This window comes from Cryobacterium sp. TMT2-10 (assembly GCF_004403075.1).
GTDB lineage: Bacteria > Actinomycetota > Actinomycetes > Actinomycetales > Microbacteriaceae > Cryobacterium > Cryobacterium shii.
Genome location: NZ_SOGW01000112.1, coordinates 1 through 55108 on the forward strand (window position 1 = coordinate 1; position 55108 = coordinate 55108).

46 protein-coding genes and 3 tRNA genes are annotated in these 55108 nt (G+C 68.3%); 21 read left to right on the plus strand and 28 right to left on the minus strand.

All coding sequences use genetic code 11. The annotated features are described in order from the left end of the window. Positions 1 to 1092: 1092 nt before the first annotated feature. Positions 1093 to 2643 carry a histidine ammonia-lyase gene (gene hutH, locus E3T37_RS14015; protein WP_134367832.1) on the minus strand — a complete coding sequence of 517 codons (1551 nt, stop codon included), beginning with the start codon at positions 2641 to 2643 and terminating at the stop codon, positions 1093 to 1095. Between the two features lie 94 nt (positions 2644 to 2737). Between hutH and E3T37_RS14020 the strand changes: the two genes are divergently transcribed. From E3T37_RS14020 to E3T37_RS14030, 3 genes are all read left to right on the plus strand, one after another. After that, complete coding sequence (locus E3T37_RS14020; RefSeq protein WP_134367833.1) at positions 2738 to 3514, plus strand: IclR family transcriptional regulator; 777 nt, start codon at positions 2738 to 2740, stop codon at positions 3512 to 3514. A gap of 128 nt (positions 3515 to 3642) precedes the next feature. Continuing rightward, entirely contained in the window at positions 3643 to 4413 is a 771-nt protein-coding gene (locus E3T37_RS14025) for an AzlC family ABC transporter permease (RefSeq protein ID WP_134367835.1), read from the plus strand. After that, entirely contained in the window at positions 4410 to 4721 is a 312-nt protein-coding gene (locus E3T37_RS14030) for an AzlD domain-containing protein (protein WP_134367837.1), read from the plus strand. The genes E3T37_RS14025 and E3T37_RS14030 overlap by 4 nt, the downstream gene beginning before the upstream one ends. Positions 4722 to 4746: 25 nt before the next feature. Here the strand turns inward: E3T37_RS14030 and E3T37_RS14035 are convergent, their stop codons facing one another. From E3T37_RS14035 to E3T37_RS14045, 3 genes are all read right to left on the minus strand, one after another. After that, positions 4747 to 5856: an alpha/beta hydrolase gene (locus E3T37_RS14035; RefSeq protein WP_134367839.1), complete on the minus strand. Its 1110-nt coding sequence runs from the start codon at positions 5854 to 5856 to the stop codon at positions 4747 to 4749. A 90-nt stretch (positions 5857 to 5946) separates the two neighbouring features. Then, positions 5947 to 7107, minus strand: a complete 1161-nt coding sequence (locus E3T37_RS14040; RefSeq protein ID WP_241976114.1) for an aromatic acid exporter family protein — start codon at positions 7105 to 7107, stop codon at positions 5947 to 5949. After that, complete coding sequence (locus tag E3T37_RS14045) at positions 7104 to 7580, minus strand: GNAT family N-acetyltransferase (protein ID WP_134367841.1); 477 nt, start codon at positions 7578 to 7580, stop codon at positions 7104 to 7106. The genes E3T37_RS14040 and E3T37_RS14045 overlap by 4 nt, the downstream gene beginning before the upstream one ends. Before the next feature lie 261 nt (positions 7581 to 7841). Here E3T37_RS14045 and E3T37_RS14050 point away from each other — a divergent pair, with 261 nt between their 5' ends. Then, on the plus strand, positions 7842 to 9959 hold the full coding sequence (locus E3T37_RS14050; RefSeq protein WP_134367843.1) for a DEAD/DEAH box helicase: 2118 nt from the start codon (positions 7842 to 7844) through the stop codon (positions 9957 to 9959). A gap of 98 nt (positions 9960 to 10057) precedes the next feature. Here the strand turns inward: E3T37_RS14050 and E3T37_RS14055 are convergent, their stop codons facing one another. The 7 genes from E3T37_RS14055 to paaI all read right to left on the minus strand — a co-directional run bounded on the left by E3T37_RS14055 (position 10058) and on the right by paaI (position 16704). Continuing rightward, positions 10058 to 12811, minus strand: a complete 2754-nt coding sequence (locus E3T37_RS14055; RefSeq protein WP_134367845.1) for an HAD-IC family P-type ATPase — start codon at positions 12809 to 12811, stop codon at positions 10058 to 10060. Positions 12812 to 12820: 9 nt separating this feature from the next. After that, entirely contained in the window at positions 12821 to 13333 is a 513-nt protein-coding gene (locus E3T37_RS14060) for a universal stress protein (RefSeq protein ID WP_134367847.1), read from the minus strand. Positions 13334 to 13405: 72 nt separating this feature from the next. After that, complete coding sequence (locus tag E3T37_RS14065) at positions 13406 to 13750, minus strand: helix-turn-helix domain-containing protein (RefSeq protein WP_134367849.1); 345 nt, start codon at positions 13748 to 13750, stop codon at positions 13406 to 13408. A 61-nt stretch (positions 13751 to 13811) separates the two neighbouring features. After that, positions 13812 to 14168, minus strand: coding sequence for a hotdog fold thioesterase (locus E3T37_RS14070; protein WP_134367904.1), 357 nt, complete (start codon positions 14166 to 14168; stop codon positions 13812 to 13814). 60 nt (positions 14169 to 14228) lie between these two features. Continuing rightward, the gene (locus E3T37_RS14075) at positions 14229 to 14837 is read right to left on the minus strand and encodes a TetR/AcrR family transcriptional regulator (protein WP_134367851.1); all 609 of its coding nucleotides are present in this window, start codon (positions 14835 to 14837) and stop codon (positions 14229 to 14231) included. 96 nt (positions 14838 to 14933) lie between these two features. Then, positions 14934 to 16244 (minus strand): phenylacetate--CoA ligase PaaK, encoded by a 1311-nt coding sequence (gene paaK / locus E3T37_RS14080; RefSeq protein ID WP_134367906.1) that lies wholly within the window; start codon positions 16242 to 16244, stop codon positions 14934 to 14936. 31 nt (positions 16245 to 16275) lie between these two features. Further along, complete coding sequence (gene paaI / locus E3T37_RS14085; protein WP_198416047.1) at positions 16276 to 16704, minus strand: hydroxyphenylacetyl-CoA thioesterase PaaI; 429 nt, start codon at positions 16702 to 16704, stop codon at positions 16276 to 16278. Positions 16705 to 16842: 138 nt separating this feature from the next. Between paaI and paaA the strand changes: the two genes are divergently transcribed. The 6 genes from paaA to E3T37_RS14115 all read left to right on the plus strand — a co-directional run bounded on the left by paaA (position 16843) and on the right by E3T37_RS14115 (position 21517). Continuing rightward, the gene (gene paaA, locus E3T37_RS14090; protein WP_134367852.1) at positions 16843 to 17826 is read left to right on the plus strand and encodes a 1,2-phenylacetyl-CoA epoxidase subunit PaaA; all 984 of its coding nucleotides are present in this window, start codon (positions 16843 to 16845) and stop codon (positions 17824 to 17826) included. Continuing rightward, complete coding sequence (gene paaB / locus E3T37_RS14095) at positions 17826 to 18131, plus strand: 1,2-phenylacetyl-CoA epoxidase subunit PaaB (RefSeq protein ID WP_104102564.1); 306 nt, start codon at positions 17826 to 17828, stop codon at positions 18129 to 18131. Before paaA ends, paaB begins: the two co-directional genes overlap by 1 nt. Next, positions 18128 to 18958: a 1,2-phenylacetyl-CoA epoxidase subunit PaaC gene (gene paaC, locus E3T37_RS14100; protein ID WP_134367854.1), complete on the plus strand. Its 831-nt coding sequence runs from the start codon at positions 18128 to 18130 to the stop codon at positions 18956 to 18958. Before paaB ends, paaC begins: the two co-directional genes overlap by 4 nt. Then, positions 18952 to 19479: a 1,2-phenylacetyl-CoA epoxidase subunit PaaD gene (gene paaD, locus E3T37_RS14105; protein ID WP_134367856.1), complete on the plus strand. Its 528-nt coding sequence runs from the start codon at positions 18952 to 18954 to the stop codon at positions 19477 to 19479. The genes paaC and paaD overlap by 7 nt, the downstream gene beginning before the upstream one ends. A gap of 2 nt (positions 19480 to 19481) precedes the next feature. Further along, entirely contained in the window at positions 19482 to 20663 is a 1182-nt protein-coding gene (paaE, locus tag E3T37_RS14110; RefSeq protein ID WP_134367858.1) for a 1,2-phenylacetyl-CoA epoxidase subunit PaaE, read from the plus strand. An 80-nt stretch (positions 20664 to 20743) separates the two neighbouring features. Continuing rightward, positions 20744 to 21517, plus strand: a complete 774-nt coding sequence (locus tag E3T37_RS14115; RefSeq protein WP_134367860.1) for an enoyl-CoA hydratase/isomerase family protein — start codon at positions 20744 to 20746, stop codon at positions 21515 to 21517. 437 nt (positions 21518 to 21954) lie between these two features. Here E3T37_RS14115 and E3T37_RS14120 read toward each other — a convergent pair whose 3' ends face one another. The 5 genes from E3T37_RS14120 to E3T37_RS14140 form a co-directional block, all read right to left on the minus strand. Further along, complete coding sequence (locus tag E3T37_RS14120) at positions 21955 to 22662, minus strand: ABC transporter ATP-binding protein (protein WP_134367862.1); 708 nt, start codon at positions 22660 to 22662, stop codon at positions 21955 to 21957. Further along, the gene (locus E3T37_RS14125) at positions 22659 to 24575 is read right to left on the minus strand and encodes an ATP-binding cassette domain-containing protein (RefSeq protein ID WP_134367864.1); all 1917 of its coding nucleotides are present in this window, start codon (positions 24573 to 24575) and stop codon (positions 22659 to 22661) included. Before E3T37_RS14125 ends, E3T37_RS14120 begins: the two co-directional genes overlap by 4 nt. Positions 24576 to 24579: 4 nt before the next feature. After that, on the minus strand, positions 24580 to 25452 hold the full coding sequence (locus E3T37_RS14130; protein ID WP_160141074.1) for a branched-chain amino acid ABC transporter permease: 873 nt from the start codon (positions 25450 to 25452) through the stop codon (positions 24580 to 24582). A 2-nt stretch (positions 25453 to 25454) separates the two neighbouring features. Further along, positions 25455 to 26639 carry an ABC transporter substrate-binding protein gene (locus E3T37_RS14135; RefSeq protein ID WP_134367867.1) on the minus strand — a complete coding sequence of 395 codons (1185 nt, stop codon included), beginning with the start codon at positions 26637 to 26639 and terminating at the stop codon, positions 25455 to 25457. A 146-nt stretch (positions 26640 to 26785) separates the two neighbouring features. Beyond that, positions 26786 to 27751: an EamA family transporter gene (locus tag E3T37_RS14140; RefSeq protein WP_134367869.1), complete on the minus strand. Its 966-nt coding sequence runs from the start codon at positions 27749 to 27751 to the stop codon at positions 26786 to 26788. A 61-nt stretch (positions 27752 to 27812) separates the two neighbouring features. On the opposite strand from E3T37_RS14140, the gene E3T37_RS14145 reads away from it, so the two are divergent. From E3T37_RS14145 to E3T37_RS14170, 6 genes are all read left to right on the plus strand, one after another. After that, on the plus strand, positions 27813 to 28427 hold the full coding sequence (locus E3T37_RS14145; protein ID WP_134367871.1) for a copper resistance protein CopC: 615 nt from the start codon (positions 27813 to 27815) through the stop codon (positions 28425 to 28427). An 80-nt stretch (positions 28428 to 28507) separates the two neighbouring features. Beyond that, positions 28508 to 30520, plus strand: coding sequence for a DNA helicase RecQ (gene recQ / locus E3T37_RS14150; RefSeq protein ID WP_134367873.1), 2013 nt, complete (start codon positions 28508 to 28510; stop codon positions 30518 to 30520). Between the two features lie 75 nt (positions 30521 to 30595). Then, positions 30596 to 31174 (plus strand): trans-aconitate 2-methyltransferase, encoded by a 579-nt coding sequence (locus E3T37_RS14155; RefSeq protein ID WP_134367875.1) that lies wholly within the window; start codon positions 30596 to 30598, stop codon positions 31172 to 31174. A gap of 322 nt (positions 31175 to 31496) precedes the next feature. Continuing rightward, positions 31497 to 33644 carry an acyl-CoA dehydrogenase gene (locus E3T37_RS14160; RefSeq protein ID WP_134367910.1) on the plus strand — a complete coding sequence of 716 codons (2148 nt, stop codon included), beginning with the start codon at positions 31497 to 31499 and terminating at the stop codon, positions 33642 to 33644. A gap of 82 nt (positions 33645 to 33726) precedes the next feature. After that, positions 33727 to 34683 carry a prolyl aminopeptidase gene (pip, locus tag E3T37_RS14165; RefSeq protein WP_134367877.1) on the plus strand — a complete coding sequence of 319 codons (957 nt, stop codon included), beginning with the start codon at positions 33727 to 33729 and terminating at the stop codon, positions 34681 to 34683. Positions 34684 to 34692: 9 nt separating this feature from the next. Further along, positions 34693 to 35577, plus strand: coding sequence for a neutral zinc metallopeptidase (locus tag E3T37_RS14170; protein WP_134367879.1), 885 nt, complete (start codon positions 34693 to 34695; stop codon positions 35575 to 35577). Between the two features lie 64 nt (positions 35578 to 35641). Here E3T37_RS14170 and E3T37_RS14175 read toward each other — a convergent pair whose 3' ends face one another. The 6 genes from E3T37_RS14175 to E3T37_RS14200 form a co-directional block, all read right to left on the minus strand. Continuing rightward, on the minus strand, positions 35642 to 38557 hold the full coding sequence (locus tag E3T37_RS14175) for a fibrinogen-like YCDxxxxGGGW domain-containing protein (RefSeq protein ID WP_134367881.1): 2916 nt from the start codon (positions 38555 to 38557) through the stop codon (positions 35642 to 35644). Between the two features lie 186 nt (positions 38558 to 38743). Then, on the minus strand, positions 38744 to 39703 hold the full coding sequence (locus E3T37_RS14180; protein WP_241976101.1) for a CDP-alcohol phosphatidyltransferase family protein: 960 nt from the start codon (positions 39701 to 39703) through the stop codon (positions 38744 to 38746). Positions 39704 to 39764: 61 nt separating this feature from the next. Further along, complete coding sequence (locus tag E3T37_RS17205; protein WP_134367882.1) at positions 39765 to 40145, minus strand: hypothetical protein; 381 nt, start codon at positions 40143 to 40145, stop codon at positions 39765 to 39767. A gap of 442 nt (positions 40146 to 40587) precedes the next feature. Continuing rightward, complete coding sequence (locus tag E3T37_RS14190; RefSeq protein WP_166787119.1) at positions 40588 to 42108, minus strand: polysaccharide biosynthesis C-terminal domain-containing protein; 1521 nt, start codon at positions 42106 to 42108, stop codon at positions 40588 to 40590. Further along, positions 42105 to 42857: a WecB/TagA/CpsF family glycosyltransferase gene (locus E3T37_RS14195; RefSeq protein ID WP_166806114.1), complete on the minus strand. Its 753-nt coding sequence runs from the start codon at positions 42855 to 42857 to the stop codon at positions 42105 to 42107. The genes E3T37_RS14190 and E3T37_RS14195 overlap by 4 nt, the downstream gene beginning before the upstream one ends. A gap of 11 nt (positions 42858 to 42868) precedes the next feature. Then, positions 42869 to 44422, minus strand: coding sequence for a hypothetical protein (locus E3T37_RS14200; protein ID WP_134367888.1), 1554 nt, complete (start codon positions 44420 to 44422; stop codon positions 42869 to 42871). A 124-nt stretch (positions 44423 to 44546) separates the two neighbouring features. Between E3T37_RS14200 and E3T37_RS14205 the strand changes: the two genes are divergently transcribed. Beyond that, on the plus strand, positions 44547 to 45887 hold the full coding sequence (locus E3T37_RS14205; RefSeq protein WP_134367890.1) for an O-antigen ligase: 1341 nt from the start codon (positions 44547 to 44549) through the stop codon (positions 45885 to 45887). Positions 45888 to 45921: 34 nt separating this feature from the next. After that, complete coding sequence (locus tag E3T37_RS14210) at positions 45922 to 46851, plus strand: glycosyltransferase family 2 protein (protein ID WP_134367892.1); 930 nt, start codon at positions 45922 to 45924, stop codon at positions 46849 to 46851. Between the two features lie 75 nt (positions 46852 to 46926). Here the strand turns inward: E3T37_RS14210 and E3T37_RS14215 are convergent, their stop codons facing one another. The 3 genes from E3T37_RS14215 to E3T37_RS14225 all read right to left on the minus strand — a co-directional run bounded on the left by E3T37_RS14215 (position 46927) and on the right by E3T37_RS14225 (position 50642). Then, complete coding sequence (locus E3T37_RS14215; protein WP_134367894.1) at positions 46927 to 48357, minus strand: family 16 glycosylhydrolase; 1431 nt, start codon at positions 48355 to 48357, stop codon at positions 46927 to 46929. Positions 48358 to 48600: 243 nt separating this feature from the next. Further along, entirely contained in the window at positions 48601 to 49059 is a 459-nt protein-coding gene (locus E3T37_RS14220; protein WP_241976099.1) for an adenylyltransferase/cytidyltransferase family protein, read from the minus strand. 44 nt (positions 49060 to 49103) lie between these two features. Continuing rightward, positions 49104 to 50642: a sugar transferase gene (locus E3T37_RS14225; RefSeq protein WP_241976097.1), complete on the minus strand. Its 1539-nt coding sequence runs from the start codon at positions 50640 to 50642 to the stop codon at positions 49104 to 49106. Between the two features lie 394 nt (positions 50643 to 51036). On the opposite strand from E3T37_RS14225, the gene E3T37_RS14230 reads away from it, so the two are divergent. Then, positions 51037 to 52101: a Gfo/Idh/MocA family protein gene (locus E3T37_RS14230; RefSeq protein WP_134367898.1), complete on the plus strand. Its 1065-nt coding sequence runs from the start codon at positions 51037 to 51039 to the stop codon at positions 52099 to 52101. A 65-nt stretch (positions 52102 to 52166) separates the two neighbouring features. Here the strand turns inward: E3T37_RS14230 and E3T37_RS14235 are convergent. The 3 genes from E3T37_RS14235 to E3T37_RS14245 form a co-directional block, all read right to left on the minus strand. Continuing rightward, a tRNA-Phe gene (locus tag E3T37_RS14235) sits at positions 52167 to 52239 on the minus strand. A 70-nt stretch (positions 52240 to 52309) separates the two neighbouring features. Next, positions 52310 to 52383, minus strand: a tRNA-Asp gene (locus tag E3T37_RS14240). Between the two features lie 109 nt (positions 52384 to 52492). Then, positions 52493 to 52565: transfer RNA gene (locus E3T37_RS14245), tRNA-Glu, on the minus strand. A 239-nt stretch (positions 52566 to 52804) separates the two neighbouring features. Here E3T37_RS14245 and E3T37_RS14250 point away from each other — a divergent pair. Both E3T37_RS14250 and E3T37_RS14255 read left to right on the plus strand, forming a co-directional pair. After that, on the plus strand, positions 52805 to 54232 hold the full coding sequence (locus tag E3T37_RS14250; RefSeq protein ID WP_241994580.1) for a M23 family metallopeptidase: 1428 nt from the start codon (positions 52805 to 52807) through the stop codon (positions 54230 to 54232). Then, a partial coding sequence (locus tag E3T37_RS14255; RefSeq protein ID WP_134367900.1) for an NlpC/P60 family protein occupies positions 54225 to 55108 on the plus strand: 884 nt, incomplete at its 3' end. The genes E3T37_RS14250 and E3T37_RS14255, both read left to right, overlap by 8 nt.

Here is a 55108-nt window from a genome sequence, read left to right on the forward strand (position 1 = left end):
GGCGCTTGAGGCCGAGCCGGAGGGCTGTGCGGACGGGAGCGGCGCGGCGGCCGCCGGCGGGGCGGGCAGGGGCTGGGCGGGTGCGGGCTGAACTGGCACGGATACCGGCGGCGGCTCGTCCGTCGGGTTCGTCGCGGGTGGGGTCGGCGGGTCGGGGGTCGGCGGGGGCGCTGTCGTCGGCGTCGGGGTAGGAGCTGGAATGGCAGTGGGGGCTGGGGTCGGTATGGGAGTGGGCGCCGGGTGGGGCGAAGGAACCGGCGTCGGGACCGGTGCCGGTGTCGGGACCGTTGCCGGCGTCGGTGTCGGACTCGGTGTTGGTGTCGGCGTGGCGACGGTCGGGGGAGCCGGGGTGGGTGTCGGCCCGGGGGCCGGTGCGGGGGGCACCGCTGGGCCGGGCGGGGGAACCGTTGTCGGNGGTGTTGGTGTCGGCGTGGCGACGGTCGGGGGAGCCGGGGTGGGTGTCGGCCCGGGGGCCGGTGCGGGGGGCACCGCTGGGCCGGGCGGGGGAACCGTTGTCGGCGTTGGCGTTGGCACGGCAGGGGGCCCCGGTGTCGGTGCCGGTGTTTGTGCCGGCTGTTCCGCCGGCCCTGGAAACGGGGTGCTCCCCGAAAACGGGGTGCTGCCCGGACCCGGCAGCGTCGGCCCCGCGTCTGCCCGGGCGGGGGCCGGGCCCCCGGCGGCCAGGAGCAGAGTGATCGCCAGGCACGCGCCGGAAGCGGCCAGACGTCGTTCCGGGGGTTGCCCCGGTGCACGGCTGGTCCGGCGAGCACTCGGCCTGGAGTTCATGAGCCTGCGCAATTCATTTCGGGTGGTAGACCTGCCGTTCGAAGGGTCGCGGCGGAGACATCATGGCATGGGCCATCGGCGCTCACAAGCAGACCCGACCGGCGAACGAGAGGACAGGCACAGCGCACGGACCGGTCCGAGTTCAGCGGATGTCCGGGCCGGGATCACCCGCGCGTTGCGGCCCGCGCCCTAACGAATTCGACGGAGATTTTGCCCGAATGACCACGAAATCGGGCCCAAAGGGCACGAAAACACCCCTTCGCGGAAAAATCTCCGTCGAATTGGTTCAGCGCCCTCGGGGGGGATCTAGGCGAGGGGGCCCGTCACGGAGGCAGCGGCATCCCGCACCGCGCCCGTCGCGACCAGGGCGACGACGGCCTCGATCTCGGGGGAGAGGAACCGGTCGTGACCCGGGCCGTCGGCCACGGTGCGCACCAGGCCCCGCACCGCACCGGTGGCGGGCCCGGGAACGAGCGGCGAACGCAGGTCGAGCGAGCGCGCGGCGGTCATGATCTCGATCGCCAGCACCCGGCCGAGGCCGTCGATCGAATGCCGCAGCTTGCGGGCCGCCGCCCAGCCCATCGACACGTGGTCCTCCTGCATCGCCGACGAGGGGATCGAGTCGACGGATGCCGGCGCCGCCAGCCGCTTGAGCTCCGACACGATCCCGGCGGCCGTGTACTGCGCGATCATCAGGCCCGAGTCGACGCCGACCTCGTGCGCCAGGAACGGAGGCAGTCCCTTGTTGCGGGAGGCATCGAGGTGCCGGTCGGTGCGCCGCTCGCTCATGCTCGCGACATCCGCCGCAGCGATGGCGAGGAAGTCGAGCACGTAGCCGACGGGGGCGCCGTGGAAGTTGCCGTTGGACTGCACCCGGCCGTCCAGCGTGACGACGGGGTTGTCCACGGCGCTGGCCAGTTCGCGGCCGGCGATCAGGGCGGCGTGGTCCAGGGTGTCCCGGGCGGCGCCGTGCACCTGCGGGGCGCAGCGCAGCGAGTACGCGTCCTGCACCGTGGGATCGTCCGGGCCGGCGTGGCTCTGCAGCAGCGGGGAACCGGCCAGCAGGACCCGCAGGTTGGCCGCGCTGACCGCCTGGCCGAGCTGGGGCCGCAGGGCCTGCAGATCGGCGGCGAAGGTGGCATCCGTGCCGAGGAGGGCCTCGACGCTCATCGCCGCGGCGATGTCGGCGGTCGTGAGCAGGCGGGAGAGGTCGGCGAGGGCGAGCACCAGCATCCCGAGCATGCCGTCGGTGCCGTTGATCAGGGCGAGGCCCTCCTTTTCGGCCAGCACGACCGGGCTGATCCCGGCGGCGGCCAGGGCCTCGGCGCCGCCCCGCAGGGTGCCGCTCGCATCGCGCACCCGGCCTTCGCCCATCAGGGTGAGCGCGCAGTGTGCGAGCGGGGCGAGGTCACCGGAGCAGCCGAGCGAACCGTATTCGTGCACGACCGGGGTGATGCCCGCGTTGAGCAGCGCCGCGTAGGTCTCGGCGACGACCGGTCGCACGCCGGTGCGTCCGGTCATCAGGGTCGAGAGCCGCAGTAGCATCAGCGCGCGCACCACCTCCCGCTCGACCTCGGGGCCGCTGCCGGCCGCGTGCGAGCGCACCAGGCTGGCCTGCAGCTGGGCGCGGCGGTCGCTCTCGATGTAGGTCGTCGCGAGCGCGCCGAAGCCGGTCGAGATCCCGTAGTGCGGGCTCGTGTCGCTGGCCAGGCCCTCGATGATGCGGCGGGTCGCGGCGACGCCGTCGAGTGCTGCCGGCGCCAGCACGACGCGGGCGTCCTGGCGTGCCACGGCGATGACGTCGGTGAAGTCGATCGGGCCGGTGCCCACGGTGACGGATGCGGTGGCGAGGTTCATACTCCGATTCGACACCAGCCCGGCCGCCGGCACCACGGGTTTACACTCGGATGTGTCCGGTATCCCGGACAGTTGACGAGGGCGGATGTGACTCATGAACAGGGCGAAGGTTCCGGCGGCGGATGGCGCGCTGCGCATCCTCTCGCATCTGGCGATGCAGCGCGGGCCGGTGCCGGCCTCCGCCATCGCCACGGCCCTGGGCCTGCCGCGGTCGAGCGTCTACGACCTGCTGGCGGCGCTCGCCGACCAGGGTTTCGTCGTGCACCTGCCCGAGGAACGGCGCTACGGGCTCGGGGTGGCGGCGTTCGAGCTGAGCTCCGGCTTCGCGCGCCAGCAGCCGCTGTCGCACCTCGGTCGCCCGCTGATCGCGCAGCTCGTCGACCGGCTCGGCGAGAGCGCCCACCTCGTGGTGCTGCATGGCCGCGACGTGATCTACCTGATCGAGGAGCGCGCGCCGCGCCGGCCGTCGCTGGTGACGGATGTCGGCGTGCGCCTGCCGAGCCACCTCACCGCGAGCGGGCGCGCCCTCCTCGCGGCGCTGCCGGCCGCCCAGTTGCGGGCGCTGTACCCCAATGCGGCGGCGTTCGCGTCCCGCGACGGGCAGGGCCCGCGCACCTCCGGTGAGCTGCGGCGGCTGCTCGAGCGGGTGCGGGCCGACGGGTTCGCGCAGGAGGACGGCGAGATCACGGCGGGGATGGCATCCGTCGCCGTGGCCGTGCGGGACCACGCGGGCTGGCCGGCCGCGGGCATCGCGCTCACGTTCCCGCGGGAGCGCATCGCGCCGTCCGAGTGGCCGGGGCTCGCCGCCGAGCTGGCGGGCACGGCGGCGGAACTCTCCCGGCGCATCCGCGGCCGGCACCCCGGCGCCTGATCGGCCTGCGTACCGACAGCGGCCTGCGGACCAATAGCCCTGCGGACCAATAGCCCTGCGGACCAATAGCCCTGCGGACCAATAGCCCTGCGGACCAATAGCGGCCCGCGCACCAATAGCATTGAGCGGTGCCGACCACTCTCCGCCAGTCCCCCGGGGCCAGGGTCGGTTTGTCGATCGCGGTGGCGACCGGACTCTATGGCATCTCGTTCGGTGCCCTGTCCGTGGCGTCCGGACTCACGCTCTGGCAGACGTCGGCGCTGAGCCTGTTGCTCTTCTCCGGGGGTTCCCAGTTCGCGTTCATCGGTGTGATCGCGGGCGCCGGCACCCCCGTGGCCGCCGCCGGAGCGGCCGCCCTGCTTGGCATCCGGAACGCGGTCTACGGCATGCAGCTGAACGCGCTGCTGCACCCCCGCGGCTGGCGCCGCCTGGCCGCCGCCCACGTCACCATCGACGAATCGCTCGCCACGAGCACCGGGCAGTCCGACCCGGTCGAGCAGAAGCGCGGATTCTGGGTGGCCGGAGTCGGCATCTTCGTGTTGTGGAACGCGTTCACACTGGTCGGGGCGCTCGCCGGCGACGCGCTCGGAGACCCGAAGCAGTGGGGACTCGACGGCGCCGCGGTGGCCGCGTTCCTCGGGTTGCTCTGGCCCCGGCTCCGGTCGCGGGAGGCCGGCGCGATCGCGGTGGTCTGCGCGCTGGCGACCGTGCTCGCCGTGCCGGTCGTGCCGCCGGGCGTGCCCATCCTCGTGGCGGCCGTCGTCGCCGGCGCCATCGGCTGGTTCGGCTTCCGGCGCGGTCCGGAGGGTGAGGGGCTGGAGCCCGACATCGACCCGTATCCCGCTCCCCGCCCCCAGACTGACCGGCCGGGCGAGCCCGGGACGGGAGCCGTTTCGTGACCCTGTGGCTCTGGATCCTGGTCGCCTGCGCGGTGGGTTTCCTCACGAAACTGCTCGGTTATCTCGTGCCGCGCCGGTGGCTCACGAATCCCCGGGTCGCCCGCGTGGCCGGCACCCTGACGATCGGCCTGCTGGCGTCCCTGACGGTCGCGAACACGGTCGCGACCGGCCAGGAACTCGTGCTCGACGCCCGGATCGGGGCCCTCGCGGCCGCGGCCGTCGCCCTCTGGCTGCGGGCGCCGTTCCTGGTGGTGGTGGTCGTGGGCGCGGCCGCGGCAGCCGGCCTGCGCCTCCTCGGCTGGAGCTAGTCGCGCGGGGCCGGTCGCCCTGGAACTAATCGTCCAGGGCCGCGTGCAGGAACGCCGAGACCTTCGCGCGCATGGCCTCGTCGAGGATGCCGATCGAGTGGTAGCTTCCCGGCACGGTCACCAGTTCGTGCGGGATTCCCTGGCTCTCGAGCGCGTCCGCGTACCCGGTGGACTGGCTCAGCGGGATGAACTCGTCCATTGACGCCCCGATGAAGACGGGCGGGTCGCTCGGGTCGAGCTTGTTGGCTACGGACGCGGCCTCGGCGGCGGAGCAGCCGGTCGGCGCCGCACAGCCCAGGTAACGCTGCACGAGCCGCTGCAGCCCGAACGGGGCGCCGCCGGTCACGAGCCCCTGATAGCTGAGATCGACCGGTGCGGTCAGTTCGGCGACCGCGGCCACCCGCGACCCCTCGGTCAGCGGCCCGGAGCCCCGGGCACCGAGGAGGGCGGCGAGGTTGCCGCCCGCGGAACCGCCGAAGGCGCCGATCCGATCCGGGTCGATGCCGTAGCGCAGGGCGTGGTCGGGCTGGCGCATCCACTCCACGGCCAGGCCCAGGTCATCGATCGCGGCGGGGAACAGGGCATCCGGAACCAGGCGGTAATTCACCGAGTAGGCCACGAATCCCTCGCTCGCGAGCCAGGTGCAAACCGCCCGCCAGTCGCTGTTGCCCTTGTCCCCGTGGTTCCAGCTGCCGCCATGGACCGAGAGAACGGCGGGGCGCCGCGCAGACGCGGGGCCGGCCGCCGCCTCGGTCGCCGCCGCATCCGTGGCCGTCGCCTCAGTCGCCGCCGCATCCGTGGCCGTCGGCGCCGGGGACGCCGTTGCCTCCGGTGCGGCCTCGGCGGGGGAACAGACGTCGAGGGTGAGCTGGGCGCCGTCCGCCCGGGTGCCGTACAGGACATCCGTGTCGACCGTCACGCCTTCGGGTGGGGCGATGGTCCGGATGCCGATGATCTCCGTCGTCACGAGTTCACTGTCGGCGGCGCCCGGCTCGTCCGGCGTCACGTCGTGCGGTGCGGGGCGGAGCCCGGCCAGCAGGGTCGTCGCGGTGAGTGCGACGGCCGCTGCGCCGAGGATCGCCGTGATGCGGACGCGGCGTGAACCGAATCGGGTGAGGCGGGGGCCGATGATCACGGATGCTCCGAGCTGCGGGTAGGTGTCTCGAGGATAGATCGTGCCCGGCCTCGCACCGAATCCCGTTCCCGGGTCGGCTCCCGCGAACGCTCAGCGTGGCGGCGCGGCATCCGGGGTAGGCGCGGTCTCCTCCGCCTCCTCCGGCCGGAGGGCCGCGAGGATCCGGGTGATGCTGATCGAGATGGTCGACGCGACGGCCATGGACGTCGCCGGAGCCGAGGCCTTCCGTTCGTCCAGTTCCGTCATCAAATTCTGGAGGGCGGCCTCTGCTTCTGTGAATGCGGCCGTCGCGCCCTCGTCCGGGTCCCAGTCCCGCAGCACCGCGGCCACGGCGTGCAGCGCGCGGCTCAGCGCCGGCCGCAGTTCGGGCCGCAGCTCGAGCTGCACCGGTGTGCCCCAGACCGCCCCGGTGAGCACCTCGGTCAGGTCGCGCACATGGAACGTGACGGTCTCGAGCGCGGCCAGGTCGTCGTAGTCCGTGCGGAGATCCCGCCGGTGGAGGCGGGCGCGGGGGTTGCCCTTGCGGCTGTCGTCGGCGTGGCTCACCGCCGCCCGCACGGCGCGGCCGACCGCCACGAGCTCCTGGCTGCGGGAGGCCCAACCGTCCTTTTCGGGTGGCCAGCTGTCGGCGAGCGCGTCGGCGACCTCCGACAGGTGCTCGGCGAGGGTTCGACGGAAGAGGGCCAGCTGGTGACCGACGGCTTCGAAGGCGAGCGGCGGGAAGAAGAGCAGGTTCACGGCGAGGCCGACCAGGATTCCCAGCGTCATCTGCTCGAGATAGCCGATGGAGTAGCCGTCGGCATTCGGCCCGCCGACGATCAGCACGAACAGGGCGGTGACCGGGATGTACTCGCGGTTGGCGCCGAACCAGCCGGAGGCCGCGATGACGGCGCCCACGCCGACCGCGAGGGAGATGGTGAACACGTTGGGTTCGCTGAGAACGATGACGGCCCCGGCGAGCAGGATTCCGACGGCCAGGCCGCCCAGGGTCTGCAGGGCGTTCCGCACGGAGCTCATCAGCGTCGGGTACATGCTCACGAGCGCACCCAGGGGCGCGTAGTAGGGGTAGTCGTCGGCCACGCCGGGCAGGAGCGGCGCGATCGACCAGGCGATCGCGACGGCGACGGCGGCCTTGAGGGCCTGCACGATCCGCGGGCTGGTGGCCGTCGTCCCCATCCAGAAGAACGACTTCCGTGCCATCGGGGCGCTGCCCGTTGCCGCCCGGGTCAGGGTGCCCCTTGCCCGCTTCACAGCGACCCCTCCGCCAGGGCCTTGGCGAAGCAGACGCTGAACTCCTCGCCGATGTACTGGCCGAACCGGGGAATCTCACGGTAACCGGCCGTGCGGTAGAACGCGAGCGCCGCGGCACTGTCCGGCCCCGTCTCCAGAACGATTTCACGGATGCCGCCGGCCAGCGCATCCGTTTCGATCCGGTCGAGCAGGCGGCCGGCGATGCCCTGGCCGCGGGCCTCCGGGTGCACGAACATGCGCTTGAGCTCCGCCGTCGCACCGTCATCTGCGGCCACCAGGGCGGCAATGCCGAGGGCGCGGCCGTCGTCATCCCTGGCCGTGTAGAAACGCACGCCGGGCTGCTCGAGTTCGTCGGCGCTCAGCAGAAAGTTGCTTTCGGGCGGGTAGAGGGACTGGGCGAAGTCGGCGCTCAGCCGCATCAGGGCGGCGACCTCGGCCGGACGCGGAGACTCGATGGCGATGGTCATCAGCATCAAATAAGCGTAGAGGCTGCAGACCGGCCGTGACATTTCGGCGTCAATCAGGTAACGTAGGCAGGTCGGCTCTTGACACCGTGTTTGTTTTTGTGTGCGCGGATGGGTTTGTAAGTCAGGATGGGCCGGTTTCCCAGTAATCCGCTGGTGAAAAATCACTGTATGTGAACGGCCCCGGCCATAGACTGCCCGGGTTCTCAGGTTGCGTCGCATGTGCGTCGTTGTTCTGCCATGTACTCAACACAACCCAGGAATGTCTCCATGCCTAAAAATTTTGATCCGAAGTACGCCGCCAAGGGCGGACCGTCCAAGGGCGGCAGCAAGAGCCCCGGACACCGCGGCCACCACGCCGACGATGGTGCGCCCAAGAAGGCCCGCTGGAACGCCGGCGAACGCGCCGACCGTGCCGCCGGCCGCCCTGCCGGCAACGACCGCCCTGCCTACGGCCAGCGTCCCGATCGTCCCGCCTACGGCGACCGCCCGAACCGCAGCGATCGCCCCTCCACCGGTGGCGCCCCGCGCGGCGACCGCCCCTCGTACAACAGCGACCGTCCCCGTAACGACCGTCCCTCCTACAACAGCGATCGTCCGGCCTACGGGGACCGCGCTCCGCGCACGGATCGTCCGGCCTACAACAACGACCGTCCCCGTACGGATCGTCCGGCCTACAACAACGACCGTCCCCGTACGGATCGTCCGGCGTACAACAACGACCGCCCGCGCACGGATCGTCCGGCGTACAACAACGACCGCCCGTCGTACGGCGACCGTCCGGCCCGCTCCGATCGTCCGGCCTACGGTGACCGCGCCCCGCGCACGGATCGTCCGGCGTACAACAACGACCGTCCCCGCACGGACCGTCCGGCCTACAACAACGACCGTCCACGCACGGATCGTCCGGCGTACAACAACGACCGCCCTGCTCGCTCTGATCGTCCGTCCTACGGTGACCGTCCCGCCCGCACGGACCGTCCCGCGTACAACAACGACCGCCCGGCTCGCACCGAGCGTCCGTCCTACGGCGACCGTCCCGCCCGCATGGATCGTCCGGCGTACAACAACGACCGCCCGGCACGCAACGAGCGTTCACACTCCGAGGGCGGCCACTCCAGCAACTTCTACCCGGACCGCGACTCCAAGCCGCACTTCGCCGCCGGCGACGACGTGGTGCTCGAGCGTCTGGAAGCCATCGCGACGACGGCTGCCGAAGTCGTCGGTGTGACCTTCGGCGACCTGGGGCTCGGCGAGAACATCGTTCGCGAGCTCGCCACCCTCGGCGCCTCGGCCCCGTTCCCGATCCAGGCCGCGACCATCCCGGATGTGCTCGCCGGCCGCGACGTGCTCGGCCGCGGCAAGACCGGCTCCGGCAAGACCATCGCCTTCGGCGCTCCCCTCGTGGAGAAGCTGCTGGAGAACAACGGCGCCAAGGACCGCAAGATGGCCCGCAAGCCCCGCGCGCTCATCCTGGCCCCGACCCGTGAGCTGGCCCTGCAGATCGACCGCACCATCCAGCCCATCGCCCGCAGCGTCGGCCTCTTCACCACCCAGATCTACGGCGGGGTCCCGCAGTACCGTCAGGTCAGCGCCCTCCAGCGCGGCGTGGACATCATCATCGGCACCGCCGGCCGCATCGAAGACCTGATCGAGCAGGGTCGTCTCGACCTGTCCGAGGTTGTCGTCACCGTCCTCGACGAGGCCGACTACATGTGCGACCTGGGCTTCCTCGAGCCGGTTCAGCGCATCCTGCGCCTGACCAAGAAGGGCGGCCAGAAGCTGCTCTTCTCCGCCACCCTCGACAAGGGCGTCGCCCAGCTGGTCAAGGAATTCCTGACCAACCCGGCCGTGCACGAGGTCGCCGGTGAAGACCAGGCCTCCTCCACGATCGACCACCGCGTGCTCATGATCGAGCACCGTGACAAGAGCGCCATCATCGGCCAGCTCGTCGACCGTCAGGGCAAGACGCTGATCTTCTCGCGCACCCGCGCCTACGCCGAGCAGCTCGCCGAGCAGCTCGAAGACGCCGGCGTGAAGGCGACCAGCCTGCACGGCGACCTGAACCAGGCCCGCCGCACTCGTAACCTGCAGATGCTGACCAGCGGACGCGTGAACGTGCTGGTGGCAACGGATGTCGCGGCCCGCGGCATCCACGTCGACGACATCGATCTGGTCATCCAGGCCGACGCTCCCGACGAGTACAAGACGTACCTGCACCGCGCGGGCCGTACCGGCCGCGCCGGCAAGTCCGGCACCGTCGTGACGCTGATCCCGAAGCAGCGTCGCCGCCGCATGGACGACCTGCTCGACCGGGCCGAGATCGAGGCCAGCTTCACCAGCGCGACCCCGGGCGACTCCGCGGTTCGCGACCTCGCGGGCATCTAACCCGAGCAGCACCCGGCAGTACCGCACAGCAGCACCTGAAGAAGGGGCACCCGCCGTCACGGTGGGTGCCCCTCCGCGCGTTCCGGGGCAGGAAAGCCTCAGCGGCGAGCCGCCCGACGACCGGTTGCCCGCACGATGGCCTTCCGGATCTCCTCGATCCATAGCACCGACGACCCGACCAGTACGCAGAGGCCCCACTGGGTCGGCGTGAGGGCGGTGGTGTCGAAGAGCGCCTGGAGCACGTCGATCTGCACCACGAGGATCTGCAGGACTATCACCGCGGTGAGTGCCAGCCAGATGCTGCGGTTGGTGAACGTCTGAAGTGAGAAGACGGAGTGGGTGTCCGAGCGCACGTTGAGCAGGTTGAAGACCTGGTAGAAGACGAAGGTGGTGAACGCAAGGGTTGTGGCGAAGGCTGGGTTCCCAGCACTTTCCGGGAACAGCGGGGACGCCTGAGTCAACACGGTCAGGGTGCCCGCGGCCATGACGAGGCCGAGCCCGAGAATGCGCAGCATCCGGTCCCGAGTGATCAGGGGTTCGTCCGACGGGCGCGGAGGCCGGCTCATCGTGCCGGGTTCGGCCGGATCCAGGCCGAGCGCCAGTGCGGGTGGGCCGTCCATGATGATGTTGACCCAGAGGATCTGCAGCGCAGTGAACGGCGCACCAGCGGCCCAGCCGGTGACGCCCGCGATCAGGAAGATGAGCACGAATCCCCACGCGGTGGTCAGCTGGAACCGGACGAACTTCAGGATGTTGGCGTAGATTCCGCGTCCCTCCCGCACCGCGGAGACGATCGTGGAGAAGTTGTCGTCGGTGAGGATCATGTTTGCGGCGCCTTTGGAGACATCCGTGCCGGTGATACCCATGGCGATGCCGATATCGGCCTGCTTCAGTGCCGGCGCGTCGTTGACGCCGTCCCCGGTCATGGCCACGACATCGCCGCCGGCCTGCAACGCCCTGACCACCCGGATCTTGTGGGCCGGGGTGACCCGCGCGAGAACCCCATAATCGGCGGCGTAGACGGCGAGCTCGTGGTCGTCGAGGTCGTCCAGCGTGGCACCGGCAGCAGCCTCGCCCGGCAGGCCCAGGTTGCGGGCGATGGCCGAGGCCGTCACCAGGTGGTCGCCCGTGATCATGTGCACGCGGATGCCGGCGCCGAGCGCCACCGAAATAGCCTCGGCCGCCTCAACCCGGGGTGGGTCGACGATTCCGACGATGGCGTAGAGGGTCAGCCCGGTGACCAACGAGCGACCGGAGTCCTCGCCCGGAACGGTGCCGGCGTCGAGGGTGCGTCCGGCGATCATGATGGTGCGAAGGCCGTCCCCGGCCAGCTCCTGGATGGTGTCGTGGATCCGTTGCCGTAGAGTGTCGTCCAGAGGGCGGAGGCCGTCGTCGGTGAGCACGGAGTCGGTCAGGGGCAGCAGGGCGCCCGGCGCGCCCTTGGCGAAGCAGCGGTGTCCGGGTTGCGGGAGTCCGCTCGTCGGCTCGGCCGGTCGGTGGAACGTGGCCATGAATTTGTAGTCGGAGTCGAAGGGCACTTCGGCCACCCGGGGGTGGGTCCGCCTCGCACCCGCGACGTCGATGCCGCCCTTCTCGGCCAGCACGGCCAGGGCCCCCTCGGTGGGGTCGCCGACCAGCACGCCGTCGTGCAGCACGGCGTCGTTGCACAGGGCCATGGTCAGGAACGCCTCCGTGAGGTCAGGCATTGGGGCGTCGTCGGCGGTGAGGATCCTGCCATCGGTGGAGTAGCCCTCGCCGGTGATGCGGAAATCGCGGCCATGGGTGTGCAGCCGGCGGGCCGTCATCTCGTTCATGGTCAGCGTGCCGGTCTTGTCGGTGGCGATGTGGCTGACGCTGCCGAGCGTTTCCACCGCCGAGAGCTGCTTGATGATCGCGCCCTGGGCGGCCAGTCGCGAGGCACCCATCGCCAGGGTGAACGCGACGACCGCGGTGAGACCCTCGGGAATGGTCGCAACGGCCAGCGAGACGGCGGTGATCAGGAGTTCGGTCCAGGACTCCCCGCGCAGCAGGCCCAGCACGAAGACGATCGCCACCACGACCAGCGCCGCGATTGTGAGCAGCTGGGCCAGCTGGTCGATCCTCCGCTGCAAAGGCGTTTTGTCGTTCTTCACCTCGTTCAGCAGCACCGCTATGCCGCCGACGGCCGTGCCCATGCCGGTGTCGGTGACCACCATGGTGGCCCGGCCGCGGGTGACCAAGGTGTTCATGAAGAGCATGTTGGTGCGGTCGGCGAGCGGCAGTCCGGCATTGTCCAGCGCGGGTATGGTTTTGCCGACCGGTTCGGATTCCCCGGTCAGGGCAGCCTCCGCCACCTGGAGGCCGGCAACGTCGATGACCCGGCCGTCCGCCGGAACGGAGTCGCCGGCGTCGAGGAGCACAATGTCGCCCGGCACCAGCTCGGAGAACTGCACCTCGAGTTCGGTGCCGCCCCGGCGAACGACGGCCCTGCCTTCCGATAGCTTTTGCAGCGCCTGGAGGCTGCTCTCAGCCCGTCGCTCCTGCACATAATTGAGGACGGTGTTCAGGATGATCACGGCCAGGATCACGATTGGCGTTTCCAGCTCCCGCGAGACGACGGCGCTGACGACCGCGGCTACCAAGAGCACGATGGTCATCTTCTCGGCCAGAAGGCGCACGATCTTGCGCCAGGTCGGCACGCGCTTCGGCTTACGAAGCAGGTTCGGTCCGTAACGCCGCCGGCGGTCATCGACGGCGGAGGCGGCAAGCCCGGTGCGGGCGTCGACGTCCTGGGCCGTGGTGGTTTCAGCGGCCGAGAGAGTGTGCCAGGCGGCGTGCTCGGTTGCCTCCGCTGGGGACGAGGTGGCAGGCATCCGTTTGGGTCAGCCCGTCGCCGGCTTGCGCGTCACCAGCACCGGGCAGACCGAGAGTCGGGTGCACTGGTCGCTGACCGAGCCCAACAGAAGGCCGGCCAGGTTGCCGCGGCCGCGGGAACCGACCACGAGCATGCGCGCGTCCCGCGACACCTCGATCAGGCTTCGGGCCGGCCCCGCATGCACGGCCCGGTAGTCGACGCTCACGTGCGGGAAGGCGTGCACCATCGCTGCGGTGTCTTCGATCAGTGCTGCCCGAACCGCGTCGGAGTATTCGGCGAAGGACGATACGTAGCCGAACTCCCAGCTCGCGGGCCTGGGGGCGGTGTCGATTGACCAGGCGCGCACGATCACGATCGGGGCGTGCAGCTGGTCGGCGAGCCCGAAGGCCGTGCTGAGCGCGTGGTCCGCGAAGGTCGAGCCGTCGTGGCCGACGACGATGCTGTCGGGCGGTGCCGGCGGTTGCCTGGTGGCCGCGGCGGTTTCCGATCTGGCTGCTGGGGTGGTGCCTTCGGTGCTCACGGCGGACTCTCCGGACTAAGGTGACGAGTAAGGCAGAACGATCAGAACACTCCCAGATTAGTGAACTGCGGTTCAGGTGTCCAGTGTGGGGGGCGGGGTCGGCACCAGCACGGCGAGCAGCTCGTCGAGTTCGTGGCCGTCGGACACCGGATGCCGGAACGGTCGCCCGGTGGCGATCTGGTAGTTGTTGCGCCGCCCGATCCTGGTTCTGGTGATGTAACCGTCTGCCACGAGGTCGGCGATGATCTTCTGGGCGCCGCGCTCGGTGACGCCCACCCGGGAGGCCACCTCGCGCATCCGGCACTGCGGATCGCGCGCGATCGTGACGAGAACGTGCGCGTGGTTGGTCAGAAACGTCCAGCGGGCGTCGCTCCCGGGGGCAAGTCGGGGTTCCTGGTCAGGGTCCGATGCGTTCATCTAAGCGAGAGTAGTCCACCGGCGTCGCGCAGGTGTCGGCGGTCTCGAGCCCGTGGACGGACTACGGCCGCTCCGGCGCCTCGATGATCAGGTTGGTGATGCGGGCCGTGCAGAGGCGGCGGCCCTGGTCGTCGCTGATCACGATCTCGTGCGAGGCGATGGTGCGGCCGAGCCGGATGGCCGTGGCCACGCCGGTGACGATGCCCGACCGGGCCGCGAGGTGGTGCGTCGCGTTGATGTCGAGTCCCACGGCGCTGCGGCCGGGGCCGGCGTGGATCACGGCCGCCCACGAGCCGAGGGCCTCGGCGAAGGCGACGGATGCCCCGCCGTGCAGCAGCCCGAACGACTGCCGGTTGCCCTCCACCGGCATCGTCGCGACCACCCGTTCCGCGGACTGTTCGACGATGGTCACCCCCATCTTCTCGTCCAGTTCGCCGAGCGTGATCTTCCAGTTCTCGTTCACTTTTCCCACTTCCGTTCAGTTCCCGGCCGGCACGCGCAGCCCGTCGAGGGCCACCGCGAGCACGTCGTCGGCGAGCGTCTCGGCATCCTCCGGGCCTTCCGGCCGGTACCACTCCACGATCGAGTTGACCATGCCGAACAACAGGCGGGTCACGATTCGAGGGTCGATGTCGCTGCGCAGGGAGCCTTCGTCGCGAGCTTCCGTCACGAGCGCCGACACGGCCCGGTCGAAGGCGCGTCGTCGGGCCAGCGCGGTGCGTTCGACGACCGTGTTTCCGCGCACCCGAAGCAGCAGGGTCACGTAGGGCAGGCGGGAGGTCAGAACCTCGACGGCCCCGCGCAGCACCCAGGCCAGCCGGTCGATCGCCGGGCCGACCCGGGCGTTCTCGTCCCGCAGCACCCCTTCGAGCCCGTCGAGGGCCTCGTCGAGGGCCAGCTCCAGCACCTCCTCCTTCGAGGAGAAGTGGTGGTAGATCGCCGATTTCGACAGGAACAGCCGCGTCGCGAGCACGCCCATCGACGTCGCGTCGTAGCCGAACTCGTTGAACGCGGCGACCGCGACCTCGAGAATGGCGCGTTGGTCATAGCCGGGACGGCCGCGTTTGGTGACAGGTCGCTCAGACATTACCGAGAAGTCTCTCACGACCCGGCCCGCCCGCGTCGAGGCGCGGGCGAACCGGCGTCGAAACGCCCTTCCCGGGAAAAGCGCAGTACGGCCCGCTCAGCGCAGGTCGTAGACACGCTTGTGCTTGCCGGTGCTGCGCTCGAGGGTTCCGGGTTCGACGATCAGAACGCTCACGCTGGACCCGATCAGGTCCTTGATCCGGTGGATCAGCAGCGCGGCGGCGATGTCGGAGGATGCGTTGGTCGCGTGCTCGTGCCGTTCGATCCGCACGGTCAGCTCGTCCATTCGGTTCGGCCGGGTCAGTTCGATCACGAAGTGCGGGGAGAGGTGCTCGATGCCGAGCACGATCTCCTCGATCTGGGTCGGGAACAGGTTGACGCCGCGAAGGATGATCATGTCGTCGTTGCGGCCGGTGATCTTCTCCATCCGGCGCATGCCGGGGCGGGCGGAGCCGGGCAGCAGGCGGGTCAGGTCGCGGGTGCGGTAACGGATGACCGGGAAGGCCTCCTTGGTCAGCGACGTGAACACGAGCTCGCCCTGGGTCCCGTCCGGGAGCACCAGGCCGGAGTCGCCGTCGATGATCTCGGGCAGGAAGTTGTCCTCCCACAGGTGGGGGCCGTCCTTGGTCTCGATGCACTCGTTGCCGACGCCCGGGCCCATGACCTCGCTGAGGCCGTAGATGTCGAGGGCGTCGAAGTCGAGGCGGTCTTCGAGCTCGAGGCGCATCTGGTTGGTCCACGGCTCGGCGCCGAGCACGCCGGCCTTGAGGCTGGACGAGCGCGGGTCCATGCCGGCCGCGACCATGGCATCCGTGATGGTGAGGAGGTAGCTGGGGGTGGACATGATCACGTCGGGCTGGAAGTCCTGGATCATCTTGACCTGCTTGTTGGTCTGCCCGCCGGACATCGGGATCGTGGTGGCGCCGAGCGCCTCGATGCCCGCGTGCGCGCCGAGCCCGCCGGTGAACAGGCCGTAGCCGTAGGCGTTGTGCACGCGCATGCCGGGGCGCACGCCCGAGGCGCGGAGGCTCCGCGCCACCAGGCCGGCCCACATCTTGAGGTCGTTCTTGGTGTAGCCGACGACGGTCGGCAGCCCGGTGGTGCCGGAGGAGGTGTGGATGCGGGCGACCTGGTCCATCGGCACCGCGAACATGCCGAACGGGTAGGAGACGCGCAGGTCGTCCTTCGTGGTGAACGGCAGCAGCGACACGTCATCCAGGGTGCGGATGTCATCGGGGTGCACGCCGACCTCGTCGAACTTGCGGGTGTAGAGCGGCACGTTCTGGTACGCGAGGCGCACGGTCTTCTGCAGCCGGGTCAGCTGCAGCGCCTGCAGCTCGTCCCGGGACATGCGCTCTTCCAGGTCGAGTTCATCCTGGGCCGGAGCGTGCAAGCGGGTCTTGGTCATCGTTGACATGAGGCCTCCTGGTGGAAGTGAATTAGTGAGCGGCGGTGCCGGGGAGAGGAAAATTGGTGGTGCGGCTGCGGCCGCGGAATTCCGCGATCGGCACGTTGTGCTCGGTGGCGACCCGCACGTCGTAGAGGCCGGAGCGGCCGCTCTTGGTGCGCAGCACGGCGGTCGCGGTCAGGGTCTGCCCGACGGTGGTCGGCTTCAGGAAGGTGATGTCGGCGCCCGACGCGAGCGTCACGTGGTGGTCGTCGTTGCAGGCGATCGCGAACGCGGTGTCGGCCAAGGCGAAGACGATCCCGCCGTGGGTGACATCGAATCCGTTCATCATGTCGTCCCGCAGGAGCATGGACACGACGGCCCGGCCCGGCTCGGATGCGTGCACGACCATCCCGAGAGCGGCGGACGCCCGGTCGTTCATCATCATTGCCCCGTTGGAGGGAGGTGGAGCATCCGTCATGTGGTTCTCCTCATTGAGTTCCGTGTGAATTGAGTTCCGTGTGCCGCAACCGCAACACGTGGTTGTGGGGCTAGTAGGGAAACCATATACTAACTGAACGATCGGTTGGTAAAACTTCGCCAAGCCCAGGAGTCAAAGATGACAATCCCGCCAGTTCCCTACGCTATCGCCCCGGAGAGTACCGACACGGTCTCCGCCGAGGAACAGCAGTTCAACGACCTGATTGCCGCCGATTCACGAATCGAGCCGCGCGATTGGATGCCGGAGGGCTATCGCAAGACCCTCATCCGGCAGATTTCCCAGCACGCGCACTCCGAGATCATCGGGATGCAGCCGGAAGGCAACTGGATCACCCGGGCGCCCAGCCTGAAGCGCAAGGCGATCCTGCTGGCCAAGGTGCAGGATGAGGCCGGTCACGGTCTCTACCTCTACTCCGCCGCGCAGACCCTCGGCATCAGCCGCGACCTGATGACCGAGCAGCTGATTGCCGGCAAGGCCCGCTACTCGTCGATCTTCAACTACCCGAGCCCCACCTGGGCCGACATGGGCTCGATCGGCTGGCTCGTCGACGGCGCCGCGATCTGCAACCAGGTGCCGCTGTGCCGGGCGTCCTACGGCCCGTACGGCCGCGCCATGGTGCGCATCTGCAAGGAAGAGTCCTTCCACCAGCGCCAGGGCTTCGAGATCCTGCTCGAGCTGATGAACGGAACGCCCGCCCAGCGCGAGATGGCCCAGGAATCGGTCAACCGCTGGTACTGGCCGGCCCTGCAGATGTTCGGACCGCCCGACGACGACTCGCCCAACTCGGCGCAGTCGATGGCCTGGAACATCAAGCGGTTCTCCAACGACGAACTGCGCCAGCGCTTCGTCGGAATGCTCGTGCCGCAGGCCGAGGTGCTCGGCGTCACGCTGCCGGACCCGGACCTGCGCTGGAACGAAGAAAAAGGTGTGTACGACATGGGTGAAATCGACTGGACCGAATTCCACGAGGTCCTCGCGGGCCGCGGGCCGGCGAATGCGCGGCGCCTCCAGCGCCGCCGCGACGCACACAACGAGGGCCAGTGGGTGCGTGAGGCTGCTGCCGCGTACGCCGCGAAGCAGGCCGTGAAGGCGGTCGCATAATGAGCGCTCCCGGTGCATCCGAGAAGGAGATCTGGCCCCTCTGGGAGGTTTTCGTGCGCTCCAGCCGCGGAATCAGCCACACCCACGTGGGCTCCCTGCACGCCCCCGACGCCACCCTCGCGGTGCGCAACGCCCGTGACCTCTACACCCGCCGCAACGAGGGTGTCTCGATCTGGGTCGTGCCCGCCGACGCGATCACCACGAGCGACCCGGATGCCAAGGGTGCGTTCTTCGAATCGCCCGCCGGCAAGAACTACCGCCACGCCAGCTACTACACGAAGAGTGAAGGGGTGAAGCACCTGTGAGCGACACCATCGAGCAGGACGCATACGGCCACGTCGACGTCGATCAGGTCGAGCTCTCCGCCGAACTGGTCGAAGCGGCATCCGTCGCCTCGCACGACGTCGCCGAATACGCGCTCTGGCTGGGCGACGACTCCCTGGTTCTGGCCCAGAACCTGGGCTGGTGGATCTCCCGCGCCCCTGAACTGGAAGAGGACATCGCCCTCGGCAACATCGCCCTGGACCTGATCGGGCACGCCCGTTCGCTGCTGCACTACGCCGGCGCCGAATCGGACCGCACCGAGGACGACCTGGCCTACTGGCGCGACGAACCCCAGTGGCGCTCCGCGCACCTGTTCGAACAGCCCAACGGCGACTTCGCCCACACGATCGCCCGACAGTTCATCGCCGCGCACTACCTGTTCGAGCTGTACAGCGCTCTGATGGAGTCGACGGATGCGACGCTCGCCGCGATCGCCGCGAAGGCGGTCAAGGAGGTCGACTATCACCGCGACCACTCCATCCAATGGGTGCTGCGCCTCGCGCAGGGCACCGAGGAATCCCGCCGGCGCATGATCACGGGCCTCTCCGACCTGTGGCCGTTCGTCGAAGAGCTCTTCGTCGACGAGCCGCTGATCGACCGGCTCGAGGGCGTCGCCGTTCGACCGTCCACCCTGGAGGCCACGGTTCTGGCCGCCATGCTCCCCGTCCTCGCCGAAGCCGAGCTCGAGGTTCCCCGCGGCTTCATCTCCTCCGGGGGCGGCCGCCGCGGCGACCACTCCGAGAACCTCGGGCCGCTGCTCGCCGAGATGCAGGTGCTGGCCCGGGCGCACCCCGACGCGAAATGGTAGACGTGGCATCGATCGCCCGTCCGCGCCCGAGCGACGCGGCCTCGCAACGGGCCTGGGACATCGCCGCCGAGGTCTGCGACCCCGAGGTGCCCGTGCTCACGATCGAGGACCTCGGCGTGCTGCGGTCGGTCGCCGTGACCGCGGACGGCACCCACGTCATCCTGACGCCGACCTACAGCGGATGCCCGGCGATGGAAGCCATGCGCGACGACGTCACCACGGCGCTCACCGGCGCCGGCTATGACAACGTCACCGTGGAGCTCGTGCTCTCCCCGGCCTGGACCACCGACTGGATGAGCGAAGAGGGCAAGGCGAAGCTGGTCAGCTACGGCATCGCCGCTCCGACCGGTCACTCCGGCGTGCGCCCGACCGGCACCGTCCGGCTCCAGCTCGCGGTCAAGTGCCCGCGCTGCTCCTCACTGAATACGCGGGAACTCGCCCGCTTCGGTTCGACGTCGTGCAAGGCACTCTACGAGTGCCGCGACTGCCTCGAACCGTTCGACTACTTCAAGGTGTTGTAACCATGGCCGCACTCAATCTGGGCAGTACCGATTCCCGAACGACCGTCACCGTCCTCGACGAGGGCTCCGACGAGGGCGCCCCCGCCGCGGGCACGAAACGCCGCGCCCGGTTCCATACCCTGACCGTGGCCGACGTGCGCCAGCTCACCCAGGACAGCGTCGAGGTGACCTTCGCGGTCCCCGAGGAGCTGCAGGGGGAGTTCGACTACGACCCCGGGCAGCACCTGGCCCTCCGCGCCACCATCGATGGCCGCGAGCTGCGCCGCAGCTACTCGATCTGCCGCCCCCGCGCGGTGGGATCGGTCAGCGTCGCCATCAAGCGCGACCTCGGCGGCGTCTTCTCCAGCTGGGCGAACACCGAACTGCGCGCCGGGGACCAGATCGACGTGATGAGTCCGCAGGGCACCTTCACCACCGCCCTGGACTCCCTCGACGACAAGCACATCGTCGGCATCGCCGCCGGCAGCGGCATCACGCCGCTGATGTCGCTCGCGCACACGGTGCTCGAACGCTCCGACAGCTCGCGCTTCACCCTCGTCTACACGAACCGCACCGCACTCGACGTGATGTTCCTCGACGAACTCGCCGACCTCAAGGACAAGTACCCGGCCCGGCTGGCACTGCACCACGTGCTCTCCCGCCAGACCCGGTCCTCGTCGCTGCTTTCCGGCCGGATCGACGAGGAGAAGCTGCGCCTGATGCTGGCCAACATCATCCGTCCCGCCGCGGTCGACGAGTGGTTCCTCTGCGGCCCGTTCGAGCTGGTGCAGCTGTGCCGGGACACCCTGGAGAGCGTGGACGTCGAGCCGAGCCACATCCGGTTCGAGTTGTTCACGACCGGGGAGCCGACGCACGCCGCCGGCGACACCGGGCGGCCGGTCATCGTCGGGATCGGCGACAAGACCTTCGAGATCGAGTTCACCCTCGACGGCGAGAGCGCCACGGTGACCACGCCGGTCAACGCGCACGAGAGCATCCTGAACGCCGCCCTGCGCGTGCGCCCCGACGTCCCGTTCGCCTGTGCCGGGGGAGTGTGCGGCACCTGCCGCGCCAAGCTCGTCAGCGGTGACGTCACGATGACCGAGAACTACGCCCTGGAGCCCGACGAGATCGCCCGCGGCTACGTGCTCACCTGCCAGTCGCACCCCACGACCGACAAGGTCGTCGTCGACTACGACGTATAGCGCCCGTTGGAGCGCCAGCAGAAGCGCGCGTTGAAGCGCTAATAAATAGGTACGGCGCGCAAGCGCAGAAAGCGGTTCCCGTGATCGATCTGACCATCACGGACGACGTTGCCTACGTCGTCCTGAACGCCCCGGACAAGTTGAACGCCCTCGACCAGGCGGCCCTGGCCGACCTCGAGGCCGCCTACGAGACCGCGGAGGCGGCGGGTGTGCGCGCCCTCGTGCTGCGCGGCGAGGGGCGGGCGTTCTGCGCCGGCCGCGACATCTCGGGCGTCGACCCGCGCGACGACGACGTGATGGGTTTCCTGGGGGGACTCGTCACCCCGCTGTTGCAGCGGATGAGCGCGTTCCCGGCCCCCACCTTCGCCGCCGCGCACGGGGCGTGCCTCGGCGTGGGCCTCGGGCTGCTGATCGCCACGGATGTCGTCTACGTCGCCGACACCGCGAAGATCGGGTCCCCGTTCGCGAACCTCGGCGCCACCCTCGACTCGGGCGGGCACGCCCTGTTCGTGGAGCGGCTCGGCGCGCATCGCACGCTCGACCTGATCTACTCAGGCCGCCTCATGTCGGGAGCGGAGGCCGTGGCCTCCGGCCTGTTCAGCCAGGTCTTCCCGGCCGACCAGGTCACGGATGCCACGGAGCGGGCCGCCGAGCGGGCCGCGCATGGTGCGACGCAGGCGTTCCTCGCCAGCAAGGAACTGGTGCGCGCCCTCCGGGACGATCGCCTCGGTCTCTGGCAGAGTGTCGCGGCGGAGAACCGGGCCCAGGCGGCGCTCTGCGACACCGCGGACTATCGCGAGGGCTTTGCCGCCTTCCAGCAGAAGCGCAAGCCCGTCTTCACCGGCCGCGACTGACCCCGCTCACCCCGCTCACCCCGCTCACCCCGCTCACCCCGCTCACCCTAACCGCCAGACCCGATGTCGTGTGAACCAATTCGACGGAGATTTTGCGTTAAAAAGGGTTTCCGGAGGTGTTCGGGGCAATTTTTGGCAAAATCTCCGTCGAATTCGTTAGTTGCCCGTGCCCGGCGGGCCTAAATGCCGGCCGCGTTCAGAGGCCGCGACTGACCGGATCATCCCCGCGCGTCCCGGCCACGCGCGTCCTACGCCGCTGCGCTGGTGGCACGCCATGCGCGAAGCGGCGCAGCACCCGCGTAGCCCCCCCCGGCGCCTGACGACGGATGCCCCGGGCGAGAACAGAGGAGGGGTGCGCATCCGCAGATGCGCACCCCTCCTCCTTCGAGCTCGCGTGCGTTGCCGTAGTGGGCAGCCCGCGCTTCGCAACCGGCCCGCTACGCGGCCGCGCCGCCCAGGTACGCGTTGTGCACCTCGGGCAGTTCCACCAGTTCGGCCGGCGTCCCCGTGAGCGCCACCCGTCCTCGGTGCATGACGACCGCGCGATGCGCGATCTTGAACGAGGCGCGCACGTTCTGTTCCACGAGGAGCACCGCGAGCTGCTTCTCGACGCAGAGCCGGGAGAGCACCTCCATGATCTCGGCGACCACCTTCGGCGCCAGTCCGATCGACGGCTCGTCCAGCATGATCGCGGTCGGGTCGGCCATCAGGCCGCGCCCGATGGCCACCATCTGCTGCTCGCCGCCCGAGAGCGTACCGGCGGCCTGACCCATGCGGGTCCGCAGCCGGGGGAACAAATCGAGGATCGACTCGACGTCACCGTTGCCCTTCTTCGTCCAGGCGCCCAGCATCAGGTTGTCACGCACCGAGAGGGTGGGGAAGCAGAGCCGGTTCTCGGGCACGTGGGTCAGGCCGAAGCCCGCCATCTTCTCCGAGGGCTTGCCGGTGATCGTGCGGCCCTCGAGGGTCACGCTGCCCGCGGTGGGCCGGATCTGGCCGCTCACGGCCCGCAGCAGGGTCGTCTTGCCGGCCCCGTTCGAACCAACGACGGCCACGATTTCCCCGCGCGCCACCTCGAAGGAGACCTGGTGCAGCACCGCGAGCTTCCCATAGCCGGCGTCGAGGCCGGAAACGATTAGCGTCATGCGTGCTCCTCCAACTCGATCAGTTCCGCTTCGGCCTCATCGAGGTCCGTGCCCAGGTAGGCCACCACGACGGCCGGGTCGTTGCGAACCGACTCCGGGTCTCCGTGTGCGATGAGCACGCCGTCGTCGAGAACCGCGACGTGGTCAGCGAGGCTCATCACCTGCGCCACATCGTGCTCGACGAGCACGATCGTGAGCCCGGCGGCCCGCAACCGCCGCAGCAGCTCGGCCATCACGTCGCGTTCCGCGCCGGACAGGCCGGCCATCGGCTCGTCGAGCAGCAGCAGGGCCGGCTCGGCGGCCAGGGCCCGGCAGACCTCCATGATGCGCTGCTTGCCGAACGAGAGGTCCGAGGCCGAGTCGTCCGCGGCATCCGTCAGCCTCATCGACGCCAGGATCTCGTAGGACGCGGCGCGGTGGGCGCTCTGCTCGCTCGATTGCAGTCCCAGCATGCCGCGGAGCACGCCGGCGCTGCCCTTGCGATACCGGCCCATGTACACATTGCCGACGACATCCGTCGACGTGAACACCTGCAGGTTCTGGAACGTGCGGGTCAGCCCGTGCGCGGCGGCCACGTGCGGTTTGCGGCCGGAGATGACCTGACCGAGGAACGTGACCGTGCCGGAAGTCGGGGTCAGGGCACCGGAGATCATGTTGAAGCAGGTCGTCTTCCCGGCACCGTTGGGCCCGATCAGACCCAGGATGCTGCCGGCCGGCACAGAGAGGCTGACATCGTTGACAGCGACGACACCCCCGTAGCGCTTGGTGAGGCCGGAGATCACGAGGATCGGCTCGCCGGCCGCGACCGGAGTGCTGACCGCCGGGAGCTGCGGGATCGTCGTGTCGTCCTCAGCGGCGTGCGCATGCGCGTCGACGGGCGGGCGCTTCCCCCCGAACGGCAGCTTCTGCCACAGGGTGGTCGCGGCCTGGAAGAGGCCGCCGGGGAGCAGCAGGATCACCAGGATCAGCACGATGCCGTAGCCGAGCAGCTGCACCTCGCCGGTGGCGCCGGGGAAGATGGCCGGGATGATGTCGCGCATGCCCTCGCCGAGGAACTGAACGAGGAAGGCGCCGGCGACGGCGCCCCAGACCGATCCGAGGCCACCGATGACGACCATCAGCAGGATCGAGACCGACAGGTGGAATTCGGAGGTCGACGGGCTCACGATCGCGACCTGGTACGCGTAGAAGACGCCGCCGAGGCCGGCGAACCCGGCGGAGAGCACGAAGACCTTCAGCCGCAGGGCGTAGGTGTTGACGCCGAGGCTCTCGGCGGCGAGTTCGGAGTCGTTGACGGCCGAGAGGGCGCGACCGGCGCGGCTGCGGGTGAGGTTGAGGGCCAGGATCAGCCCGATCACCACGAACGGCGTCACGAACCAGAGGAAGAACCCGTTGTTGTCGATCGGGATCCCGAAGACCGTGGGCCGCGAGATGCCGTAGATGCCCGTGGTGCGTCCGGTGACGTCCCATTCGCGCACGCCGATCATCACGATGAAGCCCAGTCCCAGGGTCGCCAACGCGAGGTAGTGGCCGCGCAGGCGCATCAGCGGAAGGCCGACGAGCAGGGCGACCAGCATCGCGGCGAGGACGCCGATGGTGGCCGCGACCGGACCGGGCAGATCGAGCTTGGTCAGCAAGATCGCGTGCGTGTACGCACCGATCGCGAAGAACGCGGCCTGCCCGAGGCTGACCTGCCCGGCCAGGCCCATCAGCAGGTTGAGCCCGATGGCCGGCAGGGCGAAGATCATCGCGAACACGACGATGTTCATGACCGAGGAACTGGCCGTGAAGGGGACCACGATCATCAGAACGACGAGGACGCCGCAGCCGATGAGCATGCTCTTGTTGTTCATCCAGAAACGGGCTCCGGGGGAGCGCATCCCGGCGGGGACCGGTGTGGTTGCATGTGTCATTTCGCTACACCCTGACCGCTGTGGGCTTGAGAACGAGGCCCTGGGGACGGACGACGAGCACAAGGATGAGGATGAGGAAGGCGGCGCCGTCCCTCAGGCCGGATGCGACATAGCCGGCCACGTAGGCCTCGATCATGCCGAGCAGGAGTGCCCCGACGATCGCCGCACGGAAGGAGACGAATCCGCCGAGGACGGCGGCGACGAAGCCCTTGAGCCCGAGCAGCACGCCACCGGACCAGAGGGAGAGGTAGATCGGGGAGGCCACCACACCGGCGACCGCCCCGACGAATCCTGCAATCGCGAACGCCAGCACCGACGCGGCAACGGGGGAGATCCCCACGATGCGCGCCGCGACGGGCTGCTCCGCACACGCCCTCAACGCCTTGCCCCAGCGGGACTTCTCGTAGAAGAGCACGATTCCCCCGCCGACCACGACGAGGGCGCCGATCATCCAGAATTCCTGCGAACGGATGCTCACGCCACCGATCAGGATGTTGGTCCCCGGGAACAGGGGCACCCCCTTGGCCTCCGGACCCCAGGCCAGCAACATGATCGCCTGCAGCAGCGTGGAGACGCCGAGGGTCAGGATGATGGACGTGAGCGGAGTCAGCTTCTTCACCCTCGCGATGATCAGCCGTTCCATCGCGATGGCCACGAGGGTCACCGTGAGGATGGCGACCAGCACCCCGAGGAAGAGGGGCATGCCCGCCGCGACGAGCCAGGCGGAGCCCAGGCCGGCCAGCATCGCGAACTCGCCCTGGGCGATGTTGATGACGTGGCGCACGGTGTAGACGGCGATCAGCCCGACGGCGAGCAGGGCGTACACAGATCCCTGTGAAAGCCCTGCCACCGTCAGTTGCAGGAAATCAGTGAGCACAATCAGTCCTTGAGGAGGTTCCAGCGACCATCCTCGGCCTCAGCCAGGATGAGGGCGGAGGCGTCAAGGCCGGAGTGGTTCTTCGCGGTCATCTTGAAGACCCCCGAGATGCCGGTCCACTTGGCGGTCTCGAGCTCGGTGCGCAGGGCCTCGGGGTCGGTGCCGACCGCGTCGATCGCGTTCACGGCGATGTGCCAGGCGTCGAATGCGTGGCCGGCGAAACCGGAGGGCTGCTCGCTGTAGGCCTTGCTGTAGTCCGCCTTGAACTGGTCGATGACCGTGCTCTGGGGGTTGTCGGCAGCCAGCTGGTCGGCTACGAGCAGGCGGCCCATCGGGGCGATGACGCCGTTGGCGGCGTCACCGGCAGCGTCGAAGAACGCCTGGTTCGAGATGCCGTGCGAGTGGTAGACCGGCTTGTTCACGCCGAGCTGCACGTAGGCCTTCTGGGCCAGGCCGGCGGAGGGGTTGATGCCCCAGATGATGACGGCGTCCGCGTCCGAGCCGCGCACATTGGTCATCTGCGGGGTGAAGTCGGTGGCGCTCGGCTCGAAGGCCTCCGTCATGACGAGGGTGATGCCGCGCTCGGCGCCGAGCTTCGTGATGTAGTCCGCGACCCCTTCGCCGAATCCGGTGGCGTCGCGAACGAGGGCGAGCTTGGTGTAGCCCTTGGCCTTGGCGTCGTCGAGGATGCGCTCGATCACCACCACGTCGTTCTGCGCGGTCTTGAAGACCCACTGGGAGCCCTCGACGATGGCGATGTTGGCGGCGACGGAGATCATCGGGACCTTCGCGGCTTCGGCGATGGGGCGCATGGCCAGGCTGGGCCCGGTGCGTGAGGCGCCGATGATGAGGTCGACCTTGTCGCTCTCGATCAGCTTGCTGGTGGCCTTGGCCGCGCCGTCTTCGGTCGACTGGTTGTCGACGATCGTGAGCTCGACGTCGCGGCCGTCGATGCCGCCGTCGGCGTTGAGCTGCTTGGCCAGCATGGTGAGGGTGTTCTGCTCGGGGACGCCGAGGCTGGCGCCGACGCCGGTGACGTCGAGAACGGCGCCGATCTTGATCGGCTCTGCCTCCGCGGCGGGGTCGGCGTCAGCCGTTCCCCCGAGGTTCGAGGTGCTGCATCCGGCCAGCGCAAGGGCTGTGACGACGGCAATCGGCGCGATGAAACGCAGACGAGACTTCTTCATTGGAATCTCCTTCAGAGGAACAGATAATTAGTGACCGACCAGTCGTTCACTAATTCAGGTGTGGCCTGACAGTATCGTGGCGCCATCGTTCGGGGCAAGGGTCTCGGACGTACTCGTTGGTAACGAGTGGGTGACGTTCCGCGCCGTCAGGCCAGGGCGAGCATGCCGGCCGCCGCCAGTGCCAGCGCCAGGCCCAGCCACTGAACCGGGGCGATCCGTTCCCGGAGCACCACGGCGGCGAGCAGGATCGTGCCGGCCGGATACATGGCCGTCAATACGCTCATCACGCTCAGATCACCGGCACGGATGCCCAGCAGCAGCAGGAAATTGGCGACCACATCGACCACGCCGCAGGCGGCCGCGAGGCGCAGGCCTATGAACAGGGTCGACCGGCGGTGGGACGTGGCGTCGGCATTCGTCTGGGTGTCGGCACTGGCATTCGCGATCGCGTCGGCTCCCGCCTCGCCGGTCGTCGCCGGCAGGGTCCCGGCGACCGTGAGCGCGCGGCGCCGGCGCAGCGCGACCAGGGCAAGCAGCCCGACGACGGCGAACATGATCGACCCGTTCACCGCGCGGTTCAGCACCAGTGGAACGAGTCCGCTGTCCTCGGGAGTCAGGTCGATCATGATCATGAAGGCGCCGATCATGGCTCCCGAACCCAGTGCCATCAGCACGCCGATCAGGCTCGGCCGCACTGCGCCGCGCTCCGGCACGAAGCCAACGAGCACAACCGCGAGCAGGGCGAGACCCAGCGCCCAGTAGCCGATCGGAGCCAGCCGGTCGCCGCCCGCGAGCCCCACGGTCGCCGGCACCACCGCCGACACCACGGCGGTGAGGGGGGAGAGGATGCTCATCGGCCCGATCGCGAGGCAGGCGTAGAGCAGGGAGATGGCGATGGCGCCGCTGACTCCGGACGCCGCGCCCCAGAGCACGGCCTCGGCCGACCAGGCTCCGCCCACGAACGGCAGGAAGAGCAGCAGGGCGACCAGCCCCGAGGTCGCCGCGACCGCCGTCGCCAGCACCGAACTGATGCGCTTGGCGGCCAGGCCGCCCAGGAAGTCGGCGCTGCCGAAAATGAGCGCGCCGGTCAGGCCCAGAACAGCGGTAAGCATAGAACCAGAGCCTACCGATCGGAGGCCCATGCCGCCGCCCGCGGCGGCTTAGGCTCGAGTAATGCGAAGAAACAAGGTTCAGCGCCGATCTGTCCGAGTGCTCCTGGGTGCCGGCCTGGTCGCGGCGGCGCTGGGCTGGTCGGCCTCCCCGGCGCTCGCGCACAACGATGCGGTCGAGTACTCGCCGGCGGAGGGCGCGGTCGTCACCGAGCAGCCCGGGATGTTCCGGGTGACGACGAACGACGAGTTGGTCGACCTGGGCGAGGGTTCCGGTCGCGCCATGGCGATCAGCGGTCCGGCGGACGCGACCACGCCGCTGTACTACGGCGACGGCTGCGTCACGCTGGCCGGTCCCAGCATCGAGACCACGGCCCAGCTCGGGCAGCCGGGCGAATACACCGTCACCTGGCAGGCGGTGTCGGCCGACGGGCATCCGGTGTCCGAGGAGTATTCGTTCACCTGGCAGCCGGCCGAGGGGCAGGCCCTGGCGGCCGGGTCTGCGGCGGTGCCGACCTGCGGCCAGGCCGCCGGGTCGACGGATGCCACAGCCGCTCCGGCCGAGCCCGGGGGCACCGTTCCCGACGCCGCCTGGATCTCCGCCGCTGCCGCCGCAGTGGTCCTCGCCGGGGCCGTCGCCCTCTTCGCGATCCGCCGCCGCACCCGGCGCACACCATGATCGCCCGCGCAGCCCGAATAGCACGTCACTCCTGTCGGCTCCTGGGCGGCCGTGTCGGAGGTCGCAGGTAGAGTTACCGGGTGAGTTGGAACGCCGAAATACCGTGGGATCCTGACGAGTTCGAACCACCCGACGAGTTCGACGCACCCCCGCCACCCGACGGCTATTCCGGCGGCGCGACCGCGTGGGAGTCCGCCCCGGCAGGCCTGAGCGGCGCCGGCCCGGCCCCCCAGCGTCCGGCGGTCGCCCCGCCGCGCCGCGCCTCCGCGAAATTCGGGACCGCCGCCGAGGCGCTGCACACCGTCTTCGGCTACGACTCCTTCCGCGGCGAGCAGGCCGCGATCATCGACCAGTTGATCGGCGGCGGTGACGCGGTCGTGCTGATGCCCACCGGCGGCGGCAAGAGCCTCTGCTACCAGATCCCCTCGCTGGTGCGCGAGGGAACCGGCATCGTCATCTCGCCGTTGATCGCGCTGATGCAGGACCAGGTCGACGCGCTGACCGCGGTCGGCGTGCGCGCCGCATTCCTCAATTCCAGCCAGGATGCCGCCGCCCGCGGCCAGGTCGAACGCGATTACCTCGCCGGCAACCTCGACCTGCTCTACGTCGCCCCCGAGCGGCTCTCCTCCGAAGCCACGAAACGCTTCCTCGACCGCGGCACCATCGCCTTGTTCGCCATCGACGAGGCACACTGTGTCTCCCAGTGGGGGCACGACTTCCGTCCCGACTACCTGGCCCTGTCCGAGCTCGCCGACCGCTGGCCCGACGTGCCCCGCATCGCCCTCACCGCCACGGCCACCGACGCCACCCACAAAGAGATCACCACCCGCCTGCAGCTGGGTGAGGCCCGCCACTTCGTCGCCAGCTTCGACCGGCCGAACATCCAGTACCGCATCGTCGGCAAGGCCGAGCCGCGCAAGCAGCTGCTCGCCTTCATCAAGGCCGAGCACCCCACGGATGCCGGCATCGTCTACGCCCTCAGCCGCAAGACCGTCGAGGCGACCGCCGACTTCCTGCGGCAGAACGGTCTCAACGCCCTGCCGTACCACGCGGGCCTGGACCAGGGTCTGCGCGCCCGCACCCAGTCCCGGTTCCTCCGCGAAGACGGCGTGATCATCGTCGCCACCATCGCGTTCGGGATGGGAATCGACAAGCCGGATGTGCGCTTCGTCGCCCACATCGACCTGCCCAAGTCGGTCGAGGGTTACTACCAGGAGACCGGCCGCGCCGGCCGCGACGGCCTGCCCTCCACCGGTTGGCTCGCCTACGGCCTGCAGGACGTCGTGCAGCAGCGCCGCATGATCGACGAGTCGCCCGGAGACCTCGGGCACCGCCGCAAACTCTCCGCGCACCTCGACGCGATGCTCGCGCTCTGCGAGACCGTGAGCTGCCGCCGGGTGAACCTGTTGCGCTACTTCGGCCAGTCCAGCGAACCCTGCGGCAACTGCGACACCTGCCTCGAGCCCCCCGACGGCTGGGACGGCACCGTCCCCGCCCAGAAACTGCTCTCCACCGTGGTGCGCCTGCTCCGGGAGCGCAACCAGCGCTTCGGCGCCGGCCAGCTGATCGACATCCTGCGCGGCAAGGTCACCCCGCGCACCACCCAGCACAGCCACGACCAGCTGGCCACCTGGGGGATCGGCGCCGACCTCAGCGACCAGCAGTGGCGCGGCGTCGTGCGGCAGTTGCTGGCCCAGGGCTTCCTGGCCACCTCCGGCGAATACGGCACCCTGGTGCTCACGGATGCCGCGGCCGAGGTTCTCGCGGGCCGCCGCACCGTGGAGCTCCGTACCGAGCCCGAACGCGCCGCCCGCCCGGCCGCCGGCGTGCGCAAGGGTGCGGCGAAGGCGGCCGCGGCCGATCTCAGCCCGGAACAGGGCACGCTGTTCGAGGCGCTGCGGGTCTGGCGCTCCGCCCAGTCCAAGGAGCAGGGCGTGCCCGCGTACATCGTCTTCGGCGACGCCACCCTGCTCGCAATCGCCGCGACCCGGCCGGTCTCCCTGGCCGACCTGGACGGCATCTCCGGCGTGGGCGCCAAGAAGCTGGAAGCATACGGTTCCGCCATCCTCGAGGTCGTCGCGGCCGGCGCCTGACCCGCGTCGCCGCTGCACCGATCCCGGTCCTGCCGTGAACCGGCGAAATGGCGCCGGACCGAGTAGAACTGAGTCATGGACTGGACCGAGTACTTCGACACGCAGACCGGCCGGCCGCCGCGGTCGGTGCTGCTGCGCACCCTGGGCCTGCGCGGCGACTCGGGGCCGGGCACCGCGGTCGACCTGGGCTGCGGTGAGGGCACCGAGACCCGGCACCTGCTCGCCGCCGGCTGGCGCGTGCACGCGTTCGACGCCGACCCGGGCGCCGAGGCGCGGGTGCGGGGTGCCCTGGACCGCCCCCGGGCCGAGCGCCTGACCTTCCATTCGGCGCGGTTCGAGGACTTCCCCGCGCTTCCCGCCGCCGATCTCGTCTATGCGGGTTTCTCCTTGCCCTTCTGCGACCCGAAAGCGTTCCCCGGGCTCTGGACGGGCATCCGCGGAGCCCTGAACCCGGGCGCCTGGTTCGCCGGCGAGTTCTTCGGCCCCCACGACGCCTGGGCCGGTCGCGCCGACATGAACTTCCACGACCGGGAAGGGGTCGATGCCCTGCTGGCCGGCCTGGACCTCGTCGACGTGATCGAAGACGACCGCCCCGGCCAGTCCGCGTTCGGTCCCCGGCACTGGCACGTCTTCCACGTCATCGCCCGCGCCTGACCCTGCCCCCACGCCCAGCCCGGCTCTAACCAATTCGACGGAGATTTTGAGTTAAAACCACGTTTTCGGCCATTTCTGGGTTCGTTTCGGCAAAATCTCCGTCGAATTGGTTCGGGCGGGAGGGCGCCGGAGGGGAGCCCTAACCCGCCCCGTTTGTGGGTATGGGTGAAGCCAGGCCGGTAAGCATTGTGGGGAAGCTACAAGACGGATGCCGCGCCGAGCATGCTTTGTTGTAGCCCCGTCACGCACTATTTCCCCCGCTTGCACGAGCGACCTAACGTATAAGAAAATTTCGAGTTCGCGCGAAGACGAAGGACCAATGATGGTTGACACTGCCCAGCGCTCCAGCAACAAGACCCCCGCCCGCCCCACGGGAACCCCTGCCGTGACCCCCGGCGTCGACACCGGCCCGGTGCTGATCGCCGGCCAGTCCGGCGCTCCCACGATTGACCTGGAGTCGCTGAACCGGCGGCTCCTCGGCACCTGGGCGGACGTGCGCCTGAAGGCCCGCGAGCTCACCGCCCGCCCCGACCTGCAGCGGATCGAAGGCCAATCCATGGCCGAGCACCGTGCGCGCGTGCTGGGTCAGCTCAAAATCCTCGCCGAGAACGGACACGTGCACCGCGCGTTCCCGGCCCACCTCGGCGGCGCCGACGACCACGGCGGCAACATCGCCGGGTTCGAGGAGCTGGTCACGGCCGACCCGAGCCTGCAGATCAAGGCGGGCGTGCAGTGGGGACTGTTCGGGGCTGCGGTGCTGCACCTCGGCACCGGGAAGCACCACGACGCCTACCTGCCGGGCATCATGACGCTGGAGGTGCCCGGCGTGTTCGCGATGACCGAGACCGGCCACGGCTCCGACGTCGCCGCCATCGGCACGACGGCCACCTACGACCCGGCCACGCAGGAGTTCGTCATCGACACCCCGTTCCGCGCGGCGTGGAAGGACTACCTCGGCAACGCCGCCAAGGACGGCATCGCCGCTGTGCTCTTCGCCCAGCTGATCACCGACGGCGTCAACCACGGCGTGCACGCCTTCTGGGTCCCGATCCGCGACGAATCCGGGACGTTCCTGCCCGGCATCGGCGGCGAGGACGACGGTCTCAAGGGCGGCCTGAACGGCATCGACAACGGCCGGCTCCACTTCGACGGGGTGCGCATCCCGCGCGAGAACCTGCTCAACCGCTATGGCGACGTCGCGGAGGACGGCACCTACAGCAGCCCGATCGCCAGCCCCGGCCGCCGCTTCTTCACCATGCTCGGCACCCTCGTGCAGGGCCGCGTCTCGCTCGACGGAGCCGCCACCCAGGCGTCGGCGATGGCCCTGACGATCGCCATCACCTACGGCAGCCAGCGGCGCCAGTTCACGGCCGGCAGCGACACCGACGAAGAGGTCATCCTCGACTACCAGCGCCACCAGCGCCGGCTGCTGCCGCGCCTGGCCACCACCTACGCGCACACCTTCGCCCACGACGAGTTCCTGGTCAAATTCGACCAGGTCTTCAGCGGCACGGCGAGCACGGATGCCGACATCCAGGACCTGGAAACCCTCGCCGCCGCGCTGAAGCCCCTGTCGACCTGGCACGCGCTGGACACCCTGCAGGAGGCCCGCGAGGCCTGCGGCGGGGCCGGCTTCCTGGCCGAGAACCGGCTGGTCGGGCTGCGGGCCGACCTGGACGTGTACGCCACCTTCGAGGGTGACAACAACGTCCTGCTCCAGCTCGTCGCCAAGCGCCTGCTCACCGACTACAGCCGCAGGTTCGCCTCGGCCGGCCCCGGCGTCCTCGCCCGCTACGTCGTGCAGCAGGCTGCGGGCCGCGCCTATCACGGCTCCGGTCTCCGCAGCCTCGCCCAGGTGCTCACCGACTTCGGGTCGACGGCCCGCTCCGTCGGCCACCTCCGGGATGCCGAGGTGCAGCGCGAGCTGCTCACCGACCGGGTCGAGACCATGATCGCGGAGATCGCGGGCAAGCTCCGCCCGGCCGGCAGGCTGCCCGCGAAAGAAGCCGCGGCCCTGTTCAACGCCAACCAGGACCAGCTGATCGAGGCGGCCCGCTCCCACGGGGAGCTGCTGCAGTGGGAGGCCTTCACCCGGGCGGTGGAGACCACTGAGGATGCCGGCACGAAGCAGGTCCTGACCTGGCTGCGCGACCTCTTCGGTCTCGGGCTGCTCGAGAAGCACCTGGCCTGGTACCTGATCAACGGGCGCCTTTCGGCGCGGCGCGCACAGTCGGTGACGTCCTACATCGACCGCATCATCGTGCGACTGCGCCCGCACGCCGTCGACCTGGTCGACGCGTTCGGCTACAGCCCGGAGCACCTCCGGTCCGCGATCGCGAGCGGCGCGGAGCAGGAGCGCCAGGACGAGGCCCGCGACTACTACCGCGGCCAGCGTGCCTCCGGGCAGGCCCCCGTCCCCGAGAAGTCGCACAAGCCCCAGAAGCCCGCCCAGTCCCCGAAGGCCGGCTAGCAGTCCCCGTTCCGGTCGAGAGTGCCCGATCCGCGGGTCACTCTCGACCGGAACGGGAACCCTCGCCCCGTAGGCTCGGGGGATGCGTACCTTTTATCCCGAGATCGAACCCTACGAAACCGGACTCCTCGAGGTCGGTGACGGGCAGACCATCTACTGGGAGGCATCCGGCAACCCCGACGGAAAGCCGGCCGTGTACCTGCACGGGGGACCGGGCGGCGGGTCGAGCCCCAAGCAGCGCCGCGTCTTCGACCCCGAGAAGTACCGCATCATCCTCTTCGACCAGCGCGGCTGCGGCCAGAGCACGCCGCACGCGAGCGCAGCGGATGCCGACCTCAGCACGAATACGACCTGGCACCTCGTCGCCGACCTCGAGAAACTGCGCGAGCACCTCGGCATCGAGCGCTGGCTCGTCTGCGGCGGCTCCTGGGGCAGCACCCTCAGCCTCGCCTACGCGGAGACGCATCCCGAACGCGTCACCGAACTCGTCCTCCGCGGCATCTTCACGCTCCGTCCGGTGGAGCTCGACTGGTTCTACGAGGGCGGCGCCGCGGCGATCTACCCCGACCTGTGGGAAAGCTTCATCGCCCCGGTCCCGGTGGAGGAGCGCGGCCACCTGATCCAGGCCTACCGGCGCCTGCTGCACGACCCGGACCAGTTCGTGCGCGAACGGGCCGGGATCGCCTGGTCCACCTGGGAATCGTCGACGATCACCCTGCTGCAGCAGCCCGACACGATCGCGCACTTCACCGAACCGGCCTTCGCCGTGGCCTTCGCCCGGATCGAGAACCACTACTTCACCAACTCCGGCTGGTTCGAACCGAACCAGCTCATCCGCGACGCCGACCGTCTGAGGGACATCCCCGGCGTGATCGTGCAGGGCCGCTACGACATGTGCACCCCCGCGTTCACCGCCTGGGACCTGCACCAGAACTGGCCCGAAGCCGACTTCCGGCTGATCCCGGATGCCGGTCACTCCTTCGACGAACCCGGAAACCTGGACGCCATCATCGAGGCAACCGACCGGTTCGCAGGGTAACTTCTTCCCATGACTTTCAACGACAACGCGAACATCGGCGGCGGCCGGGTCAGCAAGCGAGGCCGGAAGACAGGCGTCGCCGTGGGCGGCGGCGGGCTGGGCGTGCTCGCCCTGTTCCTGCTCTCCCAGTTCCTCGGCGTCGACCTGACCGGGCTCGCCGGGGGCGGCCAGTCGGCCGTCGAGCCCGGCAGCGTCTCGAACCTCGCCGAGTGCACGACCGGCGCGCAGGCCAACGCCGACGTGGGATGCCGGATGAAGGGTGCCGCGGCATCCCTCGACACCTACTGGACGGAGGAACTGCCCCTGCTCGGCGTCGCCTACCAGCAGCCGCAGCCGGTCGGGCTGTTCACCGACAGCACGGACAGCGGCTGTGGCGCCGCATCGAGCGCCACCGGCCCGTTCTACTGCCCGCCCGACGCGACCATTTACATCGATACCGCGTTCTTCGACGATCTCCGCACCCGGTTCGGCTCGTCGGGCGGCCCGCTGGCCGAAATGTATGTCGTGGCGCACGAATGGGGCCACCACATCCAGAACCTGGAGGGAACCCTCCAGAAGTCCCAGGACGGGCAGACCGGGGCCGCTTCCAACGCGGTGCGGGTGGAATTGCAGGCCGACTGTTATGCCGGCGCGTGGGCCGGAGCGGCCTCCGAGACCCGGGACGCCGGCGGGGTGCCCTTCCTGAAACCGATCACGGAGGCGCAGATCCAGGATGCGCTCAGCGCGGCATCCGCCGTCGGAGACGACCGCATCCAGGCGGCCACTTCGGGGCAGGTGAACCCGGAGGCTTGGACCCACGGCTCCAGCGCCCAGCGCCAGCGGTGGTTCCAGACCGGCTTCGGCGGCGGCGCCGCCAGCTGCGACACGTTCGCCCCGGCCGACGCGGAGCTGTGACTGCCGCTTCGCCGGCCGGCGCGGGCCGGCCGGCGAAGCGGCAGTCGTTTCAGCTGCACTGGGCTCACTGACCCACTGCCGACAGCTCGAAGCTGTGGCTGGGGGTCGACTTGTAGTTGGAATGCACCTCCACCGCGATGACGTTGGCGCCGGTTCTGAGTGCCGACCCGGGAACGCTGACTGTCACCGGGTTGGCGACCGCGGTGGATGCGGATACCGCCACGGTGGCGTAGGTCGTGGACGTCACGGCGCCGGCGTTGATGTTCTTGCGCAGAACTTCCACTCCGTTGACGTAGGCGACGATGCCGTCGTCAGCGCGCGTGGTGAGCGTCATCGTTGCCACCTTCGTCGCATCGGCCACATCGAATGACTTGCGGTAGTACGACGTGAGCGGCTTGGGATCGGGGGACGTGAGAGTCGTGCCCAGGAGTGCCTGGCCCCAACCGAGCGGCGCCGCACCGGTCGACCACGTGGAGGAGTCGTATTCCGGCGCTTGCCACCCGGCCGGAGGCGCCGTTGCGCCGAACGAGTAGGCCCAGGTCGCACCGGTGTTGACGAATGTCGTCGTCACCGGCTGAGGCTCCGGAGCGGGCGCTGCGGCGACCACGGTGGCCGGTGTGCTGGCGGACCAGTTACCGGCGCTGTCGGCGGCCCGCACGAAGTACTTCGTTCCGACGGCCGCTGCGGGCAGTGTCACGGTGAGCGAGCCTGTCGTCGCAACCACTCGGTCGTCACGGAGCACCTGGTACGACAGCCCGGCGCGGTTGTCGGTGGAACCGCTCCACTTCAGCACATCATTCGCACCCGAGGGCGTTACCGAGAGCCCGGACGGGGCACTGGGAGCCTGCGTGTCATTCTGCGCGAAGCGGACGAAACCGCCTGACCACTGCTTGGCGAAGTTGGACTTCACCGACGCCTCGTAGTCACCGCCGAACCAGGTGACGCCCGTCGAATCGTTGAACAGCGCCCACGCGCCGGCACCGTTTCGCTGGCTGACCATCGGGCTGAACGTCGAGATGGGCTTGCCGGTGACGTTGTCCCACGCACCCGCGCTGCTGATCTTCGTGGCCCGGGTCCAGCCCGTGCCCACCGACGGCCACCGTCGGGCGCCGGCGTAATTCGTGTAGAAGCAGTGGCATCCGCCGTAGACCGTTGTCCCGTCACTGGAGATGGCCTGGAAGTCACCACCCGACTTGCCGACGTTGGTGCTCGTCTCGGTCATGCCCGTTCGGTCGTAGCTGTACAGCATGTGCTCTGACCCGCCGATCCAGACCTTGTCGCCGACTTCCTTGACCGCCTGCTGGTAGTTGGCGGTGCTGGAGAAGTCGATGGTCCAGGGGACGACCGACGCGTCTGCCGCGTTCAGCGCGGCGCCCTTGACGGCCGCGGTCGTCTTCGAGGCGGTGAAGTACCCCGCGAAATAGACCCGGTCTTTCTTCGGAGACGCATCGAGCGCCATCACCGTGCCGTTGAACTCGGGGTTCCAGGTGCGGTCGGGGGTTCCGTCCGTGACGGAAACCCGGCCCGCCGCTCGAATGTAGACCGGACTCGTGGCCGAGCCGCCGGTCATATGGGTGAATGTCCCACCGACGTACAGCAAGTTGTCCTGCACGTCCAGGGCACGAACAATCGGCACCCCGCCGCTGAGGTTGTTGATCAGCGTCGTGGTGAAGGTGGTGCTCGTGGCGCCCGTCGCGGGATCCAGGACGACCAGGCCGGCGCGAGCCGCTCCGTTGACCTGCGTGAAATAACCGCCGGCCGCGATCCGCCCGTCCGGCAGCACGGCCAGTGCTTTGACCTGCTTGTCGAACGTCGGACGGAATGACGAAATGAACTCGCCGGTCTTCACGTCGAACGCTGCGAGATAGGGCTGTGCAACCTGGCTGGCACCTGCCGACGTCTTCTGCACCGTGAGGAAGTTACCGCCGACGTATACGACGCCGTTGCCTTCAGCGAAGGCAGACACTTCGTTGCTGCCTTCCACCGAGTTGGGGCCGGCGCCCAGTCCACTGACTCCCCACACCGTCGGTTTGGCGAAGCTTTCGGCGGAGCCCGCCTTCTGGTACTTGGCCGTCCCTGCATCGGGGATGGCGCTGTAGATGGCGCTGCTCAGCAGCTGGGGGCGAAGATAGACCTGTGTGAAGGGTCGGGGGTTTCCGGCGGTGGCGCTCGGGGCCCAGAGATAGCTGGCGGCATCGCTCGACCCGCGGGCGGCCGTCCCGAACCCGAACCCGGGCTGCCAGCCCTGATTGGCTCCGGTCACGGTTTCAATTCGATTCAGGGCGGTGCCCGATCCGAAGGCGCTGGTTTGGCCGCCGGTGCCGGAGAGGGTGCCGATCCGCCAGGACGCGACTCGCTGTTCGTTGTTGAACATCCACGACCACTCATCGCGTGGCGAGGAAAACGTGAAGGTGCTCTCCTGCCACGTTGTTCCGGCGATGTCGGCGGCGCGCCGCAGACGGATGCCGTCCGGCAGAGATTTCACGGACTGTCCGTTCAGGAGCGCTCCGATCACCACACTGGAGAGCTGCTTCGGGGCGAACGCCGCCTGGCCGGTTATCGTGCTGCGAACCTCGGCGGCGGTCCCCTGGCCTTCATCGGACTCGGACCATCCGCTCCTGCCCCGTCCGACCAGTACCCAACCGCCACCGGTGGTGTCCTGATCACAGTAGAACTGTCCGGCGGACCCGAGTAGTGGTGTGTTCAACCAGTACACGCCGCTGGGCGCAGCGGGTGTGACCTGCTTGATCTCCCAGCAGGACGCTGCTGCCGTGGCTTCGGAGAGGCCGTCGGGTGATGCTGGCGCCGCACTGGCACCCACAGGTACCAACACCGAGGCGAGAATGACGCCGGCTGCCGCCAGGACCCCGAGGCGTCCGGTCGTCGAACGGCCGTTCCGCCGTGGGTTGCGCGCGATGTGATTGCTCATCGTCCCGGCTTTCGGGTCGCGGGGGCGGGGCAGGGTCGGGGTGATTTTCACGGTGATGATCTCCTGTAGTTCGGGTTACAGGCGGACGATGGTCACAGCAGCCGATCGTCCTCGCCGCGTCAACAAGCAAACGTGAGAGAAAATCAGCAATGTGCGCAGCATAGCCCGATTGCAATTTGGTAAAAGCCCCCCCGTTCGAGTGGCAAATGGGGGGCGGTGACGGCGATCCGGAGTGGTCTAGGCGTTGCGGGCTCTGTGCGACGTTCTGCCTCCGGCGGGGCCGGCACCGTTGGCGGTGCGCAGATTGATGTACTTACGACGCATAGAAATCACGGTGTGCAGAAGGTTCACGGCGAACATCGCGGTATACGCGATGACGAAAATTGGCGGGAGTCCCCACAGGAGAAACATCCAGCAGAAGGCTCCCGTGTCGGTCGGCAACAGCAGAAAAGACCGTGTTGGGCCCGCCTCGGGGGTTGGCGTCGAGTGCGGTTTGGATAATTGTTCGGCGAGGATCTGGCTCATGAATTCGACCACGCTCACCAGGCAATAGCCCAGCACCACTGCGAGAACCCAGGACGGCTGACCCTGGATCGAGAATCCGACCAGCACTGCGAGGTGAATCGCCGGAGTTCGCCACGCGTCCACCACATGGTCCAGCCACTCTCCGGCCGGGCTGCCCGTGTGCTGCAGGCGGGCAACCTGGCCATCCGCGGAATCAAGCAGATAACCCGTCGCGAGCAGGATCGCCACGAGGACGCCCACCCATGGTCGGGGATCGCCGGTAACCAGGAGCGCGATCGCCGCGAGCGAGAAGGTCGCGCTGAGTGCCGTGACGGCGTTCGGAGTCCAGTGCATGGCAAAGGCTGCCGCAGCCGCATAGCGGCCGAGGCGCCGGTTCACCCAGCGCGTGTAGGCAGGCACGCCGATGCCCGGTTTCTGGGCGGCGTTCAGTCCGGTGAGCGCTTCGCGATACCGGTGCGTCCGCTCCTGGTTGGGGCCGAACCAGACCGAGCCGTGCCTCCGCTTCGCTGCTGCGGCGGAAGCCGCCCCGCCGGCTCCGGGATAATCGACAGGGCTCGGGGTCACCGCCGCTGATTCGAAGCCAGGATTGGGTTTCACGAGACCCGTGAGCCCCGTGGCCACGGCCCGGCGGCTGGAAAGCAAGGGACGAATCGGCTTCCGGTTGGGCGACACGGGGACTCCTTTGACTTTAATCGGTGCCCATTCGGCACGGTAGTGAGTGGAACCAACTCGATCAGCAGGCGAAGTCGTCCGGAAACGACCGGGCGACGACTTTCCAGGCGCCGGAGATGTACTGCAACGTATAGAGGTTCAAAGCTCGCTGCGTGCCGGGAGTGCCGACCGGCTCACCGTCGGCGTCGAGCGTTCGAACCTTGCTGGAGTCGACGCAGGCCTGGGCGACGACGGTGGCGGGATCGGCCGCTGGGTCTGACCGCACGATCGTCAGGGCCTCGATGGTGGCGGCGCCCTCACGTTTCCAGCCATTCGTTTCCAGCTCCTGCGTGTCGTTCTGGGCTTCGGCGAGGATGGCTCCGGACGCCGCCGCGGTCAGGTCGTCGGTGGCGCCCGAACCTGTCGGGTCCACCGCGACGGAGGCCTTTAGGAACTTCTCCACCGCCGCGGTGGCTTGTTCGGGTGGCAAGGGCTCTGGGGCGCCGGGCTTGGTGGCTGGCCCGGGTGCTTCGGCGGGAGCGGGGCCGGGTTCTGGGGCCGCGGGCGCGGGGGTGCTGCCGGGCGTGTTGGTTCCACGCGGTGAAGCGGATTCGCTCGAAAGGCGTGTGCCGCCCGCGGGTGTGTTCGCTTCGGACTGGACCGGCCAGGAGAAATAGGCGGCCGCGGTCAGCGCGACGACGGCAACAGCGGCCGCGCCCAGCATCCTTTTTGCCCGCCGTCGACGTCGCGTGGGAATGTCCTGATCTTTCACAAGTGGTCTCCTGTGTCGGGTTCACATACGCGCAGGTTCACGCAGGGAGATAAATGAAACATGCTCGAAATTTCTCTTAAGATAGCCCGACTTCTCAAATCGCCGAGCCCCTTGCGTTGTGACGTTCCTTTCGTCAGGCGCGGGTGAACCGAACGAGGTCGGTGAGGTGCAGTCGCTTCCGGTCGAGTGCGCACCACACGAGAAAGAGGGCTGCGCCGATCGCCAGGGTCAATACCAAGGCGAGCATCGTCTCTCCCAGTGTCTGGAGCAGTATGAGCGCGGGGATGCCGAAGGTCGCGATGGGGATCACTAGGGCGTAAGCGATCGTCGGCGCCCAGATTCTGATGCCGATGAAATGGCGCACCTCGGCGGCCGCGAGCATGGCGTCGATCAGCATGCTCAACGCCCACGAGATCGCGGCGCCGTTGATGCCGATCAGGGGGACGAGGATCACGTTGCCGAGAACGTTGATGACCAGGACGACCGCCTTGTTGAAGGCAGCCCAACCGCTGCGCCCACTCATCAGCAGAACCGAATGAATGTTGCCGGCGGTGAATGTCAGGACGGCGCCGACACAGAGGATCACGAGCACCCCTGCTCCCGCCTCGAAGCCCGGTCCCAGCAGGCGGAGCACGACCGGTGCGAACGCGGCTAGCACCACGTAGATGGGGGTGCTGATCAGGACGAGCCAAATGGCGGCGGTTCGATACAAATGCTCGATATCGGCGAACTTCTTCGCGAACAACAGTGCGCTGAATCGGGTCGAGACCACGATCCGCAGCGCCGTGTCGACGATGAACCCCGCCGCCACGAGACGGCTGGCGCCGCCGTAGACGCCGGCGGAGGCTGAACCGGCGAGGAATCCGACGATGAGTATGCCCAGCCAGAGGATCGACTGCTCCAACCCGGCGGACAGGACGCGGGGGAGCGCGTACATCACCACGCTCGTTCGGAGCGCCGGCTGGACGCGCCAGACGCCCCGCAGGCCGGCGGCTCTTTCGTGGCGCCTCACTTGGAAGCCGAGTACGACGAGGGCCGCGACGAGGGCGATGACCACCGGTGCCGCCCAGGCCACCGTCACGGCGACCAGTGACCCTCCGGCGATCGCCACCAGCCAGACACCACCGGTACGAAGGCTGGGCATGGCGATGCTTCCCACGCTGACGTAGGGCAGAACCCCACCCAGACCCCTGGTCGCGGCCAGCGCCACGAGCATCAAAGCTCCCGCCGGCAGGAACCAGCCGGCGGCAGCGATCGCCTGGGCCACATCGGCGGCATGACGGTCACCCGACAGGGCGAACGTCGGCGCGAGGGCGATCATCCCGATCGCGCAGACGATGCCGCACGCTGCCGTGACCAGGAACATCATGGCGAGGGTGCCCCGGATCTTCGACGGATCGTTGGCGCTGAGGCGCGGCATGATCCACACGGCCACCGAGTCCATCCCCGCCCGCGCGAGGCTCAACACAATGGTGAAGACAGCTATCGCTTGCAGGATCACCCCGGACCCGGTATCACCCAGGACACGGGCCAGGACCACAGTCAGGACAAATCCCATGAAGGCGCTCGTCGCCGCACCCAGGAAACCCGCCGCGCCTTCGCGCGCCAGTTTCCCAGAGCTGTTGTCGATGACTCCTACTTTTACTTCGGTCACGGGAGGATGACCCGTGTCCGCCTGCGCAGGAGTTGCCGCGCGAGCCGCAGGATGAAAGCCGGGTTGCCGATCAGATAGCGGGAGGCAAGCCGCCGAGGCTCGAGCATCAGGCGCCACAGCCATTCCAGGCCCGAGGAGAGCATCCACCGTGGCGCACGCCGGTTATCGCCACTGGCCCAGTCGAAAAGCCCCCCGCAGGTCAAGATCACGTGAGCGTTGAGCTGGTGCCGGTGCGCCTCGATCCAGTACTGCTGCATCGGGTCACCCAAGCCCACGAACAGGAGGTCCGGCTTGAACGCGTTGATCTCGTCGATGACCTGCAACACCTCGCCGGGCGCCGTGTAGCCGGCGCGACCGTCGATGACCAGTCCGGGATTGGCTTCGCGGAGTCGGGCAGCTGCGCGGGCGGCGACGCCCGGCTTGCTGCCGTAGAGAAAAATGCGCTTGCCCCGCTCCGCCGCGACCGCCGCGAGCGGGTTGATCAGATCGGTGGTCGCGATTCGCTCGGGAAGCCCAGCGCCCAGGAGCCTGGATGCCCAGACAATCGATTGACCGTCGGGGTACCGTAGGTCCGCCCCCCGCAGCACCTTGCGGAAGCCCCTGTCTGTGGCCGCCAGGTTGCACACCGCAGCGTTGACGCCGACTGCCACCCGGGTGCCCCGGACAGCGGTCCACTGAATGATGGTTTCCACGATCTCGGCACCGGTGAGCCGGCTCACCGGCACATTGATCACCCGCACGTTGTCCATTCGAATGGTGGTCATGGTTTTGCCGCCGGGAGCAGGGAGTCGGAGTCGGCGTCGGCGTCGGCGTCGGTGTGGGTGTCGACGTCGACGGAATCGGCCATGGGGGCGGCGCGCCCGTCTACCGCAGGGTCCTCGACCTGAGTGCGCACGATTCGGTCGTGCGGCACAAGGACGGTGCCCAGGAAGGTGATGGCCAGCCGTGACGCTTCGTCGAGGATCTGTTCCGCGTCATCGGCCCGGGTCCGATGCTTGACCGCGATGAGGACGAGGGCATCTGACAGCCGCAGGGCGGCCAGGGCGCTCGACTGGGATGCGCTGCGCCCGATCACGACAAAATGCAGCTCTCCTGCACGCCGTGGCGCGAGGGCCGGTGCGCCACCCGAGGGGAATGAAACCGTCAGCTGACGCGCGAGTCCACTCTGGTGGATTTCGCCGTCGTCTTTGACTATCGGGTCGGTCAGGTCGAGGCTGGTGCGCAGCATCCGTTTGAGGCCGGGGGACGCGTTGGGCAGGATAAGAGTGCTCGGCACGCCTGACGCTGCCGTCACCAGGGCGAGGTTCACCGGGATGTCGAAGAACAACTCGGCGGGAGTGTCGTCGACGAACGCGATGACCTGGGCATCGTGCGGCAGGTCTGCGAAGATGCGTTCGCGCGCCGTCCGAAGCTGCTCGAGCGTGGCCTCGTCCTGAGGAATCGACGCCACGACGGAATTGACGTCGGCAAGGACCGGGGCATCCGTTGCCCGGCGAACCTCGTTAGCGTTGCGCATCCGGTGGTCGAACCGATTCACCAGGAATGCGATCACGACGCCGACCACGCCGCCGGCCAGGAGGCCGATGAGTAGCCACTGCACCAGGCTCGGCGCAACCACCTCGTTGCGGGCGGCCTCCGAAATCACCTCTCCACCCTCGGTGTCGACCTGCTCGAGCGCCCCTTTCTGCCCCAGCAAGGCGTTGAGCTCGATGGTCACGAGGTCACGGTCGCTCGTTGCCTGATTGGCCGCGAGAGTCCCGGCTTCGGCTCCACTGATGCGTGAGTTGGCATCAGTCAGCTGGGTGCCCAGGGTGGTGCGGCGAGCTTCAACCCCTTGCAGGATGGTATCGAGCTTGGATTGGGCACGGGAGGTCCGATAGGCCAGGTACGACTGTGCAACGGCATCCGCGCCCACCCTGGCTTGCTCGCTCGTCGGCGCGGCATAGTTGATATGCACGATGGACGCGCCGCTTGTCGAATCAACCTCCAGGTTGCGCCGCACCTCGTCCGGCGTCACACCGGACCCCATCTTCTTCGCGGCAGCGAGTGCCACGGTGTACGAGGTGGCAATCTGTGTTTCGGTCGTGCCGTCGAGCAGATTCGATGCTTGTTTGGACGTGTCGAACGGGTCTGTCGAAATGATGCGGAGGTTGACGACGGCCGTCGCCTTCACGGGCGGGGGGTACGCGGCGAATAGCACCAGGGCCGCCAGCCCGCCGAGCACGACCCCGGCGAGGACGACGAGCCACTGGCGGCGAAGGACGAACCAGTAGTAACCCAGTCCCACGGTTGCAGCATCTGACTGTTGCGACATACTCCACACCCAACTCTGGCCGAATGGGGGCCAACTGGCCCGACTGCAGGCATAGTAATGTGATCTACACAAAAAAGTGATGGGCCCTCAGTTTTGTGCCTGTCCCCAATTGGAGGGTGGGCAGATGCGTTCATTGCGAACGGAGGGCCGGTGGCGCCGGGCCCCCAGATGGGGCGACATCTCGGTCTGGCAGGGATCGGCGACGACACCCGACCTGCCTCGCTGGCCGCTCACGGCGATGTTCGTTCTGTTCCCCATTTGGTGGCTGCTCGGTCCGGGCGAGGCTATGTGGATCGCCCTTGCCGCGGTCATGCTCCTGCTCCTCCTCAGGCATGGAGAGATCCGGGCGCCGCGAGGCCTGGGTATTTGGCTGCTCTTCCTGCTGTGGATGGGTTGTTCGGTCATCGGCATCGACAGTGGAGGACGCCTCCTCGGGTTCGTCTACCGGGCGCTGCTGTACGTCACCGTGACAGTGGTGTTCCTGTACGTGTACAACGCGCGTGCCACCCTGACGGCGAGATATGTGCTGGGAGTCCTGACGGTGTTCTGGCTGATCGTCGTGGCGGGCGGGTACCTCGGAGTGTTCTGGCCGCTGTTCTCCATCGACACCCCGCTGGGCATGGTGCTGCCGTCGTCGTTGAGCTCGAACGACCTCATCCGGGAGATGGTCGTTCGCCGCGTCACCCAATACAGCCCGGACGCGTGGGCACCGATCGATCCTCGGCCCAGCGCCCCCTTCCTCTACACAAACGGCTGGGGGAACGCGTACTCCGCACTCTCACCGATGGTGGTCGCATACCTCGTCATGGTGCGGCGCGAGCGACGATTCTGGTGGCTGCTGCCGCTCATTCCGCTTTCTTTCGTGCCCGCGTTCCTCACTTTAAACCGCGGGATGTTCCTCGGACTGGCGTTGGCGTTGGCCTACGTTTTGCTTCGCTCCGTCCTCAGCGGAAACGTTCGCGCGATTGCAGCGCTCGCCGGGCTGTCTTTGGTCGCGGCGGGTGCCTGGGCGGCCCTCCCGGTCGCGGACAGGCTCGACCACCGGGTTGAAGTCAGCTCATCGACCGAGGACCGCGCTGACCTGTACGTCGAGGCATTCACAAGAACCCTCGAGCAACCGGTCTTCGGCTACGGGGCACCACGGCCCTCCGAGACGCCCGGCGCGCCCTCCGTCGGCACTCAAGGTCAGTTCTGGATGGTGATGTTCTCCCACGGCTTCCCGGGAGCGGCCCTTTTCATGGGATGGCTCGCCTGGGCATTCTTTCGTTCAGTTCGCGAGCGGGACCCCGCCGGCCTGGCGTGCAACACAGTGATACTGGTCACCCTTGTGGAATCGCTGTACTACGGCATTATGACCACTGGGCTCATGGTGGCCATGCTGGCCGCAGCCGTTGCCCTGCGTCCGACAGAAGATGCCGAGCCGGCCCCGCTGAAATCTCAGCCGTCCCGGGTTCGTCAGATCTGACGCTGTCGTTCACTAACCGGAGAGGTGGCCCGAAATGTTGAAGGAAAGTGCGCCAGAGAGCGTCGACGTCATCATCGCCACGCGAGGGAGGCCGGAACTGCTGCGGGCCGCGGTGCGGTCCATCCTTTGTCAGGATTACGGCGGGGAGATCACCCTGACCATCGTCTTCGACCAGACTGCTGTCGACCCGCTGGAAGACATCGATATCCCCGCCGTGCGCCGGCATGTCCGCACTGTGCCGAACACACGGACGCCGGGGCTTGCCGGCGGCCGGAATACCGGGATCCAAGCGGGGACGGGGGATCTCATCGCCTTCTGTGACGATGATGATGAATGGCTGCCCGGCAAACTTCGCCGGCAGATCGAGGCCTGGACGGGCGATCCGGAGGCGGTGCTGGTCGCGACGGGCATCCGGATCGCCACCGCCGGGCGGATGGTGGACCGGCTACCACCGGAGCGAACGGAGTTTGCGGATCTCATCCGCTCTCGGACCACGGAGATTCACCCGTCCTCGTTCCTGATGCGGCGATGCGATGTGGTGGAGCGAATCGGGCTGGTCGACGAGGAGTTGCCGGCCTCCTACGGCGAGGATTACGACTTCCTCCTCCGCGCGGCGAGAGTCGGTCACATTCTCGGGGTGGGCGAGCCGCTGGTCATCGTGCATTGGAACCGGACATCGTTCTTCGCCGGGAAGTGGCGCGGCATCGCAGACGGACTCACCTACCTGCTGAGCAAGCATCCGGAATTCGCCCAGAGCGCGCAGGGCTCGGCTCGTATAGAGGGTCAGATTGCGTTTGCGCTGGCGGCCCTCGGGGAGCACGGTGAGGCATTCCGCTGGGCACGAAGCACCCTCCGCCACGACCGTTCCCAACTTCGTGCGTACGCCGCGATGGCGATTGCCGCGCGACTGGTACCGGCGGGCGCCCTCGTCAGCGCCGTCAACCGGAGTGGCCGTGGTTTGTGACCTGGCTCGACACCGACGGCCCAGCCCTCACCGGAGAAAACCGGTGAGGGCTGGGACGTTGGCGAGTCGCTGGGGTCAGCGCTTGTAGACCCGCACGTAGTCAACCTGGTAGGCCGCGGGGAAGACTGTGTCCGCGGTCGGTGATCCAGGCCAGTTTCCACCGACGGCCATGTTGAGCCGGATGTAGAACTGCTTGACGAAGGCCTGGTCAAGCCAGGAGGTTGTGGACAAGTTGCGCTCGAACGTCAGCACGCCGTCGACGTACCACTTGATGGAGCCGGGTGCCCACTCGACGGCATAGTCGTGGAATCCGTCCGCCGTGGTGCCGACCGGAAGGTCGTAGTTCGTGACCTGCCTGGGGTGTGTTCCCACGTAGTCGTAGTGGATGGTCTGGGAGATTTGGTTGGCGCTGAAGGCCTCGCCCTTGGCAGTACCGACAGCCTCGAGGATGTCGAGTTCACCGATTCCACCCGTCGTCGGCCGCATCCAGAATGCCGGCCACAGCCCCTTGGAGGTGCCCTGGTTGAGCGGCGTCTTGGCGCTGATCTCGAACCGGCCGTATTCGAAGTCCACCTTGTTCTTGGTGCTCAGCATGCCTGAGGTGTACGAACGCCCCCCGGGGAAGCGCGGGTCGTTGGTGCCGCACTTGATCGGGGTGGCTTCCTTGCGGGCGGTGATGGTCAGCACGCCGCTGGAGACGTTGACGTTCTCCGGGCGGTCCATCAGGCAGGCAAGCTCGTTGTTGCCATCGCCATAGGTCGAGTTGTTGTCGACGTTCCAGGCGTCACGGTTGACCGTTGATCCGTTGAACTCGTCCGCCCAGGCCAGGTTCCATCCGGCCGGGGCCGGGGCCGGGGCCGGAGCTGGAGCTGGAGCTGGAGCAGGAGCAGGAACCGGTGCGGCGTTGGTGGTGTCGACGAGGGTCACATCGTCAATGACGAGAGCGTTTCCAGGGGACAGCTTGGCACCGAGGACGTTGATATTCAGAGTGGTGGACGTTCGCGTGGCCTTGTAGGCAGTGGTGATTCGCTCCCACTTTGTGTCCGTGCGCCACTGCCAGGACTGACCGCTGCTGATGACGCTGGACGAGGCGTCCTCTTCGAGCAGCCGAAGGATGACTCCCTGGTTCGCTTGTTCCGCACGGACCCACGCCGTGGCCTCGTAGGTGTGACCTGCGATCAAACCGGATGCCGAGTCGACGACATCATTGAGCGTCACCGTCGCGGCAGCGCTGGAGGTGTTCGTCAATCGAGCCCCTGCGCTTCCGTTCAGACCATTGGCGGTTGCGGCGAGGCGGGTATTCCTTGCGCCTTCCCAGCCGGCGGTGCCTGATGAGAAATTGCCGTTCACGACGGCAATCGTGGCCGCTTGGGCGGCAGGTGCGGTGAGACTCACTGCGCCGACGGCAGATATCACCGTTGCCGCAACAGCGAAGAAGACTCTCCGTTTGCCCGAGCCGGGCCTGGCGCTCATTGTTTCTGAGCGTCTTGGCTTTTCTATTAACATGTGTCTCCCAGCCGCGAAACAGGCTTCACGCCTGGCGGCAGTATATCTTTGCGCCGTGGGGCGTGTTTTTCAATGGCGTGCGGGAGCCCTTTCCTCTCTCCGCGGAGTCTGGGGTGTTTCTCGCGGAGTCTTTTACTTCGTGAGGCATGATCACTTTACTGGTATGCCCCATTTTCTCTGGCCTTTGCCGGGGCATTCACAGGCTTCCACCGCAGGCTCGTGGGCCCGGGGCAGACAAGGGGCCTAACCCGATCCGCCGATTCTCGCGTCCAGATTTGGTTCCGCGAGTTGCTCCAGCGCACGCCGAAGAAGAGTACTCGAGGTTGCCATCGTGTACGGAAAATATTCGATCACCACGCCCACCTTGGCGAACTCGACCTCAAGGCGGCGAGCACGCTCGGTACCCTTCCAGTCATCGCCCTTGAAGTAGACGTCGAACGGCGTCGCACGCCACGCGGCCAGCTTGTCCAGCACGTCTTCCTCCACCGCTTCGTCGACGAAGGAGATGTGACGGACGATCTCGATCCGCTCGGCGCAGGGGATCATCGGCGCCCTGCCCTTGGTGATCTTGAGCATCTCGTCCGAGACGACACCCGCGATCAGGTGATCGCACCGGCTTTTGGCGTGCTTGAGGATGTTGAGGTGCCCGATGTGGAAAAGGTCATAGGCGCCACCGGCGTAGCCGATTCGTTGAGTTCCCACGTGCTCCGTTCCTGGTTCTCGGGGTCTGCCGCGCGGCCAATTCATCAGTACGCACCCACCGGTTGCATGACCGTCTTGAAGGTGCGCCAGATGATGATCAGGTCACCGGCCAGCGACCAGTTCTCGACGTAGTAGAGGTCCAGCCGCACGCTGTCCTCCCAGCTCAGGTTCGACCGGCCGCTGACCTGCCACATCCCGGTCAGGCCTGGCTTGATGTACAGGCGACGGTGCACGTGGCTCTCGTAGGCTTCCACCTCGATCGGGAGCGGGGGGCGCGGCCCGACGAGGCTCATGTTCCCGATCAGGATGTTCCAGAGCTGGGGCAGTTCGTCCAGCGAATACTTGCGGAGCACCCGTCCGACCCGGGTGATGCGCGGGTCATTGCGAATCTTGAAGAGCGCTCCGGATGCCTCGTTCTGGTCGAGCAGGCCGGCGAGGTCGTCCTCCGCCGTCTGCACCATGGAGCGGAACTTGATCATCTGGAAGGTGCGCTCGTTGCGTCCGCACCGCTCCTGGTGGAAGAGGACGGGGCCGGGCGAGTCGACCTTGACGGCGATCGCGATGGCGACCAGGAGCGGCCAGAAGAAGAGGAGTGAGATCCCGGACACGCCGATGTCGAGGACGCGCTTGGCCACGTGCTTTGCACCCTCGAACTGCGGGATCTCAACGTGGATCAGGGGCAACCCCTCGACCGGCCGAAAATGGATGCGGGGACCGGCGACATCCGTCAGCTGGTTGGACAGCACCAGCTCGGCGGACGTCCCCTCCAGCTCCCAGCCGAGAGTGCGGATGTACTCGCTCCCGCCGGCGGGCTGGCCCGCGACGATCACGGTGTCCACGGCGAGCTCGGCGGCCGCGACCGCGACATGTGCGAGGTCGGAAACCACCGGAATGGTTCGGTTTCCTTTCGTCACCGGCGCCTTCGAACCGTTCACGAGCGCGACCCCGACCACGTAATAGGTGGCGCCGGCCTTCTCGATCTGTCCGACCACGTATTCAACGTCCGCTGAGTTGCCGACCACGATGACTCGCGCCAGGTAGTGTCCGAAAAGCCTCTGGCGCAGGAGCCACCGGCGCCACAGCCAGCGTTCCAGGACGAGGCCGCAGATTCCGAGGGGGAGCGCGAGCACGAAGAAGCCGCGCGCGACATCGACCTGGAACGCGAGGAAGCCGATGGCGAGCAGCCCGAAGGCGAGCGCACTCGCGTTGATGACCTGCTTGTACTCCGTCGGCCCGATGCCGATGACGCGCTTGTCCCTGGTGTGGAAGACTCCCAGGGTCGCGATCCAGCTGAGCGCGATGAGCAACGCAACAAGCCAGTAGTCGGCTTGATACCCGCCAACGGATGCCCGGGCGCCCTCGCCGCCGAATCTGACGAGCAGGGCTGCCGCCACGGCGGCCATGACGACACCCGCGTCGCTGACGAGGAGCTTCGCGCGGAACTGCCTGGCCCAGACCAGGCCGGAGGTCTTCGCATCGACGCTGACCGGGGCCTCGAGCGCCGGTGCCGGCACCAGTGCAAGCTTCGGCTGGGCGAGAGGGAGACGCCCCGCGAAGGGCAGGTGCGGTCGTGGGTCCGTCACGGTAGCCTCACCCCGCCACCGGTCATGCGGGGCTGGGCGCGATGAAGCGCTCGGAGTTCGGCCTGGGTGGGGCCGGTCAAAATGGGTCGACAAAAGAGCCGACACGTTACGCACGTGTTCACGGATCCCCCTGCATCTCGGGTGTACAGATCGGGACTGGCAGCGCCCGGGCGCTCCCGTCTAGGGAACGAGATTGCCCGGGCGAAAAAATAAATGATGAAAATTCAACTGCTTGCGGGCCGACCATACCCCGGAACGCGCGGGACGGCTCGTACCCCGAAAAGGGGGGGTGCGCGGGACGGCAACCCGTGGCACCCTCTGCGTCGTGAGTAAACCTCATCTCTCCGGCGACGCATTCACCCGTTGACTCAACGCACATCAGGATTGGGAAAAAGTGACTCCTAAGCTGCGCATCGCCGTCATCGGCGCGGGGGCTCGGGGGGCGAACCTGGCCCGAAACTTTCACAACAGTCCCCGCTGGGAGCTTGTCGCCATCTGCGACATCGACCGCGACCGCGCTCGGAAGGTGGCAGACACGCTTGACGGCGCACGGGCGGTGACGGCCCTCAGCGAACTGCTGGACGCCGAAGACCTGGACGCTGTGGCCGTCGCCACCCCGGCACGGACGCATCACGGCATCACCAGGGCCGCCCTCAGCGCCGGTAAACACGTCATGGTCGAAATGCCCCTCGCCGACACCGGGGCGCGCGGGCGCGACATGGTGCGGGCCGCCGCTGAGCGAGGCCTGGTGCTGATGGCGGTCCACGCCTACTGCTACGCGCCGACCGTTCTGACGATCCGGGACCTGATCCAGGAGGGCTCGCTCGGCGACATCCTGTTCATTGATTCCCTGCGCATCGAACCGGGCCTCATCCAACCGGAGATGGACGTGTTCTGGGACCTTGCACCCCACGATCTGTCCGTCCTCGATTTCATCCTGCCGGGCGGACTCCGGCCACTGAGCGTGTCCGCGCAGGGAGACGACCCGCTCGGGACGGGTAAGGCCTGCGTCGGATACCTTCTCCTGCCTCTGGCGAACGGTGCCACTGCCCAGGTGTACGTCAATCGGCTCAGCCCCACCAGGATCCGCCGGATGATCGTCGGTGGCACGAAATGCACCGTGCTGTGGGACGACCTCAACCCACAACAGACGGTGAGCGTCTATGACCGTGGCGGGGACTTCGACTCGCAGGCCCTGGACGGGGCAGATCAGACGACCGCGACCCTTCCCTATCGACCGGGGAACCCCGGGTCGCCGATAGTCTCCGAGCTGGAGGCGCTGGGCGCGATGGCCTGCGAGTTCGCGGACAGCATCCGTCAGCTGAGGGCGCCGCGCACCGACGGTGAGGCGGGGCTTCGGGTGCTATCCGTGCTGGAAGCGGCGACCCGGAGTCTGGCTACGGCCGGCTCCGCACGGGCACTCGACGAAGATCGGCTGGCGGCGCGGGGGCCTGCGTGAGCACGGTGAGGCCCCGGGACAAAAAAAGAAGGCCACCCCAGTAGAAGCCTGGGAGTGACCTTCAGTGGCCCCGACCGGCGTCGATCCGGTGACCTTTCGATTTTCAGTCGAACGCTCTACCAACTGAGCTACAGGGCCAGAAAGAAACCTCGAGAAGTCGCTTTCCAAGGAAAAAAACCCCTTCTTTCGAAAGGGCTTGTTTCCTTTGCGACCCTGACCGGACTTGAACCGGCGACCTCCGCCGTGACAGGGCGGCGCGCTAACCAACTGCGCTACAGGGCCTCGTGATGAGAATCAATCGATCTTCTGAACCAACTGATTTTCACTGCTGAGCTTTTACTGCGTTTTTCGTACTCGTTCATTCTTGCACATTCAGACTTGCATTCTTGCGTAGCCCCAACGGGATTCGAACCCGTGTTAACGCCGTGAAAGGGCGCCGTCCTAGGCCGCTAAACGATGGGGCCAAGACGCCATAAACCGCATGGCTTCCGACGCATAAGCATACGGTCTGCTGCCGGGAAATCCCAAATCGTGTCCCGTGAGCGTGTCGCTAGCGACGTCTCGTGCCGCCACGCCCGTGAATTGCGGGCCGGTTGGGTGGAGCCGGTTTAGGTTCAGGAGGGGTGTTTATAACCTCATGTTGTTACTGTGAAGAAGAGTTAACACAGTGATTGCTGTGATTAACGAGCCCGATCGGGGAGTAATGAAGCGCACGGCACATCCGAATGGCCGCGAAGCAATGAAGCGACTGGGAGGTCTCCGGTCACCTGGGGGTGCCCGCATCCGTCGTCGACCTCTGAGTCTGATCACCGGTTTCATCGCGGCCCTTGCCCTGTGTGTCACGCTCGTCGGCCCGGCTGGGTCCGCCCAGGCCGTGGACTACCCGACCTGGCAGGACCTGCAGAACGCCAAGTCCAATACGGCGGCGGCGGCGACGCAGGTCACCCAGATCCAGAACCTGATCGCGAATCTGCAGGACCAGGTCAAGCAGACGCAGGCCGAGTCCGAGGCGCGCGGCGCCGAACTCCAGGTCGCCCAGGAGAAGTTCGACGAGGCAAGCCGCCGTGCCGTCGACCTGCAGCAGCAGGCCGACGCCAGCACCGCGGTTGCCCAGACGGCCACGCGCCAGGCCGGCCAGCTGGCCGCGCAGCTCTACCGCACGGGCGGTACCGATCTGAGCGTCAACCTCTTCCTCGACGGCCAGGACAGCAGCGAGGGTGCGGATGCGCTCCTGTCGAAGCTCGGCAGCATGAGCAAGCTCGTCGAGCGCAGCACCGGCGTCTACGAGGAGGCGCAGACCGCACGGAACGCGGCCCAGTCCCTCGGCGACCAGGCCAAGATCGCCCAATCCGAACGTGAAACCCTGCGGGTGGCCGCCGAGGCCGCCCTCGTCGCGGCGCAGGAAGCCGCGCAGGCCGCCACCGACGCGCTGGCCGAGTCGGAGGCGAAGAGCATCGAGCTCAACGCCCAGCTCGCCTTCATGCAGGACGCCCAGGCGACGACGGCGGCGGGGTACGAGGCCGGCGTGATCGAGCGGGCCCGCCTCGCCGCGATCGAGGCCGAGCGGGTGCGGGTGGAGCAGGCCGCGGCCGAAGCCAGAGCGGCCGCCGCGGCAGCGGCAGCGGCCGCCAACCGGAGTAGTAGCAGCGGCAGCAGTAGCGGCGGCGGCGGCGGTGGTGGCGGCGGAAGCAGCGGCGGATCGGTCGGCGGCGGCGGCTGGGCAGTTCCCGCCAATGGGCGGATCACGGATGGTTACGGTCCGCGCGCGGTGATCTGCGGCAGCGACGGCTGCAGCAAGGGCTTCCACAGTGGCACCGACCTCGGCGCCGGCTGCGGCGCGTCGATCTACGCGGCCAGCAGCGGCACCGTGATCTATGCGGGCGGGTACGGCACGTACGGCAACTTCGTCCTGATCCAGCACGCCGGCGGGATATCCACCGGCTACGCCCACATCCGGCCCGGAGGCATCGGTGTCTCGAACGGCCAGAGCGTCTCGGCCGGGCAGCGGATCGCCAGCGTCGGCGAAACGGGAGCGGCCAGCGGCTGCCACCTGCACTTCGAGGTTCGCACCAACGGCAACCAGATCAACCCTGCTCCGTTCATGGCCGACCGAGGAGCTTCCCTTGGCTAAAGACACCGCCCGAGGCTCGATTCGGCACACTCCCGCCCGGCTGTTCGCGGCCGTCGCGGTCGGGGCGGTCGCGGCATCCGCAGCAGGAGTTACTCCGGCGGCGTTCGCCGAACCGGGGTATCCCAGCTGGGACGACGTGCAGAAGGCCAAGCAGAGCGAGGCGACCAAGCAGGCCGAGATCGTCACGATCACCGGGCTGCTGGGCGACCTGCAGGTGCGGGCGGATGCCGCGTCGAAGTCGTCGCGGATCGCCGCCGAGGCCTATCGAGTGGCCCGGGACGATCTTGACGCCGCCACGGTTCGCGAGGCCAGCCTGCTGGGCCAGGCCACGTCCGCGAATAAGCGCGCGGCGACATCCCGGATGCGGGCCGGTCTGATCGCAGCCCACCTCGCCAAGACGGGGGCGCAGGACCTGTCGCTCAATCTCTTCCTCAACGGGGACGGCGCCGACGACCTGCTGCACCAGCTGGGCACGGCCAGCAAGCTGGGCGAGCAATCCGAAACGATCTACAACCAGGCCGTGCAGGACAAGAACACCGCCGAGGCTCTGGGCGAGCAGGCCACCGCCGCCACCGCGGAACGTGCCCGCCTCTCGGCCGAGTCCGTGACCACCTACGACGCCGCAACCGCGGCCGCCCAGGTCGCGGAGGCGGCCTTCCAGACGGAGCAGAAGAGGTCGAACGACCTGTTCGAGCAGCTGGCGCTCCTCAAGGACACGACGGCCGAGGCCGAGCGCTCCTTCCAGGCCGGTCAGGATGCCGTGGCCGCCGCCGCCGCTCTCGCTCGGGCGCAGGCATCCGCCGCAGCGAAGCAGGCCGCCGCCGCGGCGAAGGCACCGGCCGCCTCGCCGGGAGCCGGGGCCCAGGCACCCGCAGC

Excerpts from the sequence above, each read along its gene's own strand:
- hutH (WP_134367832.1), bottom strand. The coding sequence starts at position 2,643 with ATGAACCTCGCCACCGCATCCGTCACCGTGGGCACCGGCCCGATCGAC.
- E3T37_RS14020 (WP_134367833.1), top strand. The coding sequence starts at position 2,738 with ATGAACAGGGCGAAGGTTCCGGCGGCGGATGGCGCGCTGCGCATCCTC.
- E3T37_RS14045 (WP_134367841.1), bottom strand. The coding sequence starts at position 7,580 with ATGCTGATGACCATCGCCATCGAGTCTCCGCGTCCGGCCGAGGTCGCC.
- E3T37_RS14050 (WP_134367843.1), top strand. The coding sequence starts at position 7,842 with ATGCCTAAAAATTTTGATCCGAAGTACGCCGCCAAGGGCGGACCGTCC.
- E3T37_RS14055 (WP_134367845.1), bottom strand. The coding sequence starts at position 12,811 with ATGCCTGCCACCTCGTCCCCAGCGGAGGCAACCGAGCACGCCGCCTGG.
- E3T37_RS14065 (WP_134367849.1), bottom strand. The coding sequence starts at position 13,750 with ATGAACGCATCGGACCCTGACCAGGAACCCCGACTTGCCCCCGGGAGC.
- E3T37_RS14070 (WP_134367904.1), bottom strand. The coding sequence starts at position 14,168 with ATGGGGGTGACCATCGTCGAACAGTCCGCGGAACGGGTGGTCGCGACG.
- E3T37_RS14075 (WP_134367851.1), bottom strand. The coding sequence starts at position 14,837 with ATGTCTGAGCGACCTGTCACCAAACGCGGCCGTCCCGGCTATGACCAA.
- paaK (WP_134367906.1), bottom strand. The coding sequence starts at position 16,244 with ATGACCAAGACCCGCTTGCACGCTCCGGCCCAGGATGAACTCGACCTG.
- paaI (WP_198416047.1), bottom strand. The coding sequence starts at position 16,704 with ATGACGGATGCTCCACCTCCCTCCAACGGGGCAATGATGATGAACGAC.
- paaA (WP_134367852.1), top strand. The coding sequence starts at position 16,843 with ATGACAATCCCGCCAGTTCCCTACGCTATCGCCCCGGAGAGTACCGAC.
- paaB (WP_104102564.1), top strand. The coding sequence starts at position 17,826 with ATGAGCGCTCCCGGTGCATCCGAGAAGGAGATCTGGCCCCTCTGGGAG.
- paaD (WP_134367856.1), top strand. The coding sequence starts at position 18,952 with ATGGTAGACGTGGCATCGATCGCCCGTCCGCGCCCGAGCGACGCGGCC.
- paaE (WP_134367858.1), top strand. The coding sequence starts at position 19,482 with ATGGCCGCACTCAATCTGGGCAGTACCGATTCCCGAACGACCGTCACC.
- E3T37_RS14120 (WP_134367862.1), bottom strand. The coding sequence starts at position 22,662 with ATGACGCTAATCGTTTCCGGCCTCGACGCCGGCTATGGGAAGCTCGCG.
- E3T37_RS14125 (WP_134367864.1), bottom strand. The coding sequence starts at position 24,575 with ATGACACATGCAACCACACCGGTCCCCGCCGGGATGCGCTCCCCCGGA.
- E3T37_RS14135 (WP_134367867.1), bottom strand. The coding sequence starts at position 26,639 with ATGAAGAAGTCTCGTCTGCGTTTCATCGCGCCGATTGCCGTCGTCACA.
- E3T37_RS14140 (WP_134367869.1), bottom strand. The coding sequence starts at position 27,751 with ATGCTTACCGCTGTTCTGGGCCTGACCGGCGCGCTCATTTTCGGCAGC.
- E3T37_RS14145 (WP_134367871.1), top strand. The coding sequence starts at position 27,813 with ATGCGAAGAAACAAGGTTCAGCGCCGATCTGTCCGAGTGCTCCTGGGT.
- E3T37_RS14155 (WP_134367875.1), top strand. The coding sequence starts at position 30,596 with ATGGACTGGACCGAGTACTTCGACACGCAGACCGGCCGGCCGCCGCGG.
- E3T37_RS14160 (WP_134367910.1), top strand. The coding sequence starts at position 31,497 with ATGGTTGACACTGCCCAGCGCTCCAGCAACAAGACCCCCGCCCGCCCC.
- pip (WP_134367877.1), top strand. The coding sequence starts at position 33,727 with ATGCGTACCTTTTATCCCGAGATCGAACCCTACGAAACCGGACTCCTC.
- E3T37_RS14170 (WP_134367879.1), top strand. The coding sequence starts at position 34,693 with ATGACTTTCAACGACAACGCGAACATCGGCGGCGGCCGGGTCAGCAAG.
- E3T37_RS14195 (WP_166806114.1), bottom strand. The coding sequence starts at position 42,857 with ATGGACAACGTGCGGGTGATCAATGTGCCGGTGAGCCGGCTCACCGGT.
- E3T37_RS14200 (WP_134367888.1), bottom strand. The coding sequence starts at position 44,422 with ATGTCGCAACAGTCAGATGCTGCAACCGTGGGACTGGGTTACTACTGG.
- E3T37_RS14205 (WP_134367890.1), top strand. The coding sequence starts at position 44,547 with ATGCGTTCATTGCGAACGGAGGGCCGGTGGCGCCGGGCCCCCAGATGG.
- E3T37_RS14210 (WP_134367892.1), top strand. The coding sequence starts at position 45,922 with ATGTTGAAGGAAAGTGCGCCAGAGAGCGTCGACGTCATCATCGCCACG.
- E3T37_RS14215 (WP_134367894.1), bottom strand. The coding sequence starts at position 48,357 with ATGTTAATAGAAAAGCCAAGACGCTCAGAAACAATGAGCGCCAGGCCC.
- E3T37_RS14250 (WP_241994580.1), top strand. The coding sequence starts at position 52,805 with ATGAAGCGCACGGCACATCCGAATGGCCGCGAAGCAATGAAGCGACTG.